We start from the raw sequence: 47,760 nt of genomic DNA, 5'->3' as shown, positions 1-47,760 counted from the left end.
GACGGGCCTCGTCCATCTCCTCAGGTGTCACACCCGATACAAGATCACACGCTACCGATCACACGGAAATTGAGCTACCTAACGAAGCCCTACTAGAAATATGTCATCGAGATCGGGACGAGAGAGAGCAGGTGAGCACGATGGCCGGTATCGAGCACACGGTCGTGGAGACCGACCGGGGCAAGGTCAGGGGAATCACGGAGGGCGGGGCGGTCTCCTTCCGGGGAATCCCCTACGCCGCGTCGCCAGTCGGTGAGCTGCGGTTCACGCCACCGCAGGCGCACCCGGGCTGGACGGAGGTGCGGGAAGCGGTGCAGGCCGGCCCCTCCGTCCCGCAGGCGGCATCCCGGCTGGAGCGGGTGCAGGGACGGCGCGTGCCGGACTGGAACGAGGACGGCAGCCTGACCGTCAACGTCTTCGCCCCGCGCCGGGCGCGTGAGGACGGCGCGGCCCGCCCGGTCCTGGTCTGGTGGCACGGCGGCGGCTTCACCAGCGGCTCCGGGGGCTGGGACTGGTACGACGGCGGCCGCCTCGCCGCCCGCGGAGACATCGTCGTCGTCACCGCCAACTACCGTGTGGGACCCCTGGGTTACCTCTATCTGCCGGAGATCGGTGCGGCCAACCTCGGCCCGCAGGACCAGGCCGCCGTTCTGCGCTGGGTGCAGAACAACATCGCCTCCTTCGGCGGCGACCCGCGCACGGTCGCCGTCGGCGGGCAGTCCGCCGGAGCGTACTCGGCTCTGTCGCTCGCGCTCGACCCCGAGACGAACGGGTCCATCACCCGGGTGCTGCTGCAGAGCGGCCCCTTCGGCCTGAAGCCGCAGGACCCGCACCAAGCCGCCGAGAACGCCGACGCCTACCTGCGCCTGCTGGGTGTCCCGGCCGGTGCTGATCCGGCGAAGGTCCTGCGCGCCCTGTCGGCCGAGCAGTTGCTGGACGCCTACGGCCGGCTCTCCGCACAGCTCGCGGCTCCGGGCGACGCCGCCCCGCCGATGTATCCGGTCCTCGGCGCCCCCGGCATGCCCCGTACCCGGCAACAGGCCCTCGCCGAGGGCGCCTTGGAGGGCAAGCCGCTGCTGATCGGCACCACCCGTGACGAGGCGACGGCGTTCTTTGCCTTCGACCCCCGCATCCAGACCCTCACCGATGCCGCCGCCCTGGACGTGCTCACCGCCCAGGTCGGCCGGCAGGCCGCCCAGGACGTCTACCAGCAGCACTCCGCCCAGTTCCCGCAGGCGACGCCGGCGCAGATCTTCACCGCGGTGCAGACCGACGGCCTCTTCCGCGACGGCTCGCTGGAGATCGCCGACCAGCACGCGGCCGGCGGCAACACCACCTACGTCTACCAGTTCGACCACGCCCCCGCCGAGGACCGCTACGCCCTGGGCGCCACCCACTGCGCCGAACTTCCCTTCCTCTTCGGCACCTTCGACGCCTATCCCGACAGCCCCGTCCTCGTCGGGGCCGGCGACACCCAGCGTGCCCTGGGCCGCGAATTCGCCGCCCTCCTCGCCGAGTTCGTCACCGCAGGAACGGCCGGTGACTGGCTGCCCTATGCCCCCGCAACCGCCGCCCGCATCCGCCACTTCGGCTGAGAGACGAGACTGTCATGAAACACGCCGGCGCCCCGCGGACGCGGTGGACTTCAGTCGGGCGACGCCGCATTCGATGTCTGAACTCGCTCGTGTTCCCGGTCATGACGAACCGGGCGCCCGCAGCAGCATCGCGCACCATTCCCGGTCGAGCGCCGGCACACGCGTGGTACTGGACCTTGCCCGTGCCGGCGGGTCGGGGTGCTGCGCCGGGTCCGCGACCAGGGTCTTCGTTGGTGTTGGGTGTCAGAGCTGAGTGCCACCGCCGTCCACGGCGAGTTCGGTGCCGGTGGTGTAAGTGGCGTCAAACGCGAGAAAAAGCGCCGCCTTGGTCACTTCGGACGGGATCCCCAGTCGCAGCATGGGAATCTGCGCGACAAGCGCCTTCGTCTGCTCGTCCGACTGCGGGAGCATTGACTCGTCCATGATCCGGGTGTCGATCGGGCCGGGGCTGACCGCGTTGACACGGATTTTCCGCGGGAGAAGTTCACGGGCCAGGCTGCGGGTCATCGAGCGCAGGGCCGCCTTGCTGGCCGCGTACGCGCTGAGCAACGGCAGGCCCAGCACGTTGACGGCCGAGGTCGTGAGCACCACCCCGCTGCCCTCTGCCAGCAGCGGGGCGAGCTTCTGCACGGTGAAGTACGGTCCCTTGGCGTTAATGGTCAGCAGTTGGTCGTACAACTCCTCACTCGTTGCCTCGAACGGTGCGGAGCCGGTGACACCGGCATTGGCGAACAGGGCGTCGACCACGCCGAACTCGGCCTTTACCCGGTCAGCCAGCGCATCGATGTGAGGCAGTGACGCAGTGTCGCTGCGGACCGCGATCGCGTTCTCGCCGAGTTGCTCACGGGCGGCACTCAGCTTGTCCTGGTCGCGCCCGGTGATCAGCACGCGCGCGCCTTCGTCCACGAGTGACCGGGCGGTGGTCAGGCCCAAGCCACTGCTGCCTCCTGTGATCACGACCTTCTTGCCCTCGTACTTGCCCATCTCTGACATCTCCTGACTGTGGAACAAACATGATGGTTCTCGCCCCGGCGGGTCCCCTTGGCCGGACGGCGTCGAGTACGACGCGCGCGCTGCCGACAGGTCCCGCCGAAGAAGGCGGCGAACGTGTTGCGGGCGCTCGCTCCCGGTGGGTGGAGCGTGGCGCGGTGTTCAGTGCAGACCTGGCCGCAGCGTGACCACGACCTTGCCGTGGACGTGACGTCCGGCTTGCAGTGTCACGGCATCGCGGATCTCCTCGATCGGGAAGGTCGCGGCGATCGGTACGGTGATCGCGCCGGCGAGGATCGCGTTGCTGATCCGCTCCATGGCGTCCGGGCTCGCGTCGAAGCCACCGGTCGTGCGGACGCCGCCGGGAGGACGGGGACCCGCGGCGATCGTGGAGATCCGCTCAGGCGGCACGCCGAGCGCGAGCGCGGCCTCGGCCGTCTCGATGCCGAACAGGTCGGCCGCCGCGGTCACGCCCTCCGGAGCCAGGGCCCGTACCCGGTCTGCCAGTCCGGGGCCGTAGGCCACGGGCTCGGCACCGAGCCGGCGCAGGAACTCGAACGTGCCCTGCGCGGCGGTCCCGATCACCCTGGCGCCGGCGAGCTGCGCGAGCTGTACGGCGAACACGCCCACGCCGCCCGCGGCGCCGCCGACCAGGACGGTGTCGCCGGACCGCAGGTCGATCGCCGCCAACGCGGCGGCGGCGGTCATGCCGGCCACCGGGAGCGTGGCCGCCACCCCGTCGCTGATGCCCTCCGGCGTGCGCCAGAGTGGCTCGGTCGCCTCAGTGGGCGTCTTGACCACCACGAAATCGGCAGCAGCCCTCCCCTGCGCGCCACCGTAGACACGGTCACCTACGGCGAAACCCGTGGCCGAGGCGCCGACCTCGTCGACGACCCCGGCGAAGTCGTACCCGAAGCCGGACGGCACGCCGATGCCGAACTGGGCCGCGACCTCGGGCTGCGAGGCAATGACCCAGTCCATGGGATTCAGCCCGGCGGCCGTGACACGGACACGGACCTCGCCCGGCCCGGCATGGGGTTCCGGAACCTCCCGCAGCTCCAGCACTTCGGGACCACCGAACGTCTCGTAGACAACAGCCCGGCTCATGAGTACTCCCAGCAGACAACGTGACGGGACTTGGTCCTATCACCATACATGAGCGACGGCACCAAGTCCCGTAGGATGTCCCCATGGCCCGCTGGCAACCCCACGCACCCGAGCGACTGCTTGTCGCTGCCCTTGAACTGTTCGAGGAACGGGGCTACGAGAACACGACAGTCATCGAGATCACAGAGCGCGCCGGGCTGACGAAGAGCACCTTCTTCCGGCACTTCCCGGACAAGCGAGAGGTGCTCTTCGGCGGGGGCACGATGAGGGGACTGCTCGTCGACGGGATCGACACGGCACCGGCCGGGGCCGACCCCCTCGAAGCAGTGGCGCACGCTCTGGACGCGATCGGCAGGGAAGCCTTCACCTCCGATCGTCGCGAATTCAGCGCCCGGAGGTCAGCAGTGATCGCCGCCAACCCGGAACTGCGTGAACGCGAGGCGCTGAAGGAACTCGACCTCATCGCGTCGATGATCGACGCGCTCAAGCGCCGCGGCGTACCCGACCTGACCGCACGCGTAGCCGCCGAACTGGGCGCGCTCGCCTGGAACATCGCCTACGAGCGCTGGAGGGACACGGCCAACCGCGACGACTTCACTGAACTCGCGCGGCGGACACTCACCGAAGTGCAAGCGGCCAGCGCCTTGTGCTGACGGCGGGCTCTCGGCACAGACGCGCTCCCGCCGTCCGCATCCGCGGCCCGACTGAATTTCTGGCAAATCTTCCGCGGATCCCGCCAGCCCCAACCGCATGACCGTCACCACCAGGGCCGTCCTCACCCTGGAGAGGCAACGCCGAAAATGCTCACTGCCTGTATTTCTTTACTCACATTTTCCCCTTCGGTGGGCAGGGAATTTGTGTTACTCATGAGATGTGCGGTGCGGGATCTCGTGGCCTGACCGCACGGACTCGGGAATGTCTTCCGGCATGTGTCGGAGCCAGCGAGCTGGGTGAGCTGCATGGACCCCACACCCTCCTCTTCCTCTGCTTCACCGTTCGACATGGTCAGCGGCGCCCTGGCGGATTACATCCCGAGGGCGGCGGGAACGACGGCGGCCCCTGGTCCTGCCGCTGCGCCGGGCGGGCACCACACCCGTCGGCCCTCGGGTGCCGACCGGGAGACCGGAGGCCGGGAACAGATCCTCGGGGCGGTCATCCTCGACCGGGATCTGAGGATCACCAGCTGCAATCTGGACGCTGCCCCCTTCGCGGGGGTGAGTGTCGCACCGGGGGACACATTCGCGGAGCTGCTACCACCCGAGGACGTACCGACGGTGATGAGGAGATTGCAAAGGGTCATCGAAACACGGGAGGCGCATGTCGCCCGGGTCCAGCGCCTGCGGCGGGACGACGGGACAGAACTGGTGGTCTCGATGAGCATCCTCCCGGCCGCACCACCGCAGGAAGGTCTCACGGTCTCGCTGATCGCCATGGCCAAGCGGCTGCACCTGTACGCTGCCGCGACCGCGATCGGAACGTCATTGGACATCGGGGAGACCGCGCAGTCCCTGGCCCAGTCCCTGCTGGCATGGGGAGACGTAGCCGCCGTCGACCTCGATTACGCCGTGTGGACGGGCGAGGCGGTCACCGAGCAGGCACAGGACCGCATCCGGCTGCGCCGGGCGGCTCTGGTCCCGGACCGGGCCTGGCCCGAGGGATACCTGACTCCCGGGGACAACCTCCCCCGCGAGGCGAGCCGCCTGCTGGCCGGTGCGGTCATGCGCGACGACGTGCCGCAGGCCATCGTCATTCCCGACCGTGAGGCGATCGAGCGGGCACTCGACGATCCGCGGTTGGTGCGCGCCTTGGTACCCGGCGACCGGCCGGTGAGTGTTGCCTGCATACCGCTGGTCGTGGAAGGCCCGGAAGGCGCGCCAGGGCCCATCGTGCTGGGCATGACGGAGATCTGGCGACGGCCGGATCGCCTCTTCCGCGATGGTGAGCTGCTCGACCTGCAGGAACTTGTGGCCAAGACCGCCCGCCACGTGGACCTGGCCCGCCAGCATCAGCGTGAGCACGCCCAGGTCCTGGCACTGCAGCGCCGGCTGCTGCCACGGGCCGGCAGCGACACCATCGAGGTCGCCAGCGTCTACGAGCCCACCACCCCCGACAGCGCGGGCGTCGGCGGTGACTGGGTGAACAGCTTTCCGCTGCCGGGTGACCGTACCGCGCTGGTGGTCGGTGATGTCGTAGGGCACGGCCTCGGTGCCGCGGCGGCCATGGGCCAGTTGAGCGTGGAGGCCCGCGCGCTCCTGTCGGCGGGGATGGACCCCGGGGAGGTACTGGAGCGTCTGGACGAGACGGTCACTCTCCTGGACGACACGGACGCGGGACTGGCGGCCGGATACAGCGCGCTGGGCTCAACGTGCTGCATCGCGGTCTACGATCCGGTCGACCACCGGGTGGTGATGTCCAATGCCGGCCACCTTCCCCCCATCCTCATCCGTCCCGACGGGTCGGCCGACACGCTCGCGGCACCACCGCATCCGGGTCTGGGAGCCGTGTTCGCTGTGCGGGAGCCGTTCGATGTGCACGAGTTCGCCGCGCCACCCGGCTCGCTTCTCGTCCTGTACACCGACGGCCTGGTGGAGGATCCGGCGGCCTCGATCGACGACGGCATCGGCCGACTGACGGACGCGGTGCGCGAGGTGCATCCGTGGGACGATCTGCAGCAGGCCGCGCGTCGCGTGGTCGCCGGCCTGGCCCCGCAGGGACGCCTGCGTGACGACGTGACCCTGCTGCTCGCCCGTATGGCCGGCCGTCGCAGCCGGGACACCGCTACCTGGCACCTGCCCGCCCGCGACGACACCGCCGCCCGCGCCCGCGTCCTGGCCTCCTCCCTCCTGCGGCGATGGCACACCGGCGACCAGGCCCGGGGCACGGTGCTGCTGGTGATCAGCGAACTGGTCACCAACGCCGTCCGGTTCGGCACCGGGCCCATCACGGTGCGGCTGGTGCGGTCCGGGAGCCACCTGTCGTGCGAGGTCGGCGACACGGGCCATGGCCGACCGCACCTGCGCCGCGGTGAGCTGCTCGACGACAGCGGGCGGGGTCTGCACGTCGTCCATAAGCTCACCACACGCTGGGGAGTTCGGTGGACCAACACCGGAAAAACCGTCTGGGCGGAACTGGAGGCATAGCCCCCGTACCGGTATGAGGGCGGCGGGCTGCGGCTACAGCCACTCCCCCTCCAGGGCCGTGGCCGTCAGCCCGGGCGCGGCCGCGTACAGCACCGTGCGACTGCCCGGCTTCTGGCCGGCGTCGTGTGCGCGTCGCAGGATGTCGAACACGGCGGCACCACCGCGGTTGCCCGTGGTGTAGCTGTCCCGGCTGTAGGCCAGAAGGCCCGCCGGCCACCCTTCGGGCATCGTCTGTTCCATGTACTCCAGCACTCGCGTTCCACCGGGATGCGCGAGCAGCAGATCGGGGTGCCACGCGTGCGGGTCGTCCTGGTGGCGCACGCGCAACCACTTCCACATCGCCGCGACCGTCTCCTGTACCGCACGCGGCCCACGGCGGTCCATCACGAAATGCGTGCCGTCGTCCTGAGTGTCCAGCCGGTGCAGGTCCGTGGTGCCGGGCAGGGTGTGGTGCCAGACCGCGTCCAGCCGCAGGACCGACTCCGCTCTGGGGCGGCCCGTCACCACCACGGCGACGGCGGTATCCGCGAACAGCAGCCGCACGATCAGTGATTCCAGTGTGTCGTCGGCGGGCTGGTAGGTGGTACTCAGCGCCTCCGCTATCACCACCAGCACCACCCGGTCGGGGTCCGCGGAGACCAGATCGGCTGCCAGCGCCAGCGATCGGGTGCCGGCGATGCAGGCCCACTGGGTGGCCGGGAGCAGCAGTACGTCGCTCCGCAGCGGAAGCCGGTTGAGCAGGGACAGGTCCAGGCCCGGCAGGGCCGGGGTGGTGGAGTGACTGGTAATCAGACAGTCGACGTCGGCGGTGTCCAGTCCGGCGGTCCGAAGGGCCCGGCGGGCTGCGCTCTCCCCGTATGTCTGCACGGCCGCCCAGGCGGACGCGGTGCGCTCCTGGATGGTCTGCGGCGCCGGTATCGCCTCCAGCACCGCGATCGCGCGGTTGACCTCCTGGTCGGTGAACCCGCCGCGGGCCAGCGCCGCACGGGCCGGACCTGCGCCCGGAGTTCGCAGGCCGCTCCCGCCACTGGGCGCTGTGGCTGTCTCCAGCGGCAGCATCCACCCGCGGGAGTCGATCCCCGTACTCGCGGCGATGCCGTCGATCCGCGGCAGCCACGGCGCCTGCGGATGCCGGCTTCGCACCTCCGCCAGGATCTGGCCGGTCTCCACGACGTGTTCGCCGTGCACCACTACCGGAGGACACAAGTAGGCGCCCACAGTACGCACCTCTCTCCGGAAGCCCAGGCGTGACGCGAAGTGTCTGAAACCTGCCTGATGCAGCAGACCGAAGTCAAGATGCCGTCATCGCACTTTACTTCGCACTCAGCCACCCTTGGGCTGTATCACGAACGAACGCCGTCATGCGGACTGTGTCCGAGAGTAATGCGGTTGGCATGCTTGCTGATCAGTCCGGGGGCGTGCGACTGCCCAGCCCAGACCGTTGTCCGCCGGTGCTGCGGCACCGCGGAGCACCTTGGGGCCCACGGTGAGTGTGCTGGTGCCGACGGGGCCTCACCTCCCGTGCAATTCATATGATTACGGGCAAAGAGCCGAATGAAGGGCATGGCTTCTGCGCGAGCAGAGGGGGCCGGCCGCTTCTTCGAGGAGATGGCCGTCGCCGTCGCCTTCCTGAACGCCGACCTGCCGGCGCATCTCCACGAGCATGAATCGTCGTTCCCGTGCTCCGTCCCGCCGGCACATCCGGGATGCGTCAGGGGCCCACCGGCCCCCGCTGCCGACGACGCTTGCGAGAACCGCCAGCCGGGTGTCAAGCACCGAGATGGATATAGGCGCCCCACAGGGAAGGGTTGGCCGGGTAGGCGGCGCGCAGGGTATGGACCGCGTGGTGCAGGGCCGACGCAGCGCCGACCCCCTGGCCCAGCGAGGTGTAGAACTCGCGAGCGAGGTTATAGGTGGCAAAGTCAGAAATGGACCACATTGCGGCGATCACCCGTGGGAAGCCCGCCTGGTGGAATGCGGTGGCAAGGTGCAGGTTCTCGTCGGGGAGAGCGATGTGGCCGCGGCCGGTACTGCAGCCGGACAGGAAGGCGAGTTCGGCCCCGGAGGTGTGCAGTGCGGTGATGTCCCGGGTCGTCAATGGTCGGTCATGCAGCCGCAGGCAGATGTCATCGGTTCGGATACGGCTGTGGCTTCCATGACAGGCGAAGTGCACACGTGTGGCGTGGCCCAGAGCGTCCAGAACTCGCGCGTGCCCGGCCGCTTCGTTCAGCAGCACCCGATGGCCGGGGAACAGGGAGGACAGCATCTCGGCCTCGGCTCTGGCGCCGGGCAGGGACATCTGCCCCGGAGTGTGTTCCATGGCCACCGTCAGCAGCTCGGGGTCCGGGCGCCGCGCACGCGCCGCTCGTTGATTACGCAGCAGAGCGGTGACCGTCGGCGTGTACGACGAGATGACTCGGTCCAGTACGGCCGGTCCCCCAGCCGTGCCGAAGTGGCCGGCCGCGTGCAGGGGCAGAGCGCTCAAGGTGAACGTGGGGCACCACCAGATGCGTCCCAGCGGGCGGCCGGGCGCGGGTGCGCCGATTCCCAGGGCATCGAGGACAGGTGCGGCGATCGCGTCCCAGAGCCAGGCCAGCCCCGCGCGGAACCGTTCCTCGCCCTCAAGCCGGTCGGCGAGTGTCGCCTCGGGGTGGTGGATCTGGTCCGGGGCCTCGGACAGGACCGGCATCCACTCTGCCACGGCATCCGGGGTGACGTCTGGCAGGGGCAGCACATCGAGTCCGTCACGGGTGAGAAGGAGTGCGTCGGTGCGGTAGGCCGAGTTGTTCAGTACCACTACCGGGCCGTGCGCGCCGCTGCGCAGCAACTCCTCGGGCACGGTGGGTGCAACGGGAATGTGCGACAGGGTCGACAGCACTCCGCGTCCGCGTTCCAGGAGTTCCAAGGCCGCTGCGGGTTCGCCGGTGTTGAGCGCACAGGCGGCAGCCAGGGGTGCGATCCCCGTGTGTCTCAGGAGTTGGTGTTCCTGGTCCTGACCGCCGAGGCCGTCGACAAGTTGCGGCAGGAGACCTACGCCGTGCGCCAGGTAACGCGCCGCGAGAACCCACTCGCCGTGGACGGCGTAGTGGCGCCCGGCGTCCCAGGCGATGTTCAGCCGGATGGGAACGGAAGCAGTCGCGGAGGCCAACGCCTGGTCCGTGCAATCGGCTATCTCCTCTCCGTCCGCGTCCCCACTTCCCGGACGACTGGCCAGGAGCACGATCAACGTCCATAGATGTGCGGCGTGGTCCACATGGCCCTTGCCTGCGGCCTCCACGGCTTCGCGTGCCACGGCGATCGCTTCCTCAAGCGCGTTCGTATCGCCGCGTTCGGTGTGGAGCAACTGAAGTACGCCGCACAAGTTGTGCATCAGCGGCAGGCGGTCTCCCTCCGGTCCGGGAACGGCGTGGGCCGCGCGGGCACGAGTGACTGCCTCATCGAGGTCAGCGGGGTCCCCGCCCTGCTCGTATCGCAACTGGAGCCCCCTGCTGAGCAGATAATTCGCGGCGAGCCGAGATTCGGCGCGCGAGTCGGCGACACGCAGCGCTTCCCTGCCCAAGGCGATCGCTTCCGCCAGGTCGGTGAGGACGGAGACAGAGGGAGCGGCGGCGAGGGCATCGCTCCGCGGACCGTCGAGGGCTTCCTCTGCCCGTAGCCGCGTCACATCGTCCTCGGCCGGATGGAACAAGGCGTAGCGGTCCATATGTAAATGGCCGAGCCTGGTCAGAAGTTCGGAACGCTCAGCGTCAGTGACCGGCAGGGCGGCCCGCGCGTGTTCCATCACGGACATGGCCTCGTCCAGAAAACGACGGTCGTGCCTTGCCGCGAATACCGCCTCCAGTATCGAGCCGAGGAGCACCAGTGCTGAGCCACGGCGCGGTGCGTCGTGCGGCATCACCCAGACAGTCGCCCGGGCCCGGCCAAGTGCCACGATGAGAGCGCTGAGGTCACCCTTCGTCTCGTAACGCTTCATCAGCGACGCGATCCGACGGTTCCGGTAATCGTCGTGTCCATGAGCTTCCGGACCAAGAGCCGCAACGGCCTGGCGGCTGTGCAGGAGCGCCTCTTCTTCGGCTGCCGGCGTAGGTATCGCCGCGTGCAGGGCAGTGAGCGCGCGGCTGAGGGTGGCATGAACAGCGGGGCGTTCCGGGCTGGTGGCAGGGGACGCGGCAAGCATGGCCTGGAGCGTGACGATTGCCGGCAGATAGGCGTCCGGTTCCTGTGCCTGGCCCGCGTGGACGGCCAGGTCCTCAGCCGCCTCCAGCCAGCCCGGAAGGTCGTCGCGCAGTCCCGGGTCGTCCAGTTGGAGGGCTTCGTGCAGGCTCTCCGGTACCGCGTCGGAATGCACGGCATGAACGGGTACGAGCAGGGCGAGCGCGGACAGGCGGTCGCGGGTGTACCGCGGGTCGTACTCGGCGCGCCGGAAAGCGGCCCAGTGAGCCCAGCGGTACCAGTGCAACCAGCCCGCCGTTACCTGGGCGGGGATGAACACATCCGGATCGGCACCGCGTGGTGCGAAGGCGCTGCGCATCGTCGCGGTGAGCAGTCGACGAACCTCGGCCAGTGCGGCTTCTTCCATGATGAATTCGAGACTGCCCGTGCTGGTGTAGCGCTCGATCCGGCGTCGGACCATGAGAAGTTCGGCATCGATGATCCCCATGAACTGCCCACCCCCTTCCCAGGATGACGGATAGGTTGTGCCGACCGGAGCATGCCACCTCGACTCCACTTGAAGTTCGGCCTCCCGGCAACCCGTAGGCGTGGCGTCGTCGCCGAGCGAAGCCCGTCAGGGACGTTCTTCGGTTGTGATCAAGCCTCGGGTGGGTGCCGGTCCGGTGGGACTGTGGTGTGGCCCGTGCGCGACCGGAGGCGGTCCCTAGCCGGCCGGGGTGATCGCCCGGACGACGGCCGAGAGCCCCCCGCCCGGGTGGCCGGGAAGCCGTGCCACGAGGATCCGGCGGACCTCCGGGGGAACACCGTCGACGCGCAGCAGGCGCACGCCGTGCGGCAGCACCGCGGACATCGCGGACGGGACGGTGGTCACGCCGAAACCACCCGCGACCAACCGCAGTTTCGTCAGCCAGTCGCTGGTGGTGTGGGCGATGCGGGGCCGTCCGGGCAGTGCGGGCCAGACGCCTAGCAGGGGTTCGGATCTCGTTGACGGGGTGTCGATCCAGGGGACGTCGACGAGTTCGTCGACGCGCACGCGGTCGCGGCCGGCGAACATGCCGGTGGCCGACGCCGCTACGAGCAGTTCGACGTCCTCGACGGTTTCGACGTGCAGCCGGGGCGACTCGCCGTCCGACAGCCGGTGCGGCGGGCGGGAGGCCAGCACGGCGACGTCGATCGAGCCTGCCCGCAGCGCCCGGATCAGGCCGGGCGTGGTCCCCTCACGCGTCGTGACCGTGATGTGCGGGCCTGCCTCCGCGAGCCGCGTGAGCACCGCGGGCAGGAACACCGACCCGGCGCTGGGGAACATGCCCAGCCGCACCAGTTCCGTTCGTGGCGCGGAGCCGGTCAGCTCGTGCTCCGCCGCCTCGACCGAGTCCAGGATCGTGCGTGCGTGCCGCAGCAGGGTCAGTCCGGCTGGGGTGAGCTGCACCCCGTCGAAGCGGCGCTCGAACAGCACGGCACCCGCGCTCCGTTCGAGCGCCGCCGCCTGGCGTGAGACCGCCGACTGGGTGTAGCCGAGCCGGGCGGCCGCCGCGGTGAAGCTCCCCGACTCGGCGACCTGCCGCAGTACCCGGAGAGCCGTACTGGAGAAGTCCATGCGCACTACGCATACCACAGACGCCAGATCTCCGCTTGGCGCGGAACCCCCGCCCTTCTAGTCTCGCCACGTACGAACAAGGAGGTCAGCAGATGCGAGCAGCAGTCCTGACGCGGTTCGGTGCTCCGCTCACCGTGCAGGAGACACCCGATCCCGGGGCGAGCGGCGGAGAGGTGGTGGTCGAGGTCCTCGCGACCTGCATCCTCCCCTACGCCGGAGAGGTCTTCAGCGGCCGGCGGAACTACCCGCTCGAACCACCGGTGATCCCGGGTCTCGGCGGCGTGGGACGGATCGTCGGCATCGCCCCCGACGCCACCCGGCTGCGCGTCGGCGACCTGGTGTGGTGCGACAGCACGGTCCGCTCCCGCGACGACGCGCTGACCCCCGACATCACGCTCCGCGACGCGATCAACACCGCCGTCGAGCACGCCGCCGCGCATGCCGGACCGTTCGACCGCACCGTCCTCACCCCGTCCGCCGGCTGACACCCCCGTCCAGGTCCCCACGGCCCTGCCCCGGACCGCTCCTTGCCGGAATCAGCGCGTCCGGGGTATAGGTCTGTGGTCCAGGCGGTGCGAGATGGGTGGGGGGCTCATTGGGGCGGGGGCTGCGGCGCCTTCTCTTTCTGTTGTTCACGACGGCGCTGCTGTGCATGGTGCCCGGCACGTCCGCTCAAGCGGCGGACGACGAATGCCGCACCGAACAGTTGAAGTCGGCGCGCATCACCGCGTCGGTGCGTTTCAAGCACGAGGGCGAGGACTACACCAAGGCCGAGGGGCGCCTCACGGTGAAGGCACCCAAGTCCTGGAGCCGGGCAGCAGATCTGCTGCTGAACGGGGACACCGAACGGTACCGGACGGCCATGCGGTGTCTGCTGCGTTATCCCGACGACCCCTTTCCGTACCGGGACACGGAGGGACGTACCGAGCCGCCGAAGGTGACCGTCGGGACGAAGTGGGTGACGGTCGACCAGCGTGTCACGACGTGGGTCGTCAGTCTGCAGACCCGTGACTTCGGTCCCTGGCGCCTCACCCTGGGCAACCGGTTGTGGCACCTGGAGCTGATACGTGTGCCCGCCCTGGACGGGGCCTGGTGGCAGGAGGTCACCGTCGATCTGGGCGGGCGGGCTGCCCGGAGCGTTTCCCCGGCGCCGGACACGGGTGCCACCACCAGGCTGACCTGGACCAGGGAGAAAGCGGGCAAGCCTCCCGCGGTATCGGTCACCCTGCAACCGCCGGCGGCCAAGGCATCGGCGGCACGGTGGAGCGAGGACCCCTGGTATCTCTTCGATTCGCTGGCCTGGCTTCCGCTGGACGGAGTGTTCCTTGCCCTGCTCCTGGTCACGGTGCGCACGGTGCGGCGCGCGCCAGCCTCCACGCCACGCACCGACGCCGAAACACACACAGCCCGCAATCTGCTGGTCATCAGCTGGCTGGTGTTCGTAGTCACCGTCGTCCGGTACTTCGACGACGGGCTGCTGAGCCACTTCGCCGGCCAGGGCACGGCTTTGTTCTGGACGGACCGGCACCGCACAGCCGTCCACTTAGGACTGACCCTCCTCACCGGGCTGGCGCTGTGCGCCTTCGGCAGGCCGGGACGGACCGCCGTCGTCCTCGTCATCGCCGCCACCGGATACGTGACCGCTGTGGCGTGCCGCCCCGAGTGGTTCGCGCTGCCCGCCCAGCTGTGGCTCGACTGGGAGAATTCCCCGGCGGAGGTGCGGTGGTTCCGGGAGAACTGGGCCATGGTCCCGTTCGCCGGGGCCTGCGCGTGCCTGGTCTTCGTCTGGCTGGTGGGTGCCACGGCCTCCCTGCTGCGACTGTGGCGCTCCGCCGATGCCCCGGCGCCCGGAAGGCTGCGGGGCCGCTTCCCGCACGGTCTGCTGGTCGGGCTGGTCCTCGTATCGGTGGCGGTGTCCGCGGTGAGCGTGTGGACCGCGCAAAACCTGTGGGAGCACCAGAGCTGGCTCAGCAGGCGCAACGTGCACGAGGTCTACGGCCTGTGGCACGTGGCGACCCTGTTCAACGACATACGATGGTTCCCCTCCGACTGGCTGGACTGGTTCCACGGAACCTACTTCTGGTGGTGGGGCCCGTCCCTGGCGATCCTGGCCGTCCTGCGCGCCCGCGACAAGGCAGCCGTCCCGGCGGCCGCCCTCCCCTCACCGGCGGAACTGTGGACCCTGAAAGTGTTCTTCGTCGTCTGCGTGGCGCCTTTCGCCGGCTGGTACGCCGGCGTTCCCCTGCCCCTGCTGCCCCTGCTGGCGCTCTGGCTCACCCTGACCGGCCTGCTCGCCCTCGGCACCCGGCGCGCGGTCCTGTACCGGAAGCTGCTCCCCGGCCACCGGCTGCACGAGGTGGCCAAGGAGTCCGGCCGACGGCGACTGCTCAAGGCGGCGCGGCGCCACCGTGAGCTGCACGCCCAGCTGCGCCGGCTGGAGCAGGGCCAGCAGGACGCAGACCGCGCCCAGTTGGAGCACGAGCTGGACCGGCTGCACCGGCTGCCGCACCCCTCCCCGCCGCCCGGCCTGCCGCACACCTGGATACGGCTGCCGCCCTCCATCGGTCCGGTGGAGCTCGCCCTGGCCTGGGGGCCGCGGACCACCTGGTGGGGCAATGCCTGCCGGGCGGCGTACTTCGCCGCGCTGATCTCGGCGCCTGCGGTCGCCATACTGACCTGGGCCGAACAAGTCCGCGGCGTTCGCTGGACCGACAAGTTCGTGCAGCGCTTCGGATTCGTCGAAACGGTCACGGCTGCGATCTCCAACGAACTCCTCTGGGTGGGCGCCGGCTTCACGCTGGGTGCACTGTGGCGTGTGCTGCCCGGCCGGCGCGGGCCCGCGCGCGCGTCCGGGCTGGCCCTCGCCTACGCGGCTCCGGTGCTCGTGCAGTGGACCGGCGGCTGGATCGTCGGCCAGCCCCTCGGCACCTGGCCGCTCGACCTCAGCCTCACGCTGCTCGTCCTCACCCTGACCGGAGTCGCGATGGACATCGACACCTTCCGTGGGGAGAAGCACTACTGGCCCACCAGGGCAAGCATGCTGTTGTCCGTGTACCAGTGGCGGACTGCCTCGGTCCAGGTGGCGTTCCTCATCGGCCAGATCGTGGCACTGGTGACCATCTGGCAGCAGCTGAAGGGGAACGACCCGATGATCCTGATCGAGCGGAGTCCCAGTGAAAGCACGGGAGGCGACGGCTCCGGAAACTGACGCGTAGTGCCCCAACGTGGCGATCGACGCCGGCGTGAGGCTCGTACGCTCGCGCCTTGTCGCGGAAGCTGCTCTCGCGGACCAGGTACACACCGGTCGGCCGGCCGTCATGGGCACCCGTTACGAACTGACGCCCCAGACGGCGGGGTCCAGTGTTCACAAGTGCCGTGCCGCATCCAAGTCCGAGGTCTGCTGACGGAACAGCAGACCAGCGGTGACGGCCTGGGCGCCTTGCGCCGCCGCTCGTGGATCTCCTCGTACCGGACCCAGACCCGGACCCGGCTTGGGGCGTTTCTCTTGAATGTGTGGTGCGGCGATGTCACCACCCGGCCACCGGTCCGCGCGCCCGGACCCTGGTAGCCGGCGTCGGCGGGAGGGTCGATCGATATCCGATCGCGTGAGCCGGAGGCGAGCTGGCACGCTGCCCCCATGGATCATGCGGAAGTGCTCCTCATCGGCGGGCGGGCCGGGGTCGGCAAGACGACGGTGGGGTGGGAGGTTTCGGCGTTGTTGCGGGCCGCGATGGTCTCTCACGCGGTCATCGACGGTGACTTCATGGGCCAGGTGCATCCGGCTCCGCAGGGGGATCCGGACCGCTCGGAGATCACCGAGAGCAATCTCACCGCGGTGTGGGCCAACTTCGCCCGACGCGGCTACCACCGGCTGATTTATACGAACACGCTCAGTGTGCTGCCCGAGGCGACCGGCATGTTCCAGCGGGCCGTGGGGGCGCAGGCGCGGATCGTACGGGTCCTTCTCACCGCCTCCGACAGCACTGCCCGTGAGCGGCTGGTGCGCCGGGAGCTCGGCTCGGAGCTGGAACAGGAACTGGCAGGCAGTGCCCGCAAGGCGCGGTTGCTGGACCAGGGCGTCCCCGCGGAGACGGTGCGGGTGGTGACGGATGGGAGGGCTGTCGTGGACATCGCGCGCGAAGTCGTCGTCGCCACCGGCTGGTCGGGGCCGCATTCCCCGCTCAGGCCGTGACGGCGCCGGCCCGCCGGTCCGGAGGGGACCACGGCCACCGTTGGTCATCGGTGTGTGAAGACTGAACACCAGGCGGTGGCCGCAGGCCGCAGTTCGGCTCCTGCCCGTCGGCAGTAGACGTATCGAGGCGTGGATGCGCTGCGTCGCGGGGTCGCTCCTCCCGGGTGGAACCGCGACGCGACGCCGCGCACGCGAGTTCGTGATCGGACCGCCGTCCGGCCAGTCTGACGGAGTCCTGGGCAGTCAGCTCCTGGCGGCACGCGCGTTGCGTATGGCCCGCGTGACGACCGGCGGCAACACGTCGATGGCGACCCGGCGGACCCGGCTTCCGCGGCGGGACGCGGCCCGGGCGGGCGGGGCCGCGGGAGCAGGCGTCGGCGCAGTTGCCGGTTCCGGGGTCCGGGACGCCGACTCGGCGGCCCGCTCCGCATGCCGGGAGAGCGGGAACGCGGGCGCCGGCATCTTCTTGGACTTCAGGCGGATGATCCGGTGCCCGGCGGCCTGCTGGACGCTCAGGTGGCAGTCGGTCCGCTCCTGCGCCATGGCCAGCAGTTCCTCCTGGACCTGCTCCGGATCGTCCCAGGTGCCGTAGAGCTTCTGTGTGCTCAGGCAGACGGGCCGCAGACCCCGGTTGAGCACGGCCTCCCAGGTGGCTATGGAAACGCCCGGCGTGTGCTCGGAGCGGAAGTCGTCGAGGACCACGATGCCCCCGGGCAGCAGCAGGTCCCGGGCCGCGCCTATGTCGGCACGCACGTGCTCGTACAGGTGGGAGGCGTCGATGTGCACGAACCGGCAGGAACCGCTTTCCACCTCGCCGGGCACCAGGGAGCTGGGTCCCTGCAGCACGCGGGGGAGTTCGTCGTGGAAAGAGCGGTAGTTCTCCTCGAAGACACGCCTGGTCAGGGCGCTGTACGACTTGACCGACTCGGCCCGGTTGGCATCGTCCGGGGCATCGCCCTCGAAGAGGTCGCACACCGTGTACTTCTCCCCCGGCTGCCGGTGCCGGCCGGTGAAGATCGCGCTCTTGCCCATATAGACACCGACCTCCAGGAGGTCGCCGTGCATTCCGGCGGCCTCCTGCCTGGTGAGGAACCAGTCGAAGAGCGTCTGGTCGAGCACCGGGAACCAGCCGGGCACGTCGTCGAGACGATGCGGCAGCCGTGTTTCTTCCTGGATGGTGGCCATACGGGAGGCACTCCCTCACTACGGAGCCTGTGTCTTGTCTGCAGAAAGCCTGTGGCGCAAGGCACTACAGTGCTCACCCCGAGAGGCAGTCCGAAACCCACGAAAAAACCAACGGTCGTTGAACTTTCGGCCACCCCACCCGCCTCGCAGCCGGGTACGCGGCCACCTCGGCAACGGACGGCGGCACCCGGACCACGCACATCCGCGACGCCGCGGACCCCGCAAGGCCACAAGGCCGCAAGGCCGCAAGGCCGCAAGGCCGCAAGGCCACCAGACGGCAGACCGCAGACCGCAGACCGCAGACCGCAGGAGTCCTCACACTTCCGACCGTGAGTTTCATACCTTCCGTACCGGTATGTCGCGCACGGCGCTCCAGGGCGAGGCGAACCTGCGCCTTAAAAGCTGTGCAAACAATATGCTCGGGTGCAGGCGTGCGCCCCGGGAAAGCGGGCGCCGGGTACACATATCGTCACAGTTGGTACGGGAGAGTCTGTGCGTACGCGTTTCGCCGTGCTCGGGCCGGTCAGGGCCTGGCGCGGCGGCACGGAGCTGGTCCTCGGACCGCCGAAGCAGCGCGCCCTGCTCGCACTGCTGCTGACCGAGGCGGGTCACCCGGTCACCGTCCACGAGATCGTCGACACGTTGTGGGGACAGGGCCCGCCGGACACGGCCGTCAACATAGTCCAGCGGCACATCGGTGCACTGCGCCGACTGCTGGAGCCCGATCTCCCGGCCGGCAGCGAGTCACGCCGACTGCTGCGCGGCTCGGGCGGCTACCGACTTGAGGTGGCAGCGGACGATCTCGACCTGCTGCGCTTCCGGGCCCTGCGGCAGCGGGCCGCTCAGGCCGCGGAACCGGCCACCGCCACCGAACTGCTGATCGAGGCGCTGGCGTTGTGGCGCGGGCCCGCGGCCTCCGGCATCGCCGCCGAAGTGCGGTCCCACCCGGCGTTCACCGCCCTCGACGACGAACACCTGGCCACCGTCAAGGAGGCCGCCGAACTCGCCCTGGAGGCAGGGCCCGGCCTCGGCGCGCGGGTGCTGGTGACCCTGCGGCAGGCCGCGGCGCAGCACTCGCTGGACGAAGCGCTCCAGGCCAGGCTGATCCTGATGCTCGCGGCCACCGGGCACCAGGCCGAGGCCCTGGAGGTCCACCGGACCGTACGCACTCGGCTCGCCGACGAACTCGGCGTACAACCAGGCCCCGAACTGCAGACCGCCATACAACGCGTCCTCGGCGGCACCCATGCCATGCGTGCCCCGGCAGCGGCCCGGAGCCCGGAATCCACCCGGACCACCGGGTCCGACGGGTCCGACGGGTCCGACGGGTCCGACGGGTCCGACGACGATTCGACACAGGCCCCCGGTACCGCACGGACGCGGGCAGAGGCACAGACCGGCGCCCACACCACGGTGCGTCCCGCCCAGCTACCCGCCGACCTGCCCGCCTTCACCGGCCGCCACGCCGACCTCGCCCGTATCCAGCGCCTGCTGCCCGCCCCCGGGAAACCGATACCGGCGGTGGTGATCAGCGCCATCGGCGGCATGGCCGGCGTCGGCAAGACGACGCTGGCGGTGCACTGGGCGCACAGCGTCGCCGACCGCTTCCCCGACGGGCAGCTCTACGTCAACCTGCGCGGCTTCCATCCCACCGGTTCGGTCATGAGCGCGGCCGAGGCGATACGGTCGTTCCTCGACGCGCTCGGGGTGCCCGCGCAGCGCATCCCCGCGGGCCTGGACGCCCAGGCGGCGCTCTACCGCAGCCTCCTCGCCGGGCGGCGCGTCCTCATCGTCCTGGACAACGCCCGGGACACCGAGCACGTCCGTCCGCTGCTGCCCGGAGGGCCCGGCTGCCTGGTCGTCGTCACCAGCCGCAACCAGCTCTACGGCCTGGTGGCCGGCGAGGGCGCGCACAGCCTCACGCTGGACGTGCTCAGCCATGAGGACTCCCGTGAGTTCCTGTGCCGCCGGCTCGGCGCCGAACGCGTCGCACGCGAACCCGACGCCGTCGCGCAGATCATCGCGCTCTGCGGGCGCCTCCCTCTGGCGCTGGCCGTCGTCAGCGCCCGTACCGCGGTCAATCCGGGCTTCCCGCTCGCCTCCATCGCCGCCGAACTGCGCGACAGTCGGGACAGCCTGGACGCGTTCGCCGGGGAGGCCCCTGCCGCCGACGCGCGCAGCGCGTTCTCCTGGTCGTACCAGCTCCTCACCGCCGAGGCCGCCCGTCTCTTCCGGCTGCTCTGCCTGCATCCGGGCCCTGACTGTTCCGCGGCCGCCGCCGCCAGTCTGGCCGGACAGCACACCGGCCACGTCCGGCCGCTGCTCGCGGAGCTGGTCCGCGCCCACCTGCTCTTCGAGCCCGTACCCGGCCGCTACGGCAGTCACGAACTGCTGCGCGCCTACGCCGGCGAGCTGAGCCGGGCAAAGGACAGCGCCCAGGAGCTGGAGGCGGCCCGCTGCCGCATACTCGACCACTACCTGCACACCGCGCACACGGCCGACCGCGTGCTCGCGCCGAGCCGGGACCGTATCGGGCTGCGCCCCCACCTGCCGGGAGTGACCGTCCCGCGCCTGCCCGACCAGGCTGCCGCGGCCGACTGGCTGGAGAGCAACCGCTCCGTCCTGCTCGCCGCGATCGAGCAGGACGCCCGGCACGGCAGCGGCGAGTACAGCTGGCAGTCGGCCGCGACCCTGGAGCTCTACCTGGACCGCAACGGGCGTTGGCAGGAGCAACTCGTCGCACAGACAGCGGCGTTGGGTGCGGCCCAGCGTCTGGGTCACATCCGTGGTCAGGCGCACGGGCACCGGGCGCTCGGCTTCGCGAGCGGCCGCCTCGAACGGTGGGACGAGGCCGACGCACATCTCGCGCGTGCCATGGAACTGTTCGGCGAGACCGGCGACCGGGCGGGCCACGGCGGGGCCCACCGCTACGCCGCCTTCCTCGCCAACCGGCGGGGACGGCACGAGGAAGCCCTCGGCCACTACGCGGAGGCAAGCGCCCTCTACCACGCGGCCGGACAGCACCACATCGCGGAGGGAAACATCGCCAACGAGGTCGGCTGGACGCACATCCTGACGGGCAAGTACCAAGACGCCCTGGACCAGTGCGGCCGGGCGCTCTCGGCCCACCAGCGGGCCGGCGACCGCAACGGCGAGGCCGCCGCCTGGGACAGCCTCGGCTACGCCCACCACCACCTGCACGAACATGTCCAGGCGCTCACGTGCTACGGGCATGCGCTGCGACTGTACCGGGAGATCCGCGACCACTATCTGGAAGCCGACACCCTGGTCCACATCGGCGACACCCACCACGCGGCCCGCGACGGCGCACGGGCCGGACTCGCCTGGCGGGAAGCGCTCGGCATCCTCACCAGGATCGACCATCCGGACGCCGTGCACGTCCGCGACCGGCTGCGGGACGTAGCAGCGCCCGGTCCGTCCCCGCACCGCTGACCACCGGCGTCACGGAGGCGGCTCCCGGCTGCGCGCTCCGCCCTGCCAGGAACCTTCGGCCGCGCACGACACCGTCCCCTTCAGGAACGACGCCCGCGGGCGCCGGGCTGGTTGGCCCGGCGCCCGCAGGTCACAGCCGCTCCGCCGTCAGTTTCCCGACGAAGGCCCGCGGTGCAGGTAGGCGCGGTCGATCGTCTGCCGGACGCTGTCGCCGGCGGCGTCCGTCGCGGTGACCCGGAGCGTCACGAACGCGTCCTGGCGCACCGAGGAGGGGCGTTCGACGGTGGCGGTGAAGTCCGTACCGCTGCCGTGCCGGCCCGTGCGGGCCGTGGTCCAGGTCCGCCCGTCGTCGTACGACGCCTCGACCTTGAGGGTCACCCCGCGCGGGGCGGCCAGGCCGTCCGGCATGCGCACGCCGAGATCCACGCTGTGCGACCGCCCCGGGCCCACTGCGTTGCGGGCGTCCACGGGCACGGCGTAGTCGACCTGGAGCAGTGGCAGCAGGGCGGTGGTCGCCGCGGTGTCCGAGGTGAACGTCCAGGACGTCGTGGTGCCGGTGCCGAACTGCCAGTTGGCCGAGGTGCGGGCGGTGGTCAGGTCGAGCCGGTAGTCGGCCTTACCCGCGGGCACCTCGAAGTCGCCCCACGCGCCGCTGTCGGACTCCGCGACGCGCCGGCCGTCGCGGTACAGCTCCGCACGGGCCACGTCGCTCGCGTCGCCCACCGCGGACGTTCCCGCACCGCCGCTTCCCCACGCGTCCCTCTCCGCGTACGACCAGTGGCCGGTGTCGGAGTCGGTGAACTCCGGGATGCGGAACGACAGGGTGTCGCCGTTGCGCACCGAGGCGGGCCAGCCCATCACACCGCGCGGGATCGACGGCCGTACCGGAGCCGCGAACCACCTTTCCGTGGCGCGCTGTCCGGGCTTGTAGGTGTGGACCGCGTCGTGCATGCCGACGCCCAGCTCGACGTCCGGGTCCATAACGGTGTCGTGGTGGACGGTGTGGCGCCACAGCGTGTCGCCGGCCGTCACGTATTCGACTCGCTCCTGGCCCGTGGGCACATCACGGGTGTACTGGTTCCAGGCCGTGTCCTGGTAGGGCCGCCATCCGAAGCGCTGCTCGCTCCCCCAGGACGAGGCCCCGGTACGGGTGTAGGTGGCGCGCACCACCGCGCTGTTGCGCTCGGAGACGGTGTAGACCAGGTGTTCGGGGATGCGCTGCTGGGACACCTGCATCACGTCGTACAGGTACGGGCTGCGCACGGTGCCGGAGAAGTCCACCGCGGTGGTGCGCTCTCCGGCGCGCTTGAGCAGGTCGGTGCCCTCCGCCGTACCGGCCCGCATGACGGGCAGGGGCAGGCGGTCGCCTTCCGGGTGCCAGCGCGTCCAGGGGTAGAAGCCCTCCGGCATCACCAGCATCAGCGCCTTGGCCCCGGCGTCCGCGGCGGCCTGCGCGAGCGCCCGGTCGTCGCCGTAGTCGTAGCGGATGACGGCTAGCTTCCCGCGCACGTGGGCGGCCTTGAGGTCGTCGGCGGTGCCCGCGCCGGCGTCCACCGCGGTCAGCCGGGCGCCCTTGTCGTCGAAGACCCGGGAGGTCGGCAGGTAGTACGGGGTGAAGGCCGAGGAGGTGCCGGACACCTTCGCCCGCAGTTGGGGCGCCGTCATCTGCCAGCGCGACGCGAACTCGAAGGTGCCGTCGGTGACCTGGGCCGTGGGGCTGACGTAGATCCGCTTGGCGATGTCGAAGAACATCACGCCCTGGATCAGGCCGTGGCCGTCGATCTTGCGGTACGTCTGGTAGCTGAGGATGCCGCGCTGCTCGGCGGGTCTGGGCGTGCGGATCTGCACCTCGGTGACCTTCGCGGCGTCCAGCGTCACCGTGGTGTCCTTGGTGACCGTCACCTGCGGGTTGATCATTTCGACCAGTTCCTGGCCGTCCGCGGCGTCGTTCAGGGAGCCCTCGTCGACCTGGTAGGTGCCGTCCTCGACGACGGCGACCGCGGGGTCGGTGCTGGTGTACGAGACGAAGCCGTCGGCGCCCCAGATGGTCGGCAGCGAGCCCGGCAGCACCTTGCCGTCGCGGTCGCGGACGACCACGGTGAGCCGGTGCAGCGGCGCGTGCACGGCCAGGGAGAGCGTGGTGTGGGCGAGGACGGTGCCGTCGGCGCGGGTCGCGGTGGCGTAGCCGTAGTACGAGCCTCGTGTGGCGTTCTTCGCGTCGGTGCTCAGCGGTACGTCGGCGGAGGCGCCGGGCGCGAGGTGCACGGTGTCGGCGTCGGGCGTGACGACACCGGCCGGCAGGGCGATGCCGTCGGAGTTCGCGAGGGCGACGGTCAGCTTCAGGTCGACGGGCTGGTCACCGTGGTTGGTGTAGTGCAGGGCCGCCGTCTGCCGCTGTCCGGCGGAGCCCACCTGCACGGCCGGCAGGGTCACGCTGCCGGTGGCCGTGACCGCGCCCATCGCGGCCGCGACGTCGATCCGGCCACCGCCCTGCGCCGTCACCTTGGTTCCGGACACGGTGTGCGCCGTGCTGACCAGCGCGTCCTTCAGCTGTTGCCCCGTCCAGTCGGGGTGCTGCTGGGCGAGCAGCGCGGCGGCACCGGCGACGTGCGGGGTCGCCATCGACGTACCGGACGCGGCCGTGTAGTTCGCGTCGACCGGGTCGCCCATCGTCGTGCCGGCGGCGCGCGCGGCCACGATGCCGACGCCCGGGGCGGTCACGTCCGGCTTGACCGCCTTGTCGCCGAGTCGGGGGCCGCGGCTGGAGAAGGGGGCGAGGGAGTCGCCGCGGTCGACGGCGCCCACGGTCAGCGCGGCGTCGGCGGCGCCGGGCGAGCCGATCGTGGTGTCGCCGTTCTCGCCGGCGTTGCCGGCGGCGACCACGAAGAGGGTGTCGCCCGAGGCGGAGAGTGTGTCGACCGCCTGGCTCATGGGGTCGGTGCCGTCGGACGGGTCGTCCGAGCCCAGGCTCATGTTGACGACCTCGGCGTGTTCGGCCGCCGCCCACTCCATGCCGTCGATGACCTGCGACTCCGAACCGTAGCCGTCGTCGCCCAGTACCTTGCCGATCAGCAGGTCCGACTTCGGCGCCACTCCCTTGCGGGAGCCGGAGGAGGCCGCGCCCGTGCCGCCGACGGTCGACGCCACGTGTGTGCCGTGCCCGAAGTGGTCCACGGTGTTCGAACTGCCGGAGAAGTCCTTGGACTTCGCGATCCGCCCTGCCAGGTCCGGGTGCGTGGCGTCCACGCCGGTGTCCAGCACGGCCACCTTCACACCCTGGCCCTCGTATCCCGCCTTCCACGCCTCCGGCGCGTTGATCTGCGCCGTACTGCGGTCCAGCACCGGGGACACCCTGCCGTCCAGCCACACCCGCGGGGTCGCGGCGGCGCGGGCGGCGCCCGGGGCGGTGCCCGGGGTCAGCGTCTTCCAGAAGGCGCCGAGGTCGTCGTCCGCGATCCGCAACGAGCGCGCGTCGATGCTGTCCAGGGTGCGCTCGGGGGCCGACGCCACGTTGAACGCGGCGACCCGGTCCGCGACGGCGGACGCGGCCTTCTCGCTCTTCGCCGTCGTCCGGGCCGTGCCGGAACGCGGGTGGGCGGAGACGATCAGCGGCAGCGCCGATGTGGCCGCCTCGTCGTAGCCCTGGGCGATCAGGGTGGTGACATTGAAGAGACGCCGGTCCAGCGTCCCGGCGGCGATCAGGTCCGCGGCGTCCGAGGGCAGCACCGTCAGGTCGCCGCCGTCCTCCTGGTACGTGCGGAACACGATCCGCTCGCGCCCCGGCCCGGGTTCCACCGACGCGGTGGTGCGGCCGTCGGCGGCGGGCGTCACCGTGACGCGGTCGCCGGTCACGAGCCGCACGGTCGCGGAGTGAGCCCCTGGTGCGGCGGCGGCTCCCGCCGCGCTCGCTTCGGACGTCTGCGCGGACGCGGACTGCACGCCCCCAGTGGTCAGGAGCAATGCTGTCGTTATCGCCGCCGTCAGGCGGTTCCATGCCATCAGCCGAGCACCTTTCGTTCAGCGTGTGGTCACGAGTAATACGAAAGAATCCGCCGACGCCAGGGGCATGTCACGGCCCTCAGGTGTCACAGCTGCGACTTGTCCCAACGGCGCCACGGCAACGACGTCGCCGGCGTTTCCCGCTCCCGGCCGTGGCTGCTCTGCTTCGCTGACACGCCACAGGTTGCCGCTGACCCGGTCGGCGTCGGCCTGACCGCCACGCACGTCCTGGTGAGTTCGGCGGCACACGCGCGGCCGGCCGGGTCCGTTAGGGTTTCTCCCGCGCCGATGTGCGGACTTGGGGCGGGTGCGGACACGGCGGCGTGACGCGGTCGGGACAGCCTGCCCCGAATTTCTGTCGCTCGACAGGAATTCCCGGAAACCCCCGGGAATTCTTCCCCTGTGCCGAAGGCAGGTGCCGCCGTGACGACGACCGACGACCGTACTCTCGACGACCATTGCCTGGAGGCGTTCGGCTACCGCCAGGAGCTGCACCGCGGCCTGGGCCGGTACGCCTCCTTCGCCGCCGGGTTCTCCTTCATCTCGGTACTGACCACCGTCTTCCAGTTCTTCGCCTTCGGGTACGCGTCCGGCGGCCCCGTCTTCTTCTGGACCTGGCCCGCCGTGCTCGTCGGGCAGTTACTGGTCGCGGCTTGCTTCGCGGAGCTAGCCGCGCGCTACCCCCTCTCGGGCGCCGTCTACCAGTGGTCCACGCGCCTGTCGAACCCGTCGTTCGGCTGGTTCGCCGGCTGGATCATGGTGATCGGGCAGGTCGTGGTGGTCTCGGCGGCCGCGCTGGCGCTGCAGATGGTACTGCCCGCGATCTGGCCCGGCTTCCAGCTGGTGGGCGGCGATCCGGCGCCGACGTCGGCGGACGGCGCGGCCAACGCGGCGGTGCTCGGCGTGATCCTGCTGTCGCTGACCACGGTGGTGAACATCGTGGACAACCGGGTGATGTCCGTGGTCAACCGGATCGGCGTGACCGCCGAGATCCTCGGCGCGGTCCTCATCGTCGTACTGCTGCTGACCCACGCCAAGCGCTCGCCGAGCATCACCTTCCACACCACGGGCGGCGCCGCGAACGGCCTGTTCGGTGCCCTGCTCGTCGGCTCGTTCACGGCAGCGTACGTGATGATCGGCTTCGACAGTGCCGGTGAGATGAGCGAGGAGACTGTGAGTCCGCGGCGCACCGCGCCCCGCACGATCCTCACCGCGTTGAGCGCCGCCGGACTGCTCGGCGGTCTGGTGGTCCTCGGAGGTCTGCTCGCCGCGCCCAGTCTCACCGACGGGCACCTGGGCGTCGACGGGCTGGGCTACGTCCTGACCAGCAGCCTGGGCGACGGGGTCGGCAAGGTCCTGCTGGCCGACGTGGTGGTGGCGATCGCGGTGGCGACACTCGCGATCCAGACCGCGGCGAGCCGGATGCTGTTCTCCATGGCCCGCGACGGACAACTGCCCTTCGCCGAGCGGCTCGCCAAGGTCAACCCGCGCACCGGCATGCCCACCGCGCCGGCGCCGGCCGTCGGCGCCCTGTCGGCGGCCCTCCTGCTCCTGAACTTCGCCTCCCCGGACGCCTTCCTGGCGATCGGCACCACCTGCATAGTGCTGCTGTACCTGGCCTACGCCATGGTCACCGGCCCCCTGCTGGTACGCCGGATGCGCGGTGGGCTCGCCCCGCTCGGCACCGACGAGACCGGCGCGCCCGCGTTCTCCCTGGGCCGCTGGGGCGTTCCCGTCAACGCCCTCGCCCTCCTCTACGGCCTGTTCATGGCGGTCAACCTCGCCTGGCCGCGGGCGGCGGTGTACGACCCGGCGGGCGGGCACTGGTACTTCCAGTGGTTCACCGTGCTGTTCCTGGGAGTGACGGTGACCGCCGGTGCCGGGTACCGGCTGTACCGGAGACGGAAGTTGGCCACCCGCGACGTGCCGCGGCCCACCGTGCACGAGGCCGTCAGTCCGTGACCACGGAGGTGTTCAGGCCCTTGTCGCAGTGGTTGCCCGCGATCCGGATGTCCGAACTGCCGTGGAAGACGAACAGCGGGGAGGTGTACGGCGGGTGCTCCGCTCCGTCCAGCCGCCGGACAGTGTTGCCGGTGAAGGCGAATCCGCCGACGCTCTTGGCATCGACGACGGTGATGTCTCCGATGCCGAAGGAGTTGCGCTCGACGGAGATGCTGTGGTGCACCGGGTTCGCGGGGTCGACGACCTGGTTGGTCGGCTCCACGTAGATGACCGGACCGCTCGGTCGTGTGAACGAGTTCCCCCGGATCGTGAGGTCGGCGACCGGCCCGGACTCGTACCACTGGTAGGCGTCCGCTGAGACGTAGACGCTGGCCATGGACATCCCGTCGAAGCGGTTGCCGGTGATGAGGACGGGTTTGCGGGTGGTGACCAGCACACCGCAGGTCGGCACGTTGCGGAACACGTTGCCGGATATGACGACCGATGGGGTGGCCGTGATGTTCTCGACGACCGTGCCACCGGTCTCGACCCCGTCAGGAACCGGTCGGTCGAAGGTGACGGTCATCGTGGTCAGCGGCTTCTCGTGGTCCCTCCCGCTCGGCCCGTCGACCGCGGTCACCACCGCGTGCGCGTCCGCGAGCGGTGTCATCGTGCGCTTGGCGGCGAACTCGACCTCGTCACCTGGCGCGAACTGCGGGAATCCGGCGGTCTGCGGGTGTTCATAGGCGAGGGTGAGGGAGGACGGCCCAGGTTTCCCGACGACCTCCAGGTAGGTGCCGTGGATGTTGATCGGGTCGTCGTGCGAGCCGTCGAAGACGTTCCTGGTGAGGGAGACCTTCCCCTTGACGCCGGACATCTGCACGAAGTCCGCGAATGAGGCTGTCGACCGGCCGGACGCCGGATCGGGCGCGAAGTTCACCTTGTCGATGGAGATGTTCTCGCTGAACTGCCCCACCACGCCGAAGGACTGTACGTAGTAGGCGTTCATCGAGCGCATCGTGACGTTCTTGGACTCCCGGATGAAGGCGCCCGGCTCGGCCCGCTCGATGAGACGCATCTGGTGGACGAGCCCGGCGTCCGCCGGCCGGGCAGCGGTCGCGTAGTCGATCCGGATCCGGTGGCCGCCGAGGTCGGTGACCGCGGCGACGTCGTTGAACAGCGGGTTGTCTCCGCGCCAGGACCGTTGCGCCCCGGGGTCGTGGATCTGCGTGTACTGGAGTCCGTCGACACCCGACCAGTGCGGCTGCCCGGTGGCCGGACTGGTCTCGCCGAGCCAGGTGACGTGCGTGCCGTTCACGCGGTACGGGCTGGTGGCGGGGATCGACAGTACGCGGTAGGCGTGCCCGTCGGCGACCCCTGCGTCGGCGACGGTCGCGTCGATGACCTCGGGGGCCGCGTAGTCGAAGGAGAAGTTCGTGAAGGTCACATCGGTGGAACGGATCGACGCGAACGCGGTCTGCAGGCCGTGATGGACGAGCTTGGCTCCGCCGCCGTCGACGGTGACGTCGTGCATGTCCTCGACGAGAAGCCCGATCTTCTTGTCCCGGTAACGCTGGTCGGCGCCGACGGTGTTGGACACGTAGAGCTCACGTGTCTCGGCCTGTTCCGGGTAGAGCTGGTAGGTGCCTTTCGAGAAGACGATCCTGACCGGCCGGTCGACGCTCTTGGCGTGCCGCAGCGCCGCGGTGACGGCGGGCGTCGAGTCCGTACGGCCCGTGGGGTCGGCTCCGTAGGCGTCCACGTCGACCACCACCGGTGTCGCCCTCGGCGCTGCGGCGACAGGACTGCCCACACCTGAGAGCAACGTCAGTGCGACCCCGAGAAACACGAACCGGGACATAGCCCCTCCGGAGCACACGTGACTCAAGAGACGTCCAATGCATATGCGGAGTTCCGCCAGTTGCCCGGCCCGATCCTCTCGCAGAGTCTCCATAGATCCGATCTCTGGGTCAATGGTGTCGACGAGTGTTTGCCCCTCATGTCGAGGGCCGTCAGGTCTTCCGCTGCGGGTTCGCGGTGGTCCACCGGTGGGTCGCCGATCTGTTTCCCGGAAGCGGTCCCTGACCGGTCGGGCGGCCCCCCTGTCGCTGGGGACCGCCCGACCGGACTGTGTGGTTACCGTACGTCGTAGGCGCGCTTGATGGTCTGGGTGACCGCGTTGCCGTTGGCGTCGACGAAGGTGGCCTTCGTGGTGACCTGCTTGCCGGAGGCGCCGGTGTGGTCGAGGACGGCCGTCCAGTTGCCGTCCTGCTGCTCGGTCGGCGCCTGGATCCAGGTGGTGCCGCCGTCGTAGGAGTATGCCAATGAAGCCTCCTTGATCGGGCCCGGGGTGTACCCCGCGTGGCCCTCGACCGACAGGCCGACCCTGATGCCGCTCTGCGCAGGCAGGGTGTTCAGGCTGTCCACGGGCATGTCGTACGCCGGGAAGAGGATCGGCAGGCCGCGCGAGTAGACGTCCGGCTCCCGGTGCGAGCGGAAGCTCCAGGAGGTCGTAACGGCGGTGGAACGCAGCCAGTTCCGGTCCGAGGACGGAATCTTCTCCAGGTTCTGGGTGAGTTCGTACGCGGAGTCCTCGTCCGGGACCCGGAACGCGTCGTAGGGCCAGGCGCTGGTGGCGATCTTCTCACCGTTGCGTTTCAGCACCAGGTTTCCGAGGTCGCCGAACGACCCGCCATAGGACCAGTGATCGCCGGAGCTGTCGAGCCAGAGACCGGTCTGAATGCCCATCAGGTCGCCTTGCCGCTCGGCGGCCAGCATCAGGTTGCCGTCGGCATCGCGGGGCGCGGCCGGCCGCAGCGGCCCGCCGTACCACTCCTCCGCGCTCCGCTGTCCGGCCCGGTAGCTGCGCTCGTGATCGCCCATGAACGCGGCGAACGGGAGACTGGTCATCGCGCCGTGGTACCAGGTGTCCTCGCCGGTCGTGTAGTAGGCGGTGCGGGTGCCGGGCACATGGACCGTCCCGAACGGGCTCACGGGGACGTAGGCGCTGCTGCTCCCGGAGGGGCGGATGAACATCGCGTCGATGTAATCGGCTTCCTTGCCCATCGCCTTCCAGGTCTCGGTGACTTGGGCCAGCCTGGAGTCCTTGGGCCGGTAGACCTGCTCGGAGTGCAGCGGGCCCTGGGTCGGGAAGGACAGGTTGTAGACGTACGACGAGCCGTTCTCGGCGCCGCTCGCACGCCAGGTGGGCCGGAACTCGAAAGTCCCGTTCTTGGCACGCCCGTCGATGTCCGCGTAGAAGTTCTTGACGTTTTCACCGGCCATGAGCGATCCAGCTATCTGCCAGGTGTCGTCCCACGTACGGGAGTAGCTGAACGTGGTGTTGTCCACCGTCGAGGGGCGGTCGGTGTGCAAGCTCAGCCCGTGGGCCTTGCGGGCGTCCAGGACGACGGTGGTGTCACGGGTGATCCGAAGCTCGGGGTGCGCAAGGTAGCTGACCGATTCGGGGGCGTTGTTCGCGTCGTACGTGGCGACGAAGCCGCTCAGGGCGTAGTCGCCCGGACGCACGGCGTATGTCTGCTCTGCCGCACCGGAGTTGCTGCGGCGCTCGCCCTTGTTGGTGTCAAGGCTGACGAGGTCCAAGGAGGAGATTCCGCTCGAAGGTCTGCCGTCGCGGTCGATGGTCTTGACCCGGAGGGTGACCGTCTCCGGCTGTATGTAGAGCGTGACGGGCACGGAGACGTGCACATCGCCGCTGGTGGCCAGGATCCGGCCGGTTACCGCGCCGTACTGGGCGTGCTTCAGAGGGGCGGTCGGATCTGTCCGGAGCGGTACCTGAGCGGTGGCGCCCGCGGGGACCCTCACCTTCTCCTCCCCCAGCTTGACGACGCCGGAGTGGACCTCGCTGCCGTCGTTCCCGTGCACGCCGCTGACCTTCAGGTTCAGGGTGAGGTCGGCACCGCTGGTGTTGGTGAAGGGCACTTGCACGGTCGTGCCGTCCGAGGCACTCTGCGGCCAGTTGTACGTGCCGGCCTGGACGGCGGGCGCGGAGAGCACTTTCTGGTTCACCGCGCCGAACACGTCGAGGACCCCACCCCCGGTCTGGTCCGCGCCGGCAACGTTGCCATCGGTGCGGGCCGAGGCGACCAGTGCGGCCTTGACCTGCTGCGCGGTCCAGTCCGGGTGGGCCTGGCGAACGACGGCCGCGGCGCCCGCGACATGCGGTGTGGCCATGGAGGTGCCGGACATCGTCCGATAGGCGTAGATACCCCGGCCGCCTGCGTTGGCCGCCGAGATGTCGACGCCGGGGGCGGCGATCTCGGGCTTGAGGGTGTGCGTGACGGCCACGGGGCCGCGGCTGGAGAACGACGCGGTGGTGTCGTTGTGGTCAACGGCACCGACGGTCAGCACGCCGGGCACGCAGCCCGGCGAGGAAACCGTCTCGGTGTTCGAGCCTGAGTTGCCTGCAGCGACGACGAACAGGGTGTGTGTGTTCTTCGAGAGCTGCTTCGTGGCCTCGGCCATCGGATCGGTGCAGTCACCGATCGTGGGGTTGCCCAGGCTCATGGAGACGACGTCGGCCTGCTGATCGACGGCCCATTGCATACCGGCGATGATCCAGGAGTCCAGGCCGTAGCCCTGGTCGTTGAGGACCTTGCCGATCAGCAGGGAGGTACCGGGGGCGACCCCCTTCTCACGGCCGTCACTGGCCGCTCCGGACCCGCCGACCGTGGAGGCGGTGTGCGTGCCGTGGCCCACCCTGTCATCGGTGTTCTTCGAGTCCGTGAAGTTCCTGGCCTCGGCGACCCGCCCCGCCAGGTCGGGGTGCTCGGCGTCCACTCCCGTGTCCAGCACGGCGACCTTGGTGCCCTTGCCGTCGTAGCCGGCCGCCCATGCCTCCGGCGCGTGCACCTGCGCGGTGGACCGGGCCAGTGTGGCCTCGACCTTGCTGTCCAGCCACACCTTGTTCACCATCGAGCCAGAACGTGAGTGGGTGTTGGTGATGTCCTGCCAGAAGGTGGCGGCCGTGTCCTTGCCGGCCCTGAACGCGACCCCGTTCACAGCGGGGAGGCTCAGGCCCCGCTCGGCCCCGCGAGGAGCCGCCGGCGCGCTGTCGGCCACGTGCACGCTGTTCCGGTAGGTGGCGATGACCGGCAGCGTATCGGTGTGTGTGTCGTCGTATCCCTGGCGGATGAGCCCGGTGACGTTGAACAACTGCTCGTCGACCTTGCCCTCCGCGATCGCCTGGGAGGCGCCCTCGGGGTAGACGTAAAGGTCTTTGCCCATCTGATAGCTCTGGGCCATCGGCTGTGTACCGTCCTCGCGGGGCAACACAGCCGCCGAGCTGTGGCCCGACGAGTCCGTGGTCACGAGTACCTTGTCTCCGGTGACGAGCGTGACCGTCACCTGCCCGCCACCCTTGGCCGAGGTCCCGCTGCCGATGACGGGCCTCTTCGCCGAGGCACCGTCAGGCGGCGTGTCCGCCGCCCCAGAAGGCGCGACCCCGGAGACGGCCAGGACGGCGGCGGTCGCCGCGCCCAAGGCTATTCGTGTGATGGGACCCATGGATCTCCCTACTTGACGCCGTGAACATGCCATGCGGTGATCGCAGCCTGTCAGACCTGCGGATTGCGTGGTGATGCCAGGCGTGGCGGGTTTCCCGCGTGACGGTTTCCCGTCACGCCGGCGGGAAGCGAGCCCGGAATCTCATGGGCAAGCTGCGGTCGGACGCACATCGGCCGTGCCCCGCCAGGAGGCCGGAGTCACGGACAAAGGGCTTCCACCATCGGGCGGGCACATACCTCTGAGCACAGGCTGCGCGCTCCGTCTCACGGAGCCTGTGCAGAGACGGCAGGACCTCGGTGCGTGACTCCCCGGCCGGGTGGCTCGTCGAGACAGCGGACGTCGCGCCAACCGCTCCCGGCTGTGGGATCCCGCCAGGAGTCGGCAGCCACTCTCGCGGGGTGGGCACCGGCCGACGGAGACTTCTGTGCCTGCAAACCGCGGAGGAGGTCAGAGCCAGCCCGCGCGTGCGGCGTGCCACCCGAGTTGCAGACGTGAATCCGCTCCGGCAAGGTCCATCAGACGGCGTGTCCTGCGCTCCACGGTGCGTAGGGAGATGCCGAGTTGGGAGGCCACCCGCCGGTCGGAGAATCCCGCCAGCAACAGGACGAGGACTTCCAGTTCCCCCTCGGTCGGTTGCTGATCGTCCGCCGGCTCCGCGCGGACGCCCCTGGTCGTGGTGTACAGCGGCCGGGCCTGGGCCCATTCCTTCTCGAAGAGATGGACCAGTGCCGTCAGCAGGCTGCTGCGTTGCACCACGATCGCGCTCGGCTCACTGCCGGAGTCCGCCATGTCCAGGGGGACCATGGCACGTTCCCGGTCCGAGACGACCATCTTCAGCGGCAGTGAGTCGGCCAGGCGAAGCTCAATGCCCGCCATGATGGCAGCCCGCGCGTCCCTCGCCACATCGGGGCCGTCAAGATAGTTCTCGGCTGCCACGACCCGGAAGTCGACGCCGCGGTCCAGCGCGAAACCCTCCGAAATGTCCGCGGCCTCCCGTGGTACCGCGACGGGTGTGCCGACGAGGAAGACGAGCAGTTCCTGCTGGGCGCCGCGCTGCAACTGGTGGAACCGGTGGGCGACCTGCTCCGCACCGACCACCACCTCCACGACCCCGCCCGCGGTGTGTACGGCGGTACTGCGGTACTGCTCGATGAGCATCGAGAACGCGCTCTCGGCCTGGTGCAGCGTATTGCGCTGCTCGACCAGATACGGGGCCAGGGCCACGGAGGGCGGAGTGAGACGGTAGCGGACGAGCGGGGACTCGTTCGGCAGTGTGTCCGGGCCGGATTCCTCACGGTCGGGCTGGGCGGCAACCGATACCAGACCACGTGTCACCATGTCGGCCAGTACACGGGCGGTCTCGGCCGCCGCGATTCCGGTCTGCCGGGCGAGATCGTGCGCGGATGCCTCGGGCCGGGCCATCAGCGCCGTGTAGACGGCCTCCTCGGCCGGCCCCAGTCCCAGCGCCTGCAGCATCTGGATCCTCCTCACGAGGCAACTGCGGTGTTCGGTCCTTGCCGTGGCTCGTGTGGACCGAGCGGATTCCTGCCACCCGAACACTACCCAGGTGTGAAGACGCTGCCGACGGCCGTCCGTGCCCATGGGCGCTTGAGGCGAGGCGCAATTGACGTCCGGCCTCACCTCAGAGGTGGTCGGCGAACCGCCGCGGCCACGAGGGCACGCCCTCGCCCGGGACGAACCGCTGTCTCGATGCCTGCCTCTGTACCTGCCCGGACGACGCGCTACGTGTGACCCCCACGGCCCGAACTGCGACGTCCGGACGATCTCAGGTGTCGCGTGCGGGTGACACCCGACTTCATGAGCAGCGTCGGCGAAGGCTCTGTCCTGAGCTGCCTGACACAACCTTCCCATACACTGCCTAAATGAAATATTTTGGTCGTTTTTGGCGCCATACGGGCAGCCCCTGGGAGGCGCTGGCGTTCCTGACGCCCTTGGCACTGACGGCCATCATCACCGTGCTGGCGTTTGTGACTCCGAGTCATCTCTACTTCAGTCGCTTTCTCTCGCTGGCCCCTGCGTTCGCCGCATCGGTGTGGCCGGTGGCCGGAACCGTGACCATCGGCGTGCTCGCCGCGGCCCTCGACGTGGTGATCGCCGTGTCCACCGGCAACCTGGGGGAGATCACGCACACACACCTGTTCACCCTCGCAGTGATCGCCGGCGCCACCGCCGCGGCTGCCTACGCGAGCCACGTGCGCCAGCAGCGGGAACAGACCCTCGCCGACGTCCGCTCCGTGGCCGAGACGACCCAGAAGGTCCTGCTGCGTCCCATGCCGCACCGTCTCGGCCGGTTGGACATCGAGGCCCTGTACCTGGCGGCGGCGGCCCAGGCCCGCGTCGGCGGCGACTTCTACGAAGCACTGGAGACGTCCCACGGCGTCCGCCTGATCATCGGAGACGTGCGCGGCAAGGGCCTCCTCGCGGTCGGCACCGCTTCAGCCATCGTCGGCTGCTTCCGGGAAGCCGCGTACGACGAGCCGGACCTGGCCCGGCTGGCACGCCGACTGGACGTGAGCATGAACCGGTACACGACGCTGTTGCCCGGCGACCGGACGGAGTACTTCGCCACGGCCCTGCTCGCCGAGATCCCCGACAACGGTGCGGCCATCGCACTCGTCAACTGCGGACATCCCCCTCCGCTGTTGTTCCACGCGGGAACGGTCCGTGAGGTCACCCCCACGGCGCCCTCACCGCCCATCAACATGGGCACACTGCTCGGAGAGGACTACCGCATCGATACCGTCCCCTTCACCGTCGAGGACCAGATGTTGCTCTACACCGATGGGGTCACCGAGACCCGCGACCTCGTCGGCGCATTCTTTCCACTGATACAGCATGCAGGTCGGTGGGACGTGGACTCCCCGTCCCGGCTGCTGGAGCAGTTGCACGAGGACTTGGTCCACTACAGCCGCAACCGTCTCGACGACGACATCGCGGCCATTGCCGTCCGGGCGGCCGCCCCCACCGCGTCTGCCAGGGCGTGAATGCACCGGTCGGCGTCCTTTCCGCTCCGGACATGGCCAGTTCGAAGACGGACTTCCGCATCCACGGGATCCCGTTCATGGTCCTGGCCGGCGCGAGGCATCGATGCCGGTCGGGCCGAGAGCCGGGGAAGCACTTCATCGTGGACGGCGAGGGAAACCGATCACGCCCTTCACCGACACCGTGGATCCAGGACCCGACAGCCTCGCGTGCTCAATGCTGGACCGCGACCTTGGCAGCTACGATGCTCAGCCCGAGCACGAGGTTGACGGCCCCGGCGGACGCCACCGCGAGGCGGGAGGCACCGGCCCGGAGGGCCGCGGCGCCGGCCCAGGCGACCTGCTCGGCCACGGCGACGCCGAGCCCCAGCCAGGCCGTGCCAGTGAGCCCCAGGCCCAGGAGCGGGCTGATCACAAGGGCGGCGGCCGGTGGCACGGCCGCCTGCACGATCGGCCACTCGCGGGCGCCGACCTGTCGGACCTCCTGCCAGGTCAGGACCTGGTGGCTCAGCCGGTTGCCGACGACGTCGGCGTAGACGTGGGCGGCCCAGAACACCACGCCGGTGCACAGCAGGATCACCACCAGCTCAAGGCGCGGGAACGGGCCGAGCGCGCTGGCCCCGGCAATCACTGAAGCGGCCAGGAGCGAGCCGTAGATCGCGCCGGTGTAGTCGGTCCGGGCCCTGCCGGTCGATCGCCGGGCGTCTGGTTCCTGCGGAGAGGTACGAGGGGTCACCTCTCCAGGATCACCGGAACGGTCACATCCTGCTGCGCCACCGTCCACCGGGCGGGTTTCTGCCGGTACGGCTCGTACCGCAGTTCAGCTCCGCCCTTGCGGAAACCTCGTCCGCCCAGGTCGTCGGCACGTTCGTACTCATGCCGCCTCCGCCTTCGCCCGAGGACCCGCATCCCGCACCCGCATGTGCGGCCGTGCCATCGACGCGTCAGCCTGGCGCCCCTCCGCATCCCTCGCGCTAGTGACCGCCCGACCGAGGAAAAACGATTCCGCATCTCGTGAACCGGCCAGCTTCCACCGGCCGTCGAGAGGTGCGGACCCCGTCCCCGGCCCGCTGTCGGCCGACACGCCGACGCGGCTACCCATGCGCCTCGACGCGCCAAACCAGCTCGGTGCAACTGACCGAAAACGCATAGATCGCGCCTTTACGTAACCAGCTAATTACTCTTTGCTGTCGGTCGTTTCGAGGGCTCTGCCCTCTCCTCCTCGGAAAGGATTCGCCATGACGGCACGCAAGCGGTGGACCGTGGCCCTCGGCGCCGCGGCGGCCGGCGCGGGACTGGTGCTCGGTTCCCACGTCTCGGCCACCGCCCAGCCTTCGCAGGCGCTCTCGTCCCAGGCGGTTCAGGTCCAGCAGGTCACCCTGCGGCTGGCCTCCGACCCCGGCCAGGTGGCCAACGTCAGCGGCGCTTCGCAGGAGAACGGCGCCCGCGTCATCCAGTGGCCGTTGTCCAGGACGGACAACGAGCGGTGGGAACCCGAGGCGGTCTCGGGCGGCTACTACCGCTTCCGCGCGGTGCACAGCGGCAAGTGCCTCAACGTCAAGGGCGGAGGCAACGAGAACGACACCGACATCATCCAGTACACCTGCGGCAACGCCGCGAACGAGCAGTGGAAGTTCGTGCCCAAGGGCATCGGCTACCAGATCGTCGCCAGGTCCAGCAACAAGTGCCTCAACGTCAGGGGAGGCGTCGGCAAGGGCAACCCCCTGATCCAGTACACCTGCACCGCAAACGGAGCGCCCAACGACGTCTGGCTCCCCGTCTGGGAAACCGTCACCGGCTGACACTCCTCGCCTGTCGGTCCACCCCGTCAGGCAGCGGTCACCGACCGCGAGCGGACGCCCGCAGGTGAGCTGCTCGATGACAACGGCCATGGCCGGCCCGGCCGCGCCCGCCATGGCCGGCCTCTCGCCCCGCTTCCGCCCCGCTTTTTCCCCGCACACCGCCCCGCTCCGCCTCGGCCACCCGAGCCAACACCACAACACCCGGCGACCCGGGAACACCGGGGCACCCGCGACACGAGGCCACCGGCCCGGCGCAGTCGCAGCGAGAGCATGCGAGGGCACCGGGTCGGTACGGCCGCCTCCTCCGTCACGAAGAAGCGCACTCCGTTGCCTGGGAGCGCCCGGTCGTAGCGGACGGGGCCAACCCCGCGCGTTCGGCTGGCGGATTCTGGTCGCCGCCGCCCCCTCGTCACCCGTGTGGGTGATGACTGCGGGCATTCACGGCGGGATGCTCAATATGCGTGTGCATGGGGGCAGGCGTTCGCCCTGGTTCCTTTTCCGGTTCTGGTTCCCTTTTCCGGTCCCTGTTCTGGCTCTCGTCCGCGTCATGTCCTGATTGTTGTCCTGGCCCTCGATCCGGCCCTCGCTCCGGTCCCCGTCCTGGTTCTTGTTCCGGCTGTCACACGGCATCTCCTGCACACGCCCCGCCGTCCGCCCCTGAGCGCGGCCGGTGCGGCACCCCGAGACCGGAGCCGCCGGCGGTGCCGTTGCCTCCCCTGTCTCCCCTTCCCCGCTCCCGCGCCGCCGGGCGCTGCCCGCGCAGCGCGGACGGCACGGGCCCTCTCGGAATTCTTCCGGTGTCGCTCTGTGTGGAGGAGTTGCTGTGGCCGAGCGCTGCGCTGTCGTGTTCCCGGGGCAGGGGGCCTACCTGCCCGCTGTCCTCACCCGGCTCGCCGTCGATGAACCGCTGGTCGAGGAGACGCTGCGTCTTCTGGACAGCACCGCTGTCCGTCTGGGGCGGAGCGCCCCGTCCCGGTTCCTCCTGGACGAGGCGGCGCCGACCTTGTCCGAGCTGGTGGACGAGGCACCCGCGGACCTGCACACGGCGCTGTTCGCCGCCGAGATGGTGCTCTTCCGGCTGCTGACGGAGCGCCATGGGCTGCGTCCGGACGTGCTGCTGGGACACAGTTTCGGCGAGTTGGTCGCCCTGACCGCGGCCGGCGTGTACGGGCTGGAGGAGGGCATGGCGCTGGTCGCCGCCCGCGACGAGGCGTTCGCGGCCCGCCCGCCGGAACCCGGTGGCATGCTGGCGCTGGACGTCTCCGCGTCCCGGGCCGCGGGACTGCTGGTGGGCCTCGGTGAGTGGGAGGTGACCCTGGCAGCGGACAACAGCCCCCGCCAGTGCGTGCTGTCCGGCCCCGTCGGACCCCTGGGCCGGGTACGGCAAGCCGCCGAGGCGATCGGCATCACCACGACCGCGCTGCGGGTCCCGTACGCCTTCCATCACCGCATACTCGCCGCCGTGGCGGGCGACTTCACCCGCCGGGCGACCTCATTGCGGGCCGGGCCGGCTCGGTACCTGCTGCACTCGGCGATCCTCGGACGACGGGTCGACGACACCGACGCGGTGGCGGACCTGGTCGCCGCCCACCTGGTGCGTCCGACACGGTTCACCGGCGCCGTCCGCCTGCTGCACGCGCAGGGCGTGGAGGTGTTCGTGGAGTGCGGCCCTCGCGGCGTGCTCAGTGACCTGGTGACGGCGACGGTGCCGGGCGTACGGGTGGTCGCGCCACTGCGCCGCCGCGCCAGCGGATCCGAACTGGCCGACGCTCTGCACGATCTGACGTCCGCTCCCCCGGCGGCTCCTGTTCACCGGCCCGGCCCGGCGTGGGCCCCGGTCGGCGCGGCCCACGACCGTACGGCGGCGGGCACGCGTGATGCATCCGCAGCCACCGAGACTGCGGTCACGACCGCGGCCCCGGCCGCGACCACGGTTGCCGTCGGCACCGCGACCGAGGAACCCTCGTCGAGTGCGGCGCCGCTCCCGGACCGCCGGTCCGTCGTGGCCACCCTGCGGACCCTGTACGCGAACGCCCTGGGCTACCCGCCCGAAGTCCTGACCGACCACGCCGATCTGGAAGCCGATCTGGGCGTGGACTCGATCAAACAGACCGAACTCTTCGCCCGGGCCGCCGCTCATTTCGGACGTACCCTGCCCGCTGACGGCTCCCGTCTGACCAGCTACACCACCTTGGACGCGCTGGCCGGGCTCCTGAGCGCGCTGCCCGCACACGCCACGCGCGCGGGGGTGTCGGCATGAGCGGTCGGCCCGATGTGCCCGCGGCTCGGGACCTGAGCGGAAAGATCGCCTTGGTGACCGGGGGCGGCAAGGGCGCCGGGGCGGCCATCAGCCGGGAACTCGCCCGGCACGGCGCGCTCGTGGTGGTGAACTCCTTCCACTCGCCGCGGGCCGCCGACGAGACCGTCGCGGCGATCCGCTCCGCCGGGGGCCGGGCGGAGGCACTACGGGCCAGTGTCGCCAAGCGCGATCAGGTGACCGCGATGTTCGCGGCGCTGGCCGAGCGGCACGGCGGCGTGGACATCGTGGTCAACAACGCCGCGCGGGGCGTGTTCGCCCGCTTCGACGACCTCACCGACACCGAGTGGCAGCGGGCGCTGGACACCAACGTCCACGGAGCCCGCTGGTGTGCTCTGGAAGCGGCACCGCTGATGGCCGCGCGCGGCGGCGGAGCCATCGTGAACGTCTCGTCCATCGGCGCAGGACTGGCCATGGACAACTACCTGTTGGTGGGGGTCTGCAAGGCGGCGCTGGAGGCGATGACCCGGTATCTGGCCGCCGATCTCGGCCCGCTGGGCATCCGGGTGAACACCGCTTCGGCCGGGCTGCTGGACAATGCCACGGCCGGGCTGTTCCCCGATGCGGACGCTCTGCGGGCGACCTGTGCCGCGGCGGCCCCGCTCGGCGGGGTGGGACACGAGGACGACCTTGCCCAGTTGGTGTCCTTCCTCGCCTCTCCGCAGGCCCGCTGGATCTCCGGACAGTGCCTGCTGGCCGACGGCGGCCTGTCCGTGGGCCGCGCCATGCTCACCCCGCGCCGCCCCGCACCACCCACCGCTCCGGCCGAGAACCCGCCCGCAGACCCTCCGCACACCGCCCCCGCACCGCTCCCGGCCACCGCCACCGCCAAGGTGCCGGCCCCCGGCGACCCAGCCCCCGCTGCCGTACGACCTGCCACCTCTGCCGAAGCACCGGCCCTCGGCAGCCCCGGCGGCCCGGCCGCCTTGTCCACCCCGGCCGCCGTATCCGCCCCGCGGCCCGCGCCCTCCGCCGCCCCGGCACCCGTCGGCCGTCGCGGGACGGCCGCAGCGGCAGCGGGACGGGACGGTGACGGCACGAAGCGGGCGACGCCACGCACCGCGGCCAAGGTCAGCGGTGACGGCAGGCGGACGACGGCACGCACGGTGGCCGTGGTGGGCATGGGCCTGGTGGCTCCGGGCGCCGAGGGACCGGAGGCGCTCCGGCAACGGCTGATGGAAGGCGTACCGCAGTTCAGCGAGCCGGGAGAGCGGTTCCCCCTGGAGCACTTCTGGTCCTCCGAGGACGTCGTGGACCGCACCTACAGCCGGGTCGCCGGCTACGTCCGCCCCGCGCCGGACACCCCATCGGACACCGCATCGGACACCGCAGAGGACTTCCTCACCGCCTGGACGCGGACCGCGCTTCTCCAGTGCGACGCCCCGCGCCTGGCGTCCGGCGCGGGCGTCCGTACCGCGTGCTTCACCGGTGCCTGGGCCGAGGGATCGCAGCATGTGGAGGAGAGCCTGCTCGTCGAGACCGCCGCCGACGGCATCGCGGAGCACTGGGACCCGGGCGCGACCGAGGACCCCGAGGCGCTGCGGGCGCTGCTCGTCCGTTGGCTGCGGTCCGTCCACCCGTACGCGGGCACGCCCGCCCGACACCTGCCACCGGCTGCTCTGCGTGCCGCCGTCGCGTCGCTGCTTCCCGCGCCGGCGCCGGTGCAGGTCGTCGACACGGCCTGCTCCTCCTCGCTGTACGCCATCGGCCTGGGCGCCCGCGCCCTTCTGGACGGGGAACTGGACCTCGCCCTGTGCGGCGGGGTGTTCTCCCTGGGAGCGCGCTACAGCGTGCTGTTCTCCCAACTGCGCGGGCTGAGCCGTTCGGGTGCGGTCCGTGCTTTCGACGCGCGCGCGGACGGGGTGCTGTTCGCCGACGGGGCGGCGTTCGTCGCCCTCAAACGGCTGGATGCCGCCCGGGCCGACGGCGATCACGTCCTGGGGGTGCTGGCCGGTTTCGGCGCGGCGTCCGACGGGCGTGGCCGGGCCGTGCACGCCCCCAACGCCACCGGTCAGCAGCGGGCGCTGGCCCGCGCCCGAGCCGTGTCCGGCGTCTCACCGGAGCAGATCGACTGGGTGATCGCCCATGCCACCGGCACCCCGGTGGGCGACCGGGTCGAACGCGGTGTGCTGTCGGAGCAGTTGCCCCACGCCTGGTGCACGTCGAACAAGTCGGTGTTCGGCCACACCGGCTGGGCGGCGGGTGCGGTGTCGGTCGTCCATGCCCTGCAAGGCATGGCGCACTCCACGATCCCTCCGCAGATCCCCTACCGCTGCCCCGACGACGCGCCGCCGCTGCGGGTACCGACCGAACCGGTGCCCTGGCCGCGCCCGGCCGACCGGCCACGGACGGTGGGGGTGTCGGCGTTCGGGTTCGGCGGGACCAACGGCCATCTCCTGCTCCAGGACGCGCCCCGGCCCGGCGAGGCCGCGCCGGCCTCCCTGCCCGCCACCGTCGACGACGACCCGGTGGTCGTCGTGGCCTGGTCGGCCCACCTGCCCGAGACCCCGGACGTGGCGGACGTCGCCCGCCGTCTGGCCGACGGACGCGCTCCCGCGGCACGGCGCTCGTTCGGAGCACGCTATCCGCTCCCCTCCTTCGCCAAGGTACCCCTCCCCGCGCGCACCGCAGCGGCCGTCGACCGGGCCCAGCTGATGGCGCTGCAGGCCGTCGCCGCACTCGTCCCGCCGAACACCTCGCCCTGGTGGGAGGGGCTGCGCGAGACCTGCGGGGTCTTCGCCGCCCACACCGGTGTCCCCGCCGTGTCACCCGACCTGACCGTCCGCTGCCACGCCGCCTCGCTGGCCGAGGCAGCCACGCGCCCGGCACCCAGCGGGCTCGACCGCGCCGAACTGCGCAGGGCCACCGCGGCGTTCCTCGACGCGGTGCGCGAGCGCACCGGCTGCGGGGAGGACACCCTGGCCGGCCTGATGCCGAACGTGATCCCCGCCCGGGTCGCCGCCCTGCACGACCTGCACGGCCCCACGATGACCCTCGACACCGGGCTCACCTCGGGCCGCAGCGCCCTCAGGGCCGCCGCCGCCCATCTGCGGCGCGGGGAACTGGAACTGGCGCTGGTGCTGGGCGCCAACGGCGCCGCCGGCCCGCTGTCCGCGCGCCTGCACGACATCGGCGAATCCCGCGAGCCGGCCGAAGGGGCCTTCGCGCTCGTGCTCACCCGCGCCTCCGTCGCCCGTGCCCGCGGCTGGCCCCAGCTCGCCGGCCTCGGCGCCCTGCTGGACCGGCTGCCCGCCGAGCATCGCGAACCGGACGGGTGGAGCTACCTGGGAGCCGACGACCTGATAGCCGTCCTGCGGCACCTCGTCACCCACGTCCCGGTCCCCGCGTCGGCCGCCGCGGCGCCTACGACGACCCCGACGCGCCCGGAACCGACGTACCCCCGTCCGACGGTCACGGATCCGACGTCCACCGATCCGACGACCCTCGATCCTGCGCCCACCGATCCGGCGTCCGCCTTTCCGGCGCCCCCCGATCCGACGGTCACGGATCCGGCCCACCCCGCCGAAGGCACCGCGGTAGCGGTCACCTGGCGGCACACCCTGAGCTGGGAGGCGGCCGGACCGTGCGGCACCGGGGCGCGGCCACTGCCGGCCCGCACCCTGGTCGTCACCGACTCCCGGTACGCGAGCGACCTGCGCGCCCTGGTCGACGCCGGCGACCACTGCCGCCTGGTCGCCGTCGACGGGGACCAGGACCCGCAGGAGGCCGTCGACCGTGTCCTGCGCGTCAGCCCGGAAGGGTTCCGGCATCTGCGGGTCGTCGCCGACCTGCACTCGGCACCCGCCTGGCCCGCCCCGCCCACCGCCGGCGTGCTGGCCGTGCAGGAGGCGGCGTTCTGGGCGGTCCGCCGACTGCGCGACCGGATCACCACGGGCGGCACCGTCGCCGTGGGGGTGACGGCGCCGTACCTCGGAGCGGAGGCCGCCCCGCACGCGCATCTGTTCACCGGCTTCGTCAAGTCCCTGGCCTGGGAGCTGAGCGGCTGCACCGTGCGCGCGGTGGTCGGTGACAGCACCCGGCCCCGGACCGTACTGGCCGCCCTGGAGGACGAACTCGCCCGCCCAGCCGACGGGTTGCCCGTGGTCCGTCACCGCGGCGCCACCCGTTTCGTCCAGCGAATCACGGAGAACATCCCTGCCACGGCCGACGGACCCCTGCCGCTCGCCCCCGGAGCGGTGGTCGTGGCCACCGGGGGTGCCCGCGGCATCACCGCCGCCTGCCTGCTCGGCCTGGCACGCCATGTGCCCCTGCGGGTCCACCTGGTCGGGTCGAGCCGCCCCGCCGACCTGCCGGACGGCCTGCTGCACGCCCCCGACCAGGAACTGCCCGCGGCCCGCGCCCGCTACATCACCGACCAGCGCTCCCGCACGCCACAGCGGCCGGTGGGCGAGATCAGCGCCGCCTTCGACCGTCTCCTGCACGCCCGTGAGTCCGCCCTGACCCTGCGGGCCCTGGGCGAGTCGTGCGGCGCCGGCCAGGTCCACTTCCACACCTGTGACGTCACGGACGCGAACGCCGTACAGGCTCTGGCCGACGCCGTCCGCGCCCGGGAAGGCCACGTCGACCTCCTCGTCAACGGTGCGGGACTCCACCACCCCGGCGACATCACCCGCAAGACGCTGCCCGGCATGCGCCGCATCCGCGACGTCAAGCTGTTCGGCCACCACCATCTGCGCGCCACGTTCACCGGTGCCCTGACCCCGCGCCTGTGGTGCAACTTCGGCTCCGTCACCGGTATCGCCGGCCTGCCCGGCGAGAGCGACTACTCCCCCGCCAACGACTTCCTGTCCGCCGCCGCCCACGTCGGCGCCGACGGCGAATTCACCATCGCCTGGACCATCTGGGACGAGACCGGTCTCGGTTCCGGAGCCATCGTCCAGGCCCACACCGCCCGCACCGCGCGCCTGTCCCGCATGACCACCGCCGAAGGAGTCACCCACTTCCTGACCGAACTGCGCCGCCGCGCCCCCGGCGAGAGCGGCGAGAGCGGCGAGAGCGGGAACGACCGGCTCGTCACCTTCATCGGCGACGCCGAACACCGTTCCTTCGACACCCTTTTCCCGGGTCTGCGCACCACCGGGAACCCTGGCCGGATCTCCCCGGCCGCCCCTGCGCACCCATCACGTGCCACCGATGACGACGTCCCTTCCCGGCCGCCGGCCGCCCCTGTCCCGGCCCCACCAGGCCGCGAACCCGTCCCGGTCCCACCGCCCGGCGGAGCCACCCCGGCCGGCCTCCTCGACGGACCCGTCACCCGCCGCGCCGACCACGCCACCTGGGACCTGGTCCTCGACCTGGACGCCCACGGCTTCCTGCGCGACCACCTGGTGGACGGCAGACCCACCGTGCCGGGTGTGCTGCTGGCCGACATCGCGGTCCAGGCGGCCCGGACCCTGGCTCCCGGGCTGCCGCCACGTGCCGTCGACGACCTCGCCTTCAGCGCCTGGGTCCGCGCCCGTTCCGACGGCAGACCCGCCCGGTACCGTGTGGCGGCCCGCCGTCGCGGTTCCAGGACGGCCTGCGCGGTCAGCGTGACCATCCGCTCCGACGTCGTCGCCCCCGACGGACGCGTCCTGTCCCGCGACCGGGAGCACTTCCGCGCCACGGTCCGGCTGGGCGGGCCGGTCCCGCTGCCCGAGCCGTACGGCCCGCTCACCGGAGCCCACCGCACGGTCGACGACCCGTACTACGACGCCGCCTCCCCGGTCCTGCTCACCGGTGCCTTCCGCGCCACCGACCAGTGCCGTACCACCGGCACCGGCACCACCGCCCGCTGGCGTCCCGGCCCGCCGCAACTGTCCGCGCTGCCCCGGCTCTCCACCCCGGCCGTCCTCCTGGACGGCCTCGCCCGCACCCCCGCCCTCCAGCCCACCCCGGACGGACATCACACGGTCGCCGTCCCCCACCACATCGAACGCATCACCCTGTACGAACACGGTGACGACCACGACCTCGTCCGCACCCACCCCGCCGGGCTGCGGCTCCACCACTCGCCCGCCACCGCCACCAGCACCGCCTCCACCCAGGACGGCCGCGTCATCGCCCAGATCTCCGGCCTGCGCGCCACCGTCCTCGCCCACGTCCCGGCCCGCTCCCGCACACCGACCACACAGGAGACGCCGGCCTCGGCCGGCGACCACGACCAGGCCGTCGGCACATGACACCGCCGGACCGCGCACCCGCCGGCATCCGCCACCGCCGGGTGACCTCGGCGGCAGGCCCGGCCGACCTCTGGTGGCACATCGCCCCGCACGGGCCTCCGCTGCCCGGCCGGGCCCTGCTGCGCCACGCCGTCGCGGCGCAGCAGGCCCGACCGCCCGACACCGTCACCGTCGTCCGGGACCGGCTCGGCCGCCCCGCGCTCGCACCGGAACAGAACCTGCCGCCCCTGCGCCTCACCGCCGCCCACAGCGGCCCCGTCACCGTGGCCGCACTCATCGCAACGCCCTGCGGCGGCACCCGGATCGGCATCGACGTCGAGCACCTGACCTCGCTCCCGCCGCCGGTCCTGCTCCACTACGCCCTCCACCCGGACGAGCGCGCCGCGCTGACGGACCGGCCCGCGACCGCACGCAAGGGGGACTTCCTGGCCCTGTGGACGGCCAAGGAGGCCATCGCCAAGGCCCTGGGCTGGCCTCTCCCGCGTGCCCTCGTCGATGTGGAGGTCGCCCTGTACCCCCGGCCCGCCCTGGTCCGGCTGGGCCACGACCCGGCCCCGCTCGGCTGGCAGTTGCTGCCCCTGAGCCTTCCCGGGACGCCGCACACCATCACCCTCGCCGTCCACCACCACCCGCCACGCAGCCCACGACGGGAGAGCGCATGGACCTCACCGGCAGGACCGCACTGATCACCGGAGCCACCCGCGGCATCGGACTGGCCATCGCCCACACCCTCCACGCCCACGGCGCCCGGCTCGTCATTACCGGCCGCTCGGCGGACAGCGGCCGCGCCGCCCTCACCCGGCTGGACGCCGGGGACGACGTCGCCCTGTGCGTCGCCGACGCCACCGACCGGGCCGACGCCGAGCGCGCGGTCGACGAGACCGTGGACCGCTACGGACACCTCGACATCGTCGTCAACAACGTCGGCGGGGCCACCGACTTCGCCACCGTCGCCGACATCACCGACGACACCTGGCACCACACTCTCGCCCTCAACCTCGACTCCGCCCTCTACACCACCCGCCGCGCCCTGACCCACCTGATCCCACAGCGCTCAGGGCGCGTCATCAACATCTCCTCCGTGGAAGGCCGCGACCCGGACCCCGGCCTGTGCGCCTACGCCACCGCCAAGCACGCGCTGATCGGATTCACCCGGGTCCTGGCCAAGGAGACGGGCCCGTACGGTGTCACCGCCAACTGCGTGTGTCCCGGCGCCGTCGAGACCGACTGGTTCACCGAACAGGGGCCCCGGGCCGCCCGCGTCCTCGGCACCGACTATCCCGGCCTGATCCGCCACTTCACCGGCCGCACCGCCACCGGCCGTCTCACCCGGCCCGAGGAGGTCGCCGCCGCCGTCCTGCTCCTCGCCTCCCACGCGGGCTCCGGCATCACAGGCGCGTGCATCCCCGTCGACGGAGGTACCACCGGGTGAGGCCCACCCCGCGCCGAGCGGCTACGACGGTCGGTCCGCTGCTCGCGCCGAGCCGCCGCTGAGCGGCCCGGCCCGCGGCCGGCCGGGAAGCGCGGCACGCGCGAGCGAGTCTGCGTGGCGGTCGGGC

At 71.0% G+C, this 47,760-nt stretch carries 24 protein-coding genes and 1 pseudogene; 14 read left to right on the top strand and 11 right to left on the bottom strand.

Translation table 11 applies throughout. From position 1 onward, the window contains the following. Positions 1-140 precede the first annotated feature (140 nt). Positions 141-1,595: a carboxylesterase/lipase family protein gene (locus ACFY2B_RS37460; protein ID WP_390767516.1), complete on the top strand. Its 1,455-nt coding sequence runs from the start codon at positions 141-143 to the stop codon at positions 1,593-1,595. 243 nt (positions 1,596-1,838) lie between these two features. On the opposite strand, the gene ACFY2B_RS37455 is transcribed toward ACFY2B_RS37460, so the two are convergent. Beyond that, positions 1,839-2,579, bottom strand: coding sequence for an SDR family oxidoreductase (locus ACFY2B_RS37455; protein WP_390767515.1), 741 nt, complete (start codon positions 2,577-2,579; stop codon positions 1,839-1,841). A 168-nt stretch (positions 2,580-2,747) separates the two neighbouring features. Then, positions 2,748-3,692: an NADP-dependent oxidoreductase gene (locus tag ACFY2B_RS37450; protein ID WP_390767514.1), complete on the bottom strand. Its 945-nt coding sequence runs from the start codon at positions 3,690-3,692 to the stop codon at positions 2,748-2,750. An 83-nt stretch (positions 3,693-3,775) separates the two neighbouring features. On the opposite strand from ACFY2B_RS37450, the gene ACFY2B_RS37445 reads away from it, so the two are divergent. Beyond that, entirely contained in the window at positions 3,776-4,345 is a 570-nt protein-coding gene (locus ACFY2B_RS37445; protein ID WP_390767513.1) for a TetR/AcrR family transcriptional regulator, read from the top strand. A 306-nt stretch (positions 4,346-4,651) separates the two neighbouring features. Beyond that, on the top strand, positions 4,652-6,832 hold the full coding sequence (locus tag ACFY2B_RS37440) for a SpoIIE family protein phosphatase (protein WP_390767512.1): 2,181 nt from the start codon (positions 4,652-4,654) through the stop codon (positions 6,830-6,832). A 33-nt stretch (positions 6,833-6,865) separates the two neighbouring features. On the opposite strand, the gene ACFY2B_RS37435 is transcribed toward ACFY2B_RS37440, so the two are convergent. From ACFY2B_RS37435 to ACFY2B_RS37425, 3 genes are all read right to left on the bottom strand, one after another. Continuing rightward, on the bottom strand, positions 6,866-8,050 hold the full coding sequence (locus ACFY2B_RS37435) for a type III polyketide synthase (RefSeq protein WP_390767511.1): 1,185 nt from the start codon (positions 8,048-8,050) through the stop codon (positions 6,866-6,868). A 550-nt stretch (positions 8,051-8,600) separates the two neighbouring features. Continuing rightward, complete coding sequence (locus ACFY2B_RS37430; RefSeq protein ID WP_390767510.1) at positions 8,601-11,492, bottom strand: CHAT domain-containing protein; 2,892 nt, start codon at positions 11,490-11,492, stop codon at positions 8,601-8,603. A gap of 216 nt (positions 11,493-11,708) precedes the next feature. Then, positions 11,709-12,602, bottom strand: coding sequence for a LysR family transcriptional regulator (locus tag ACFY2B_RS37425; protein WP_390767509.1), 894 nt, complete (start codon positions 12,600-12,602; stop codon positions 11,709-11,711). Positions 12,603-12,694: 92 nt separating this feature from the next. Between ACFY2B_RS37425 and ACFY2B_RS37420 the strand changes: the two are divergent. From ACFY2B_RS37420 to ACFY2B_RS37410, 3 genes and pseudogenes are all read left to right on the top strand, one after another. After that, positions 12,695-13,003: pseudogene (locus ACFY2B_RS37420) on the top strand (alcohol dehydrogenase catalytic domain-containing protein); the annotation flags it as partial. Positions 13,004-13,230: 227 nt separating this feature from the next. Continuing rightward, positions 13,231-15,810 (top strand): DUF6185 family protein, encoded by a 2,580-nt coding sequence (locus tag ACFY2B_RS37415; protein WP_390767508.1) that lies wholly within the window; start codon positions 13,231-13,233, stop codon positions 15,808-15,810. 429 nt (positions 15,811-16,239) lie between these two features. After that, positions 16,240-16,794 carry an AAA family ATPase gene (locus ACFY2B_RS37410; protein WP_390767507.1) on the top strand — a complete coding sequence of 185 codons (555 nt, stop codon included), beginning with the start codon at positions 16,240-16,242 and terminating at the stop codon, positions 16,792-16,794. Positions 16,795-17,037: 243 nt separating this feature from the next. On the opposite strand, the gene ACFY2B_RS37405 is transcribed toward ACFY2B_RS37410, so the two are convergent. After that, the gene (locus tag ACFY2B_RS37405) at positions 17,038-17,979 is read right to left on the bottom strand and encodes a class I SAM-dependent methyltransferase (RefSeq protein ID WP_390767506.1); all 942 of its coding nucleotides are present in this window, start codon (positions 17,977-17,979) and stop codon (positions 17,038-17,040) included. A gap of 492 nt (positions 17,980-18,471) precedes the next feature. Between ACFY2B_RS37405 and ACFY2B_RS37400 the strand changes: the two genes are divergently transcribed. Next, positions 18,472-21,432 (top strand): BTAD domain-containing putative transcriptional regulator, encoded by a 2,961-nt coding sequence (locus ACFY2B_RS37400; RefSeq protein ID WP_390767505.1) that lies wholly within the window; start codon positions 18,472-18,474, stop codon positions 21,430-21,432. 147 nt (positions 21,433-21,579) lie between these two features. On the opposite strand, the gene ACFY2B_RS37395 is transcribed toward ACFY2B_RS37400, so the two are convergent. Continuing rightward, the gene (locus ACFY2B_RS37395; RefSeq protein ID WP_390767504.1) at positions 21,580-25,431 is read right to left on the bottom strand and encodes a S8 family peptidase; all 3,852 of its coding nucleotides are present in this window, start codon (positions 25,429-25,431) and stop codon (positions 21,580-21,582) included. Positions 25,432-25,854: 423 nt separating this feature from the next. Here ACFY2B_RS37395 and ACFY2B_RS37390 point away from each other — a divergent pair, with 423 nt between their 5' ends. Then, positions 25,855-27,393: an amino acid permease gene (locus tag ACFY2B_RS37390; protein ID WP_390767503.1), complete on the top strand. Its 1,539-nt coding sequence runs from the start codon at positions 25,855-25,857 to the stop codon at positions 27,391-27,393. Here the strand turns inward: ACFY2B_RS37390 and ACFY2B_RS37385 are convergent. The 3 genes from ACFY2B_RS37385 to ACFY2B_RS37375 all read right to left on the bottom strand — a co-directional run bounded on the left by ACFY2B_RS37385 (position 27,383) and on the right by ACFY2B_RS37375 (position 34,374). Further along, positions 27,383-29,146 (bottom strand): right-handed parallel beta-helix repeat-containing protein, encoded by a 1,764-nt coding sequence (locus ACFY2B_RS37385; RefSeq protein WP_390767502.1) that lies wholly within the window; start codon positions 29,144-29,146, stop codon positions 27,383-27,385. The two genes, ACFY2B_RS37390 and ACFY2B_RS37385, sit on opposite strands and share 11 nt — an antisense overlap. Positions 29,147-29,508: 362 nt before the next feature. Further along, positions 29,509-32,898 (bottom strand): S8 family serine peptidase, encoded by a 3,390-nt coding sequence (locus ACFY2B_RS37380; RefSeq protein WP_390767501.1) that lies wholly within the window; start codon positions 32,896-32,898, stop codon positions 29,509-29,511. Between the two features lie 447 nt (positions 32,899-33,345). Beyond that, positions 33,346-34,374: a helix-turn-helix domain-containing protein gene (locus ACFY2B_RS37375; RefSeq protein WP_390767500.1), complete on the bottom strand. Its 1,029-nt coding sequence runs from the start codon at positions 34,372-34,374 to the stop codon at positions 33,346-33,348. A gap of 407 nt (positions 34,375-34,781) precedes the next feature. On the opposite strand from ACFY2B_RS37375, the gene ACFY2B_RS37370 reads away from it, so the two are divergent. Then, positions 34,782-35,903 (top strand): PP2C family protein-serine/threonine phosphatase, encoded by a 1,122-nt coding sequence (locus ACFY2B_RS37370; RefSeq protein ID WP_390767499.1) that lies wholly within the window; start codon positions 34,782-34,784, stop codon positions 35,901-35,903. A gap of 211 nt (positions 35,904-36,114) precedes the next feature. Here ACFY2B_RS37370 and ACFY2B_RS37365 read toward each other — a convergent pair whose 3' ends face one another. Continuing rightward, on the bottom strand, positions 36,115-36,636 hold the full coding sequence (locus ACFY2B_RS37365; protein ID WP_390767498.1) for a hypothetical protein: 522 nt from the start codon (positions 36,634-36,636) through the stop codon (positions 36,115-36,117). A gap of 502 nt (positions 36,637-37,138) precedes the next feature. On the opposite strand from ACFY2B_RS37365, the gene ACFY2B_RS37360 reads away from it, so the two are divergent. The 5 genes from ACFY2B_RS37360 (at position 37,139) to ACFY2B_RS37340 (ending at position 47,633) form a co-directional block, all read left to right on the top strand. After that, positions 37,139-37,702: an RICIN domain-containing protein gene (locus ACFY2B_RS37360; protein ID WP_390767497.1), complete on the top strand. Its 564-nt coding sequence runs from the start codon at positions 37,139-37,141 to the stop codon at positions 37,700-37,702. Between the two features lie 823 nt (positions 37,703-38,525). Further along, complete coding sequence (locus ACFY2B_RS37355) at positions 38,526-39,962, top strand: acyltransferase domain-containing protein (protein WP_390767496.1); 1,437 nt, start codon at positions 38,526-38,528, stop codon at positions 39,960-39,962. Continuing rightward, positions 39,959-46,201 (top strand): SDR family oxidoreductase, encoded by a 6,243-nt coding sequence (locus tag ACFY2B_RS37350; RefSeq protein WP_390767495.1) that lies wholly within the window; start codon positions 39,959-39,961, stop codon positions 46,199-46,201. The genes ACFY2B_RS37355 and ACFY2B_RS37350 overlap by 4 nt, the downstream gene beginning before the upstream one ends. Then, positions 46,198-46,887 (top strand): 4'-phosphopantetheinyl transferase family protein, encoded by a 690-nt coding sequence (locus ACFY2B_RS37345; RefSeq protein WP_390767494.1) that lies wholly within the window; start codon positions 46,198-46,200, stop codon positions 46,885-46,887. The genes ACFY2B_RS37350 and ACFY2B_RS37345 overlap by 4 nt, the downstream gene beginning before the upstream one ends. Beyond that, the gene (locus tag ACFY2B_RS37340) at positions 46,860-47,633 is read left to right on the top strand and encodes an SDR family NAD(P)-dependent oxidoreductase (RefSeq protein ID WP_390767493.1); all 774 of its coding nucleotides are present in this window, start codon (positions 46,860-46,862) and stop codon (positions 47,631-47,633) included. Before ACFY2B_RS37345 ends, ACFY2B_RS37340 begins: the two co-directional genes overlap by 28 nt. The last annotated feature ends 127 nt before the right edge of the window (positions 47,634-47,760 follow it).

The organism is Streptomyces sp. NPDC001270, assembly GCF_042896695.1.
Taxonomy (GTDB): Bacteria; Actinomycetota; Actinomycetes; order Streptomycetales; family Streptomycetaceae; genus Streptomyces.
Note: the sequence above shows the minus strand (reverse complement) of the source record. Positions and strands in the feature narration are given on the sequence as shown.

What these genes read in the sequence shown, in the direction of transcription:
- ACFY2B_RS37380 (WP_390767501.1), bottom strand. Translation starts at nt 32,898, where the DNA reads ATGGGTCCCATCACACGAATAGCCTTGGGCGCGGCGACCGCCGCCGTC.
- ACFY2B_RS37445 (WP_390767513.1), top strand. Translation starts at nt 3,776, where the DNA reads ATGGCCCGCTGGCAACCCCACGCACCCGAGCGACTGCTTGTCGCTGCC.
- ACFY2B_RS37455 (WP_390767515.1), bottom strand. Translation starts at nt 2,579, where the DNA reads ATGGGCAAGTACGAGGGCAAGAAGGTCGTGATCACAGGAGGCAGCAGT.
- ACFY2B_RS37350 (WP_390767495.1), top strand. Translation starts at nt 39,959, where the DNA reads ATGAGCGGTCGGCCCGATGTGCCCGCGGCTCGGGACCTGAGCGGAAAG.
- ACFY2B_RS37345 (WP_390767494.1), top strand. Translation starts at nt 46,198, where the DNA reads ATGACACCGCCGGACCGCGCACCCGCCGGCATCCGCCACCGCCGGGTG.
- ACFY2B_RS37440 (WP_390767512.1), top strand. Translation starts at nt 4,652, where the DNA reads ATGGACCCCACACCCTCCTCTTCCTCTGCTTCACCGTTCGACATGGTC.
- ACFY2B_RS37460 (WP_390767516.1), top strand. Translation starts at nt 141, where the DNA reads ATGGCCGGTATCGAGCACACGGTCGTGGAGACCGACCGGGGCAAGGTC.
- ACFY2B_RS37405 (WP_390767506.1), bottom strand. Translation starts at nt 17,979, where the DNA reads ATGGCCACCATCCAGGAAGAAACACGGCTGCCGCATCGTCTCGACGAC.
- ACFY2B_RS37340 (WP_390767493.1), top strand. Translation starts at nt 46,860, where the DNA reads ATGGACCTCACCGGCAGGACCGCACTGATCACCGGAGCCACCCGCGGC.
- ACFY2B_RS37370 (WP_390767499.1), top strand. Translation starts at nt 34,782, where the DNA reads ATGAAATATTTTGGTCGTTTTTGGCGCCATACGGGCAGCCCCTGGGAG.
- ACFY2B_RS37425 (WP_390767509.1), bottom strand. Translation starts at nt 12,602, where the DNA reads ATGGACTTCTCCAGTACGGCTCTCCGGGTACTGCGGCAGGTCGCCGAG.
- ACFY2B_RS37395 (WP_390767504.1), bottom strand. Translation starts at nt 25,431, where the DNA reads ATGGCATGGAACCGCCTGACGGCGGCGATAACGACAGCATTGCTCCTG.
- ACFY2B_RS37430 (WP_390767510.1), bottom strand. Translation starts at nt 11,492, where the DNA reads ATGGGGATCATCGATGCCGAACTTCTCATGGTCCGACGCCGGATCGAG.
- ACFY2B_RS37450 (WP_390767514.1), bottom strand. Translation starts at nt 3,692, where the DNA reads ATGAGCCGGGCTGTTGTCTACGAGACGTTCGGTGGTCCCGAAGTGCTG.
- ACFY2B_RS37375 (WP_390767500.1), bottom strand. Translation starts at nt 34,374, where the DNA reads ATGCTGCAGGCGCTGGGACTGGGGCCGGCCGAGGAGGCCGTCTACACG.
- ACFY2B_RS37410 (WP_390767507.1), top strand. Translation starts at nt 16,240, where the DNA reads ATGGATCATGCGGAAGTGCTCCTCATCGGCGGGCGGGCCGGGGTCGGC.
- ACFY2B_RS37360 (WP_390767497.1), top strand. Translation starts at nt 37,139, where the DNA reads ATGACGGCACGCAAGCGGTGGACCGTGGCCCTCGGCGCCGCGGCGGCC.